45 protein-coding genes, 3 tRNA genes and 2 pseudogenes (1 of these 50 cut by a window edge) are annotated in these 57,671 nt (G+C 69.2%); 25 read left to right on the top strand and 25 right to left on the bottom strand.

The features are described from left to right. Window positions 1-18: 18 nt before the first annotated feature. Window positions 19-2,127 (top strand): AAA family ATPase, encoded by a 2,109-nt coding sequence (locus ACQEVY_RS32395; RefSeq protein ID WP_432952921.1) that lies wholly within the window; start codon window positions 19-21, stop codon window positions 2,125-2,127. Window positions 2,128-2,319: 192 nt separating this feature from the next. Here ACQEVY_RS32395 and ACQEVY_RS32390 read toward each other — a convergent pair whose 3' ends face one another. The 3 genes from ACQEVY_RS32390 to ACQEVY_RS32380 are packed head-to-tail and all read right to left on the bottom strand — an operon-like array spanning window position 2,320 to window position 3,630. Beyond that, entirely contained in the window at window positions 2,320-2,814 is a 495-nt protein-coding gene (locus tag ACQEVY_RS32390; protein WP_432952919.1) for a ricin-type beta-trefoil lectin domain protein, read from the bottom strand. Beyond that, the gene (locus tag ACQEVY_RS32385; protein WP_432952917.1) at window positions 2,811-3,194 is read right to left on the bottom strand and encodes a peptidase inhibitor family I36 protein; all 384 of its coding nucleotides are present in this window, start codon (window positions 3,192-3,194) and stop codon (window positions 2,811-2,813) included. Before ACQEVY_RS32385 ends, ACQEVY_RS32390 begins: the two co-directional genes overlap by 4 nt. 55 nt (window positions 3,195-3,249) lie before the next feature. After that, window positions 3,250-3,630, bottom strand: coding sequence for a peptidase inhibitor family I36 protein (locus ACQEVY_RS32380; RefSeq protein ID WP_432952916.1), 381 nt, complete (start codon window positions 3,628-3,630; stop codon window positions 3,250-3,252). A 316-nt stretch (window positions 3,631-3,946) separates the two neighbouring features. On the opposite strand from ACQEVY_RS32380, the gene ACQEVY_RS32375 reads away from it, so the two are divergent. From ACQEVY_RS32375 to ACQEVY_RS32355, 5 genes are all read left to right on the top strand, one after another. Further along, window positions 3,947-5,350, top strand: coding sequence for an MFS transporter (locus ACQEVY_RS32375; RefSeq protein ID WP_432952915.1), 1,404 nt, complete (start codon window positions 3,947-3,949; stop codon window positions 5,348-5,350). A gap of 87 nt (window positions 5,351-5,437) precedes the next feature. Next, on the top strand, window positions 5,438-6,781 hold the full coding sequence (locus tag ACQEVY_RS32370; protein WP_432952914.1) for a carotenoid oxygenase family protein: 1,344 nt from the start codon (window positions 5,438-5,440) through the stop codon (window positions 6,779-6,781). Between the two features lie 72 nt (window positions 6,782-6,853). Further along, a complete protein-coding gene (locus ACQEVY_RS32365; protein WP_432952912.1) occupies window positions 6,854-7,300 on the top strand; it encodes an SRPBCC family protein in 447 nt (148 codons plus the stop codon). Window positions 7,301-7,495: 195 nt separating this feature from the next. After that, a complete protein-coding gene (locus ACQEVY_RS32360) occupies window positions 7,496-8,779 on the top strand; it encodes a hypothetical protein (RefSeq protein ID WP_432952911.1) in 1,284 nt (427 codons plus the stop codon). Between the two features lie 26 nt (window positions 8,780-8,805). Then, complete coding sequence (locus ACQEVY_RS32355) at window positions 8,806-10,674, top strand: FG-GAP-like repeat-containing protein (RefSeq protein ID WP_432952910.1); 1,869 nt, start codon at window positions 8,806-8,808, stop codon at window positions 10,672-10,674. Between the two features lie 1,124 nt (window positions 10,675-11,798). On the opposite strand, the gene ACQEVY_RS32350 is transcribed toward ACQEVY_RS32355, so the two are convergent. Further along, complete coding sequence (locus ACQEVY_RS32350) at window positions 11,799-12,464, bottom strand: hypothetical protein (RefSeq protein ID WP_432952909.1); 666 nt, start codon at window positions 12,462-12,464, stop codon at window positions 11,799-11,801. Window positions 12,465-12,620: 156 nt separating this feature from the next. On the opposite strand from ACQEVY_RS32350, the gene ACQEVY_RS32345 reads away from it, so the two are divergent. Beyond that, the gene (locus tag ACQEVY_RS32345) at window positions 12,621-12,743 is read left to right on the top strand and encodes a hypothetical protein (RefSeq protein WP_432952908.1); all 123 of its coding nucleotides are present in this window, start codon (window positions 12,621-12,623) and stop codon (window positions 12,741-12,743) included. A gap of 59 nt (window positions 12,744-12,802) precedes the next feature. Here ACQEVY_RS32345 and ACQEVY_RS32340 read toward each other — a convergent pair whose 3' ends face one another. The 4 genes from ACQEVY_RS32340 to ACQEVY_RS32325 all read right to left on the bottom strand — a co-directional run bounded on the left by ACQEVY_RS32340 (window position 12,803) and on the right by ACQEVY_RS32325 (window position 17,163). Beyond that, window positions 12,803-13,966, bottom strand: coding sequence for a hypothetical protein (locus tag ACQEVY_RS32340; protein WP_409130917.1), 1,164 nt, complete (start codon window positions 13,964-13,966; stop codon window positions 12,803-12,805). A 501-nt stretch (window positions 13,967-14,467) separates the two neighbouring features. Then, window positions 14,468-15,070, bottom strand: coding sequence for a TetR/AcrR family transcriptional regulator (locus tag ACQEVY_RS32335; RefSeq protein WP_432952907.1), 603 nt, complete (start codon window positions 15,068-15,070; stop codon window positions 14,468-14,470). Window positions 15,071-15,118: 48 nt separating this feature from the next. Continuing rightward, entirely contained in the window at window positions 15,119-16,114 is a 996-nt protein-coding gene (locus tag ACQEVY_RS32330; RefSeq protein ID WP_383876290.1) for an NADP-dependent oxidoreductase, read from the bottom strand. A 122-nt stretch (window positions 16,115-16,236) separates the two neighbouring features. Then, complete coding sequence (locus tag ACQEVY_RS32325) at window positions 16,237-17,163, bottom strand: NADP-dependent oxidoreductase (RefSeq protein WP_409130924.1); 927 nt, start codon at window positions 17,161-17,163, stop codon at window positions 16,237-16,239. A 136-nt stretch (window positions 17,164-17,299) separates the two neighbouring features. Between ACQEVY_RS32325 and ACQEVY_RS32320 the strand changes: the two genes are divergently transcribed. Next, window positions 17,300-18,343 (top strand): GlxA family transcriptional regulator, encoded by a 1,044-nt coding sequence (locus tag ACQEVY_RS32320; protein WP_432952906.1) that lies wholly within the window; start codon window positions 17,300-17,302, stop codon window positions 18,341-18,343. 72 nt (window positions 18,344-18,415) lie between these two features. Here ACQEVY_RS32320 and ACQEVY_RS32315 read toward each other — a convergent pair. Then, window positions 18,416-18,547 (bottom strand): annotated as a pseudogene (locus ACQEVY_RS32315) (IS630 family transposase); the annotation flags it as partial. A gap of 283 nt (window positions 18,548-18,830) precedes the next feature. Here ACQEVY_RS32315 and ACQEVY_RS32310 point away from each other — a divergent pair. The 7 genes from ACQEVY_RS32310 (at window position 18,831) to ACQEVY_RS32280 (ending at window position 25,505) form a co-directional block, all read left to right on the top strand. After that, the gene (locus ACQEVY_RS32310; protein WP_306501734.1) at window positions 18,831-18,965 is read left to right on the top strand and encodes a hypothetical protein; all 135 of its coding nucleotides are present in this window, start codon (window positions 18,831-18,833) and stop codon (window positions 18,963-18,965) included. Between the two features lie 955 nt (window positions 18,966-19,920). Further along, window positions 19,921-20,127, top strand: coding sequence for a hypothetical protein (locus ACQEVY_RS32305; RefSeq protein WP_432952905.1), 207 nt, complete (start codon window positions 19,921-19,923; stop codon window positions 20,125-20,127). 190 nt (window positions 20,128-20,317) lie between these two features. Then, window positions 20,318-20,560, top strand: a complete 243-nt coding sequence (locus tag ACQEVY_RS32300) for a hypothetical protein (RefSeq protein ID WP_328771805.1) — start codon at window positions 20,318-20,320, stop codon at window positions 20,558-20,560. 123 nt (window positions 20,561-20,683) lie between these two features. After that, a complete protein-coding gene (locus tag ACQEVY_RS32295; protein WP_432952904.1) occupies window positions 20,684-21,781 on the top strand; it encodes an alpha/beta hydrolase in 1,098 nt (365 codons plus the stop codon). Continuing rightward, a complete protein-coding gene (locus ACQEVY_RS32290; protein ID WP_432952903.1) occupies window positions 21,778-23,535 on the top strand; it encodes an FAD-dependent oxidoreductase in 1,758 nt (585 codons plus the stop codon). Before ACQEVY_RS32295 ends, ACQEVY_RS32290 begins: the two co-directional genes overlap by 4 nt. Window positions 23,536-23,541: 6 nt before the next feature. Further along, window positions 23,542-24,429, top strand: a complete 888-nt coding sequence (locus ACQEVY_RS32285; protein ID WP_432952901.1) for an intradiol ring-cleavage dioxygenase — start codon at window positions 23,542-23,544, stop codon at window positions 24,427-24,429. A 38-nt stretch (window positions 24,430-24,467) separates the two neighbouring features. Beyond that, on the top strand, window positions 24,468-25,505 hold the full coding sequence (locus tag ACQEVY_RS32280) for a maleylacetate reductase (protein WP_432955503.1): 1,038 nt from the start codon (window positions 24,468-24,470) through the stop codon (window positions 25,503-25,505). A 6-nt stretch (window positions 25,506-25,511) separates the two neighbouring features. Here the strand turns inward: ACQEVY_RS32280 and ACQEVY_RS32275 are convergent, their stop codons facing one another. Further along, the gene (locus tag ACQEVY_RS32275) at window positions 25,512-26,441 is read right to left on the bottom strand and encodes a LysR family transcriptional regulator (RefSeq protein ID WP_432952900.1); all 930 of its coding nucleotides are present in this window, start codon (window positions 26,439-26,441) and stop codon (window positions 25,512-25,514) included. 251 nt (window positions 26,442-26,692) lie between these two features. On the opposite strand from ACQEVY_RS32275, the gene ACQEVY_RS32270 reads away from it, so the two are divergent. From ACQEVY_RS32270 to ACQEVY_RS32260, 3 genes are read left to right on the top strand one after another with little or no spacing between them, the layout of a single operon-like run. Next, a complete protein-coding gene (locus ACQEVY_RS32270; protein WP_432952899.1) occupies window positions 26,693-27,934 on the top strand; it encodes an acyl-CoA dehydrogenase family protein in 1,242 nt (413 codons plus the stop codon). Further along, window positions 27,931-28,503, top strand: coding sequence for a flavin reductase family protein (locus ACQEVY_RS32265; RefSeq protein ID WP_432952898.1), 573 nt, complete (start codon window positions 27,931-27,933; stop codon window positions 28,501-28,503). Before ACQEVY_RS32270 ends, ACQEVY_RS32265 begins: the two co-directional genes overlap by 4 nt. 26 nt (window positions 28,504-28,529) lie before the next feature. Beyond that, window positions 28,530-30,059 carry an acyl-CoA synthetase gene (locus ACQEVY_RS32260; RefSeq protein WP_432952897.1) on the top strand — a complete coding sequence of 510 codons (1,530 nt, stop codon included), beginning with the start codon at window positions 28,530-28,532 and terminating at the stop codon, window positions 30,057-30,059. A gap of 623 nt (window positions 30,060-30,682) precedes the next feature. Here ACQEVY_RS32260 and ACQEVY_RS32255 read toward each other — a convergent pair. From ACQEVY_RS32255 to ACQEVY_RS32245, 3 genes are all read right to left on the bottom strand, one after another. After that, window positions 30,683-31,267: a TetR family transcriptional regulator gene (locus tag ACQEVY_RS32255; RefSeq protein ID WP_432952896.1), complete on the bottom strand. Its 585-nt coding sequence runs from the start codon at window positions 31,265-31,267 to the stop codon at window positions 30,683-30,685. An 81-nt stretch (window positions 31,268-31,348) separates the two neighbouring features. Next, window positions 31,349-32,254: an alpha/beta hydrolase gene (locus ACQEVY_RS32250; protein WP_432952895.1), complete on the bottom strand. Its 906-nt coding sequence runs from the start codon at window positions 32,252-32,254 to the stop codon at window positions 31,349-31,351. Between the two features lie 377 nt (window positions 32,255-32,631). Continuing rightward, a complete protein-coding gene (locus ACQEVY_RS32245; RefSeq protein ID WP_432952894.1) occupies window positions 32,632-33,156 on the bottom strand; it encodes a hypothetical protein in 525 nt (174 codons plus the stop codon). Between the two features lie 10 nt (window positions 33,157-33,166). On the opposite strand from ACQEVY_RS32245, the pseudogene ACQEVY_RS32240 reads away from it, so the two are divergent. Then, a pseudogene (locus ACQEVY_RS32240) lies at window positions 33,167-33,454 on the top strand (IS30 family transposase); the annotation flags it as partial. A 692-nt stretch (window positions 33,455-34,146) separates the two neighbouring features. Here ACQEVY_RS32240 and ACQEVY_RS32235 read toward each other — a convergent pair. The 3 genes from ACQEVY_RS32235 to ACQEVY_RS32225 form a co-directional block, all read right to left on the bottom strand. Continuing rightward, window positions 34,147-34,220 (bottom strand) — tRNA-Ile (locus ACQEVY_RS32235). Window positions 34,221-34,387: 167 nt separating this feature from the next. Next, window positions 34,388-34,460 (bottom strand) — tRNA-Asn (locus ACQEVY_RS32230). Between the two features lie 5 nt (window positions 34,461-34,465). Further along, window positions 34,466-34,538: transfer RNA gene (locus tag ACQEVY_RS32225), tRNA-Asn, on the bottom strand. A 148-nt stretch (window positions 34,539-34,686) separates the two neighbouring features. Between ACQEVY_RS32225 and ACQEVY_RS32220 the strand changes: the two genes are divergently transcribed. The 4 genes from ACQEVY_RS32220 to ACQEVY_RS32205 all read left to right on the top strand — a co-directional run bounded on the left by ACQEVY_RS32220 (window position 34,687) and on the right by ACQEVY_RS32205 (window position 40,481). Further along, the gene (locus ACQEVY_RS32220) at window positions 34,687-34,995 is read left to right on the top strand and encodes a YtxH domain-containing protein (protein WP_328771794.1); all 309 of its coding nucleotides are present in this window, start codon (window positions 34,687-34,689) and stop codon (window positions 34,993-34,995) included. Window positions 34,996-35,148: 153 nt separating this feature from the next. Then, window positions 35,149-36,600, top strand: a complete 1,452-nt coding sequence (locus ACQEVY_RS32215) for an FGGY family carbohydrate kinase (protein WP_432952893.1) — start codon at window positions 35,149-35,151, stop codon at window positions 36,598-36,600. A gap of 219 nt (window positions 36,601-36,819) precedes the next feature. Then, a complete protein-coding gene (locus ACQEVY_RS32210; protein ID WP_432952892.1) occupies window positions 36,820-38,553 on the top strand; it encodes an ABC transporter ATP-binding protein in 1,734 nt (577 codons plus the stop codon). Continuing rightward, a complete protein-coding gene (locus ACQEVY_RS32205) occupies window positions 38,553-40,481 on the top strand; it encodes an ABC transporter ATP-binding protein (RefSeq protein WP_432952891.1) in 1,929 nt (642 codons plus the stop codon). Before ACQEVY_RS32210 ends, ACQEVY_RS32205 begins: the two co-directional genes overlap by 1 nt. Before the next feature lie 631 nt (window positions 40,482-41,112). Here ACQEVY_RS32205 and ACQEVY_RS32200 read toward each other — a convergent pair. The 5 genes from ACQEVY_RS32200 to ACQEVY_RS32180 all read right to left on the bottom strand — a co-directional run bounded on the left by ACQEVY_RS32200 (window position 41,113) and on the right by ACQEVY_RS32180 (window position 48,578). Then, window positions 41,113-42,432 carry a sigma-70 family RNA polymerase sigma factor gene (locus ACQEVY_RS32200; RefSeq protein ID WP_432952890.1) on the bottom strand — a complete coding sequence of 440 codons (1,320 nt, stop codon included), beginning with the start codon at window positions 42,430-42,432 and terminating at the stop codon, window positions 41,113-41,115. Window positions 42,433-42,557: 125 nt separating this feature from the next. After that, a complete protein-coding gene (gene dnaG / locus ACQEVY_RS32195; protein ID WP_432952889.1) occupies window positions 42,558-44,459 on the bottom strand; it encodes a DNA primase in 1,902 nt (633 codons plus the stop codon). A gap of 46 nt (window positions 44,460-44,505) precedes the next feature. After that, complete coding sequence (locus tag ACQEVY_RS32190; RefSeq protein ID WP_432952888.1) at window positions 44,506-45,771, bottom strand: NAD(P)/FAD-dependent oxidoreductase; 1,266 nt, start codon at window positions 45,769-45,771, stop codon at window positions 44,506-44,508. Window positions 45,772-46,023: 252 nt separating this feature from the next. Then, complete coding sequence (locus tag ACQEVY_RS32185; RefSeq protein ID WP_432952887.1) at window positions 46,024-47,346, bottom strand: deoxyguanosinetriphosphate triphosphohydrolase; 1,323 nt, start codon at window positions 47,344-47,346, stop codon at window positions 46,024-46,026. Window positions 47,347-47,675: 329 nt separating this feature from the next. Then, window positions 47,676-48,578: a sirohydrochlorin chelatase gene (locus tag ACQEVY_RS32180; protein WP_432952885.1), complete on the bottom strand. Its 903-nt coding sequence runs from the start codon at window positions 48,576-48,578 to the stop codon at window positions 47,676-47,678. Window positions 48,579-48,751: 173 nt separating this feature from the next. Between ACQEVY_RS32180 and ACQEVY_RS32175 the strand changes: the two genes are divergently transcribed. After that, window positions 48,752-49,489: a SanA/YdcF family protein gene (locus ACQEVY_RS32175; RefSeq protein WP_432952884.1), complete on the top strand. Its 738-nt coding sequence runs from the start codon at window positions 48,752-48,754 to the stop codon at window positions 49,487-49,489. Between the two features lie 87 nt (window positions 49,490-49,576). On the opposite strand, the gene ACQEVY_RS32170 is transcribed toward ACQEVY_RS32175, so the two are convergent. From ACQEVY_RS32170 to ACQEVY_RS32155, 4 genes are all read right to left on the bottom strand, one after another. Further along, window positions 49,577-51,217 carry a multicopper oxidase family protein gene (locus ACQEVY_RS32170; protein WP_432952883.1) on the bottom strand — a complete coding sequence of 547 codons (1,641 nt, stop codon included), beginning with the start codon at window positions 51,215-51,217 and terminating at the stop codon, window positions 49,577-49,579. 217 nt (window positions 51,218-51,434) lie between these two features. Continuing rightward, complete coding sequence (locus ACQEVY_RS32165; RefSeq protein WP_432952882.1) at window positions 51,435-52,202, bottom strand: enoyl-CoA hydratase-related protein; 768 nt, start codon at window positions 52,200-52,202, stop codon at window positions 51,435-51,437. Between the two features lie 24 nt (window positions 52,203-52,226). Continuing rightward, window positions 52,227-53,675 carry a hypothetical protein gene (locus ACQEVY_RS32160; protein WP_432952881.1) on the bottom strand — a complete coding sequence of 483 codons (1,449 nt, stop codon included), beginning with the start codon at window positions 53,673-53,675 and terminating at the stop codon, window positions 52,227-52,229. Then, window positions 53,675-55,273, bottom strand: a complete 1,599-nt coding sequence (locus ACQEVY_RS32155) for an amino acid adenylation domain-containing protein (RefSeq protein ID WP_432952880.1) — start codon at window positions 55,271-55,273, stop codon at window positions 53,675-53,677. The genes ACQEVY_RS32160 and ACQEVY_RS32155 overlap by 1 nt, the downstream gene beginning before the upstream one ends. A 351-nt stretch (window positions 55,274-55,624) precedes the next feature. Between ACQEVY_RS32155 and ACQEVY_RS32150 the strand changes: the two genes are divergently transcribed. Beyond that, on the top strand, window positions 55,625-57,671 hold the 5' portion of the coding sequence (locus ACQEVY_RS32150) for a molybdopterin oxidoreductase family protein (RefSeq protein WP_432952879.1). It continues 188 nt past the right edge of the window; the window shows 2,047 of its 2,235 coding nt (coding positions 1-2,047); its start codon is at window positions 55,625-55,627; its stop codon lies off the right edge, out of view.

Raw genomic sequence — 57,671 nt, 5'->3', positions numbered from 1 at the left:
TTCTGGAGGGGTGGGGAAATGACAGGTGACACGACCAACGCATTAGCAGCACGACTCGCAGCGGCGCAGAGGAGGTCCTTCGTCGGTCGCGAGGCCGAGATCGACCGTTTCGCCGCGATGCTTCGACGTGAGCCCGGCTCACCGGCTGTTCTGTATGTGCACGGGATGGGTGGCGTGGGCAAGACGACGTTGATGCGACGTCTCGCGACCGAGGCACGCGAGGCCGGACATGCGGTCTCACAGGTCGAGGGAAGGCATGTCGAACCCTCGCCCCAGGGCTTCGAGCGGGCAGCGTCCGGAGTGCTCGGCGAAACCCACAGCGTTCTCCTGATCGATTCATTCGAACACTGTCAGGGCCTCGAGGGCTGGTTACGGGAGCAGTATCTGCCCACGGTTCCGGAGACCACGGTGGTCGTGATCGCAGGGCGTCGGCCGCCCACCGCGCAGTGGACCTACGACATCGCGTGGACCGATGCCCTGGCTGTCATGGAGCTTCGCCCCTTGGACGAAGAGCACGCACACGTCCTTCTGGAGCGGCACGAGGTCCCTGTGGCTCTGCGCGAGAAGATCTTCGCCTTCGCCGGCGGTCATCCTCTGGCTCTGAGGATCGCCGCGTCGCTGGTGACCGCCCACAGTGATGCTCCGGCGGACTGGGGGCCGGACTCCCATATCATCGGCGAACTCCTTGCCTCTCTGGTCGGCACCCTTCCCACAGAACAACACCGCACCGCTCTGGAAACCGCCGCCCACGTGATGACGCTGAACAGATCTCTGCTGGGCGCGGTGATGGGCCAGGACAGCGCCGGCCCGATGTTCGACTGGCTGTGCGAACTCCCGTTCACCGAACTCGGGCCGCGTGGGCTGTCCGTCCACGATCTGGCGGCCGAGGTCCTGGATCGCGACCTGCGCTGGCGCGACCCCGAGGGCTATGAGCTGATGCACCACAAGGTGGGGCGCTTCCTTCTGAACCGTACGCGGACGGCACCGGAAGTCGAGGCGGTGCAGGCGATGCGTGCGCTTACCTATCTGAAGCGTCACGGCCCCATGCGGGCGTTCGTCGAGAGCATCGAACGTGAAGGCGATGTCTGGGAGGAACCTCTGCGTCCCGAGGACCACGAGATCGTCCTCAAGATAATGGCGCACGTCGAGGACGAGGACTCGGTCGCCATCGTACGTTTCTGGCTCGAAAGGCAGCCGGAGGCGTTCTGGCTCTACAGAGACACCCGGACAGGCCACCCGATGGGCTTCATGGCGTGGCTGCGGCTGACACGGCGCGAGCCGGACCACCAGGCGGATCCCGTCGTCGCGGCGGTCTGGGACCACATCGAAAGCCACGGCCCGCTGCGCACCGGACAGCACGTGGGCATAGCGCGCTTCTGCGTCGGTGAATCGTCGTACGGCGGTGTCTCTCCCGTGGAACACCTCATGGAGTTGCACGTCACCAAGGACCTGCTCAGGGCGGCAGGCATGGGCTGGTCCTTCATCGTCACCACCCACGTCGAACTCTGGCGAGAGCTGATGCATCTCAATGGCCATCGGCAGATCGTGAGCGCGGCCGTGGATAGCGGGAGCGTCTGGACCGCATTCGGTTGTGACTGGCGTGCCAATCCGCTGGAGTCCTGGTTCGACCGCACCTGGTCCCTGCTTCCGCAGGCCGAGCCCGTGCACGCGGCCAAGCGGAGCGAACCGCCGCTGGACCTCGGCACCTTCACCGCGGCGGTACGCACAGCTCTGCGCGACCTGCACACCGCCGCGCTGCGAGAGAACCCCCTGCTCGCCACCCGGCTCATGACCGAACGCGCCGACCGGACGGGCACAGACGACAAGCAACTGCGCCAAGTGCTCCTCGAGACGATCGAGAACCTCCGGCACGACCCCCGTCACACCAAGGCCTATCGGGCTCTCAAGGCCACGTACACGCCCCGCCACCGGACCCAGGAGGCCGCGGCAGCCCACCTCGGCATTCCGTTCAGCTCCTACCGGCGGCATCTGGCACAGGGAATCGACCGTGTCGTGGAGCTTCTCTGGCAACAGGAGGTGACGCTGCCGGCACCAGAGGGCGCGCTTCTGCCGGTGACGGCTGAAAGGTCGGCCCTGGACATCCTCGGCGACCCGCAGGCCCCCTAGTCCCGCCTGTCGCGCCGTCGAACACCGCGGTCCCCAGCGGGTTCCCCGGTTCGCGGCGGTGCCGGGCCGAGTCCCGTCCCGCCCGCGGCGGCAGCGACCGCGGGGCTTCCTTGGCACTTGGGCTGATTTGTTGTCCCCAGGCCGCCAAAGAGGCCCCGCCTCATGCGCCGCCTCCGTTCGGCGCAGAGTGATCTACAGCCAGTTCCACTTCCACTTGTACTTGTCGGCGTTGTCCACCGCGCGCGTGTCGGCCAGGCTGACCGACCCGCTCGCCCACCCGACGAGCACCTTGCCGGGGAAGCCCCGGCTGACTATGCCCACCTTGGTGCCGGGTAACCGCTCCCACAGCTGGCCGGGGTCGGTGGTGTTGCACTTCGAGAGGTACAGGTTCGTCCCGTTGGTGTCCAGGCACGAGTCGCTGATGTAGCCGTTGCGCAGCCAGCCGTCGGTGCTCAGGTGCCAGGAGGACCAGCCGCCTATGTCGCAGGTACCCTGCGTGATCGGATGGCTGGCTACGTGGATGTTGATACCCAGACAGGCATTGGTGTAGGGGTTCTGGAGGCTGACCCATGCGCCGGCTTCGGCCTGGGCCTGCGGCGCGACGCCCAGGGTCAGGCAGGCCGCGGCCGTCGCCAGGAGACCGAGACGGACGCGGGTAGGGGCATGGACGCCGATGCGGTCGATCACGAGGTCCACCTGCAGAAATTCCCGGGGCGGAAGCTGGTGGTCAAGTCGTTGGCCCAGGAACTGATGGCCGGGATCTTGGCGCCCGGACGGATGGAGATGAGGCACCCCTCGAACTTGTCGTCATCGTAGAGCGAGATCCAGTTATCGGTACGGTTCCAGAAGGACGTCAGCCGATCGTTCATGTAGTCGCCGACGTTGGGCTGTGGCTCGCTGGAGTAGGCGAAGCGCCCCTGGAACCCGGAGTGCTCCCAGAGACAGAACTCTCCGACCGGGCACTGGCTGTCAGCAGCCGCGGCCGGCCCACCACTTACGGTGGTCAGCCCGAAGGCCGCGCTGAGCGTGAGGACCGCGGCGGCCAGGGAGCGCATACGTGTCGTCATCGTCTTCCTCTTATTTTGGTCACGGTCGCTTTCCTTGTGTTGGTCACGGTCGCTCTCAGCACCACTTGCCGACGGCGAACGAGGTCACGCGGTCGTTGAGGTGGGGGTCGACGGCGTTGTCGGAGCCGCCCGGCGGGATGGCGAACAGGCAGCCGCGGTAGCCCGAGTCGTCATAGACCGTGATCCATTGGTCGGTGCGGTTCCAGTAGGAGGTCATGAGGTCGTTGTGGCGGAGGCCGATGTTGGAGACGTTCTGCGCCGGGCTGGTCAGCAGCCGCCCCCCGTAACTGGAGTTCTCCCACATGCAGAACCAGTTGGGCTGGCAGTCGCTGCTGTCCGCGGCGGCCGGCGGTGCGCCCAGTACGCCGAGGGCGACGGACGCGAAGACGGCCGCTCCCGTCATGGACAGCTGTTTCACGAGGCGATGGCCGCGCATGATTTCCCTTCCTCCGACCCCGGGTTCATTCGGGCCCGGGCTTCTGGAAAACGATCATCCGCGCGGCGTCCGCCCACCCGACAGCCCGTTCCACTGTCCTCTCATGCTCGTCCCTGCTCACCTCCGCTCACCGGGGACCGGGAGCCATGTGTGAATGCCGGTGAGCACCACTGAGCAACGGTGAGCACCAAAACGGTCTGGGCTCGCTGGGCCGTTCGCAACAGCCTGGTCACTGCCGCCGGAAGCCACGGCACGTCACGGCGCGCGAGAGCCCCCAGGGGCACCCTCTGTTCCATCAGCGGTCCGAAAGGCTGTCATGCGTGCCCTCACACACTCCCTGCGCCCCGGACGCCGTGGGGTCACTCTCTTCCTGCTGGCGGCAGCGCAGTTCCTTGTCGTACTGAACACGTCCGTCGTGAACGTGGCGCTGCCCGTCATCGGCGAGGAGCTGCGGCTCTCGCCGGCCGGGCTGACCTGGATCGTCAACACCTACCTCATCGCCTTCGGGGCCCTGCTGCCTGTGGGGGGAAGGCTGGCGGACCTCTTCGGACACCGCAGGGTGCTGGTCATCGGTCTCCTGTTGTTCGTCGCGGGATCCTGCGCGGCGAGCCTGGCGTACGGAGCGGGCCCGCTCATCGCGGCACGCGCGGTGCAAGGTGTCGGGGCCGCTGTGCTCTCCCCGGCGGCCCTGGCCGTTCTGCTGTCGCTGGGGCCCGCGGGTGAGAGTCGCGGGAGGGATCTGGGTATCTGGGGAGCCGCCTCCGCGGCGGGAGGAGCGGCCGGTGTGCTCTTCGGTGGGCTGCTGACCAGCGCCCTGGGTTGGTGGTCGGTCTTCGCCGTGAGCGCGGTCGTCGCCACCCCCGTCCTGCTCGCCGTTCCCAGCCTGATCCCCCGCGATGGCCGCAGGGCAGGCGGACGGCTCGATCTGCCGGGCACGTTCGCCGCGACAGCCGGCCTCGTCCTCCTGGTGTACGGGCTCGGCTCACGCGACGGATCCACCCTGCACAGCACCGTGATCCCAGCGATCGGCCTCGCCCTGCTGCTGTGTCTCGCGCCTCTCGAACGCCGGGCGAGTCACCCGCTGATCCCTCCCGGGCTGCTGCAGATCCGTTCCGTTGTGGCGGGCAACCTCCTCATGCTGATGCTCGGCATGGTGTGGGTCGCCACCTTTTTCTTCCTGCCTCTCTACCAGCAGAAGGTCCTCGGCTACTCACCGCTGACCGCCGGTCTCACCCAACTGCCGCTCTCCGCCGCGCTCATGGCGGCCTCCACGCTGGCCGGGCGGTTGCGCGCACCGCTGCTTCCCGGGCTCCTCACCCTCGCCGCGGGGCTGTTGTGGCTGGCGCGACTGCCCGTCGACGGCACGTTCGCGGCCGACCTGCTGGGTCCGACCGTCCTGATCGGTCTGGGGCTGGGCCTGGCTTTCGTACCGTTGACGGCCCTCGGCGTGAGTGGTGTGGAGGCGCGTCACTCGGGTGTGGCAGGCGGACTGATCAACACCGCACGGCAGGTCGGCGGCGCGATCGGCCTCGCCCTCCTGACCCCCCTGGCGGCACCCGAGGGCGGCCCGACGGCCACCGGTCCGGCGACCCTGGCGCACGGCTGCAGCCGGGCTCTGGTCGGCGCGGCCGTCATCTGCCTCCTGGCCGCCCTCGGCGCAAGAGTCCACATGGCACGCGACTCGCGGGCGGGCAGGACCGAGTCCCTCACCTCCCGGTGAGCCCGGACCTTCCGGTGAGTGCACCGCCGCGCACCCCGCCTCCCAGCAGGCGGACCGAATACCAGTACCCGGTGACAAGGAGTCATCATGAAGCCGTATCTGACAGGTCACTACACGCCCCACGTCGACGAGGTCACCGCACACGACCTCCGGGTCGAAGGAACCCTTCCCCCCGAGCTGTCCGGGCGGCTGGTGCGCAACGGCCACAACCCCAAGCCCGGCATCACTCCCACCCACTGGTTCAAGGGCAGCGGCATGGTGCACGGCATCCGGCTGCGCCACGGACGCGCCGAGTGGTACCGCAACCGCTGGGTACGCACACCGGCCCTGGACGGAGCGCCCTACATGACCGACAAGGGCCCCGACCTGACCGCCAGCACTGCGGGCACCCATGTCATCGAGCATGCCGGCCGGCTGCTTGCTCTGTGCGAGTCCAATTTCCCCTTCGAACTGACCCCGGACCTGGAGACCGTCGGCGCGTACGACTTCGACGGCAGGCTCACCGACGTCATGACCGCCCACCCCAAGCACGACCCGGGCACCGGCGAACTCCACTTCTTCAGTTCCTCGCCGTTCCCTCCGTACCTGACCTACCACGTCTCCTCGGACAAGGGGGAACTGCTCCACAGTGAGGAGGTCCCGGGGGCGAGCGCATCACTCAAGCACGATTTCGCCGTCACGGAGCGGTACGTGGTGTTCATGGAGGGGACGGTGACCTTCGACCATGGCGAAACCTCGGGCATCCCCTACGCCTGGAAGGACGAGCAGCCTGCCCGCATCGGCGTGATGCCGCGTGGCCGGGGCGGCGCAGCGTCGATCAAGTGGTTCGGCATCGAGCCGGGATCGATGCTGCACGCCGCCAACGCCTACGAGGACGGACCCGGCCGCATCGTGCTGGAGGGCCCCACCGTGGACCGGGACGGCTTTCAGCGGTCCTGGAACTGGTGGGTCGGCTCACCGGGCCGCGGAGCCGTCCCCAACTCCCGGTCCTTCAACCGACAGTGGGTGATCGATCTGCCTGCCGACACCGTCCGCGAACAGACCATCGACGACCTGGTGATCGAGTTCCCCACCATCAACGAGAACCTGGCCGGCCGCAGACACCGGTACCAGTACGCGATCTCCTTCCCGGACGACCATGGCATCGGGAACTTCGGCGTGGTCAAGTACGACCGGACCACGGGAGCACGCCTGATCAGAAACGTCGGTGATGGCCAACTGCCCAGCGAAGCGGTCTTCGTGCCCTCCGCGCAAGGAACCTCGGAGGACGACGGATACCTGCTGACCGTCATCAGCAACCTGCACGCCGACGCCTCACAGCTCCTCGTCCTGGACGCCACCGATGTCACGGCCGCCCCCGTGGCCACCGTGCACCTCCCGCGCCGGGTCACCGCCGGAATCCACGGTTCCTGGATCGACGACCAGCACTGACCCGAAGCACCCCTGGGCACCGGCCCGGCCACGACTGCGCACGACTTCAGAGAACTCAGAGAGAAGGAAACCGTGAAGGACATCGACCGCTCCGCCCCCGTGATCGTCGAGTTGCGCACCACCATCGACGCCACCCCCGAAACACTCTGGGAACTGCACACCGACATCAACGCCTGGCCGAGCTGGAACGCGGGCATCGACAAGGCTCACCTGCCGGAAGGCTTCGCCGAGGGCAGCGTCTTCGACTGGGAGACAGCGGGCTTGAGCATCAGCTCCCGCATCATCGAAGTGCAGCCGCGGCACCGCACCGTCTGGGGAGGCCCGGCCCACGGCATCGACGGCGTCCACGTCTGGACCTTCGAACCCACCACGAACGGCACGGTCGTCACCACCCTCGAATCCTGGGCGGGCGCGCCCGTGGAAGCCGACCCGGAGGGGATGCGCACGGCCTTGGAGGGCTCCCTCCTGGCATGGCTCGGCGCCCTGAAGGGCGCCGCCGAACGACGCAGCCGCGGCTGACGTGAACCAGACCCTACTTAGCGGCGTGTGCCTGCGGCAGCAGCCCAGCCGGCCGGGCATCCGAGCCTGCTGGGACGCTGCAGCTTCTAGAAGTGGAAAAGTTCGTTGAGTCGAAGAAAAACGCCCGGCCCGCGAAGCCTGGGTTCAATCATCCGCATCTTCACAGTCGGTATCGCCTGTTCTCTCATTCTGCACGTGTCGAGCGAATCCGCGGTAGCACTCGACCAGGCAACCGTCCGGCAGCCGACAGCCGGGTTCGCCGCGTATGACGCCGCTGCCGAACCAGGCGGCTTCGGAACAGGCGGCTTGAAGATCATCGGTGTCAACGCGCCGGCCGCCGCAGCGCCGGTGACGGAGACGTCCCCGCCAGTGGCGCTCTGCGGACCGGCGGGGACCGCGCGTCCGGGACCGACCGGCACGGGCGCGCTGGGGCAGAACCCGGCCGGGGGAGGCTCCGGCATCAGCATCGAATGTGTGGACGAGCCGGGCAGAGTGGCGGCGATGGACGTCGCCGATGGCGACATAGTGATCAACTATGACGTCGAGGGACTCGATCCAGCGGTCACCCAGGACGTGATCGACGGGCTCAACCAGGACGACGAGCTGCTGAGCGACGCGATCAGAGACATGTTCGAGAGCCACAAGATGGAGCTGCCGGACCCGGGGTTCGAGTGGTTCGATTTCGACGGGACTCTCGTGCAGACCTCCACCGGCTTGGCGATCGTCCTACCCGGGGCCCAGGCCTGGGACCAGTCCGAGCCACCGTTGTGGGGACCCTGGGTTGCCGGCGTGATCGGTTTCGCCTTGTACGCGTTCGTCGACGCCGTCTGTATCGTCGGCTTCGGCGGTGCCTCAGCCACTCCGCTCGTCATCGACCTCTGCGGTTCGCTCGCCGGCTTTGCGGGAGCCTTCGTCGGCACGGTCATGCTGGCGATCTTCAAGGGCGACGACCTGAGCCACTTCAACCCGGTCTGGAACGAGGCACTGGCCGCTGGGATCGTGGCCGCCGCAGGCGGCTACATGACCAATCGCTATCTGGTGCCGTGGGCGAAGGACAAGGCCCCCGCGGTCTTCTCCAGGATGGGCAAGGCCATCGTCTCCGCCGCGAATTCGATCCGCTGGTGGGTGGGCGACTCCGTTGTGAGCGCGGCGACCTGGCTGTCGACCGAACTGACACAGACCGGCGTCCTCTTCCACGACCTGATCGTCGCCGCGGCCAGAAGGCTCGGCTTCATCCGCAACATGCGGGTCATGCCCCTGGGTGACTCGATCACCGAGGGGCGTGGCAGCTCAACGGGGTCCAGTTACCGAGCCGATCTCTGGGCCGAGTTCAACGCGGCGGGCAACCGACTGGACTTCGTCGGAACCATGACGGCGGGTCAGCTGCCGGACCGAAACCACGAGGGGCATTCCGGCTGGCGCATTGACCAGATCGCCCAGGGGCGGACTGCTCGGTTCCCATGCACCGGCCCAACGTGATCCTGTTGCATGCCGGGACCAATGACATGAACCAGAACTACAGCGTGGACAGTGCACCGACTCGGCTCGGCAACCTGATCGATCAGGTTCTCGTCGACGCCCCGGAGGCGGTCGTTGTGGTGGCGACCGTCGTTCCGTCCACGAAACCGTCGGTTCAGCCACGCATCGTCGAGTACAACCGCAGCATCCCCGGTCTGGTTAAGAGCCGCCAGGTTGCGGGCAAGCACGTCCTGCTGGCGGACATGAGATCGGTGACGACAGCCGATCTGGCCGATCAGCTGCACCCCAACGACGAGGGATACCGCAAGATGAGCACCGTCTTCCGGGACAGCATTTATGACGCTGCCGGGAAAGGCTGGCTCAAGGACCCCGTCGCTCCCGACTCCGGTGGTACGGGCACCTGCCCGGCCCCTGAGACGGAACCTGGCGGCTGGGACAACGCAGGGGAGGTCATTCCGGGTGCCGGGCTTCCGGTCTCCGGGTGGGTCGACTTCGCCGACATCAATGGCGACGGACGGGATGACCGCCTGACGATCGCCGACGACGGTGCGGTCGAAGCCTGGGAGAACGAGCCGGGTGACGGTGGCAAGCCGTCGTGGTCCCGTCTCGGCCGGATCGCCCCCGGCGTCGGTGCCCCTGGAGCGCAGGTGCACTTCACCGACATCAACGGAGACCGCCGCGCCGACTACCTGGACGTGGACCCGGCCGGCCCGGTGCGGGCGTGGCTGAACACACCGGGTGACGGCGGAAAGCCCTCCTGGAAGAGCTGGGGAGAGATAGCCCCTGGCGTCGGAGCATCATCACACCAGATAAACCTCACCGACATCAACGGAGACCGCCGCGCCGACTACCTGGTCGTCGAGGACAGCGGCGCGGTGCGGGCGTGGCTGAACACACCCGGCGACGGCGGAAAGCCCTCATGGAAGAGCTGGGGAGAGATCGCCAAGGTGCCGGGAGTCTCCCCAGGCCAGATCAGGTTCGTCAACCTCGACGGCGACGGCAGATCCGACTACCTGGCGTTCAAGGTCGACGGTGCCGTCGACGCGTGGCTGAACACACCGGGTGACGGCGGAAAGCCCTCCTGGTCCAGCCTCGGCCGGGTCTACTCCGGCGAGCTGGCCGGCGATCCGGATGCGCTTCAGTTCGCGGAGATCAACGGAGACGGATTCCCGGACTACGTGATCGTGAACAGCGACGGTTCGGTGCAGGCAGGGCTCACCGATGGCGGGATCTCCCCCGCGGGAACCCCTCACTGGACCGGTCGACAGGAGATCGCTCCCGGTGTCGGCGCTCCCGGCTCACAGGTCCGGTTCGCCGACATCGACGGCGACGACCGAGCCGACTACCTGGTCGTCGCCGACAACGGCGCCGTACGAGCCTGGCTCAACACCCCCGGCAACGGCGGAAAGCCCTCCTGGAGGAGCTGGGGTGAGATCGCTCCCGGCGTCGGCGCTCCCGGCTCACAGCTCCGGTTCGCCGACATCGACGGCGACGACCGAGCCGACTACCTGGTCGTCGCCGACAACGGCGCCGTACGAGCCTGGCTCAACACCCCCGGCAACGGCGGAAAGCCCTCGTGGGCCGGTCTGGGGACCTACGCCGCCGGTGTGGATGGTGCCACCCGCGCCATGGTCAGGTTCGCCGACGTAAGCGGTGACGGCCGTGCCGACTACCTGATGGTGAGTGAGGCAGGCCAGATCCGCGCCTGGATCAACAACGGAGGTGAGGGCCGCGGTGGCTGGGTCAACCGGGGCGTCTTCGCCATCGGCGTCGGCTCGTCCCGGGACAGCCTTCGGCTCGCCGACATCAACCGTGACAACAGGGCGGACTACCTGGTGGTGTCCGGTAACGGGTCAGTGCGTGCGTGGCTCAACGCGGGCGGAGACCCTGCCTGAGCCCCGGTGACGGATCATGGGGTGCTCGGAGGACTCCTCCGAGCACCCCCGCTCGTCGGGCAGCCAGGTGGCCCCTTGCTGAGACCTGTCAGCCGTCGTCCCACTGCAGACCCGTGGGTTCGAGGCACGCCGCCGGGTGGCCCCGCCGCTTCGGCCACGCCAACCACATGGGTAAAGGGGAGAGGCGGTCGGCGGTCCTTCTGCTCACTCGCCGGCCCACGATCGCGGACCGGGCAGTGGCGACCACCGCGGGATCCTCCGGCGCATTGGACCAACAACGTGGGAGCACCGAGCGGCACAACAGCCAGCGGTACCGCGCCGTCTGCACCACGAGCAGTCCAAGACCCAGAGCACGACCGGTATGCGACCAGATGCGTCGCGGACGACGGCCTACCGCCAGCGAATGAGGTGTCCCCGGTCCTGGATTCCACGCACGCGACGCAACAGCGCCGTCTTGGCCCCTGTCTGGTTCCTGGATCTTGACTTCAAGCCCCAGGGCAGCCGCCCGGACGGCGAGCGACAACCTCAATCGCCTACTCCGTCGCAGGTCAGACGGGTTGGAACTCCCTCGAGCGCCGCCGGACTCCAAACTCACAAGCAGCGGATTCAGTCCGCTCAGGCAAAGTCGACGCCCCGACACCCAAAAATGAACGTTTCCGCAGGTCAGAGGCCTGCGCAGGTGGGGCGGGTGGGACTCGAACCCACGGCCGACGGATTATGAGTCCATTGGGGATCTTGGCGGGCCTTGTCGATCAACGCTCATCTTTGCCGTTTTCCCAGGTCAGACGCGCTGATCCGTGTCAGTCCTGTGTGGCGCTTGTCGATGCGTTCCTGTCCTTGTGGCCCCTCAATGGCCCCTGGAAGCCGCTGAGTTGGACGCGTACCACAGCAGCAGCCGCGTCCGCCCAGTTCAGCCAGAGGGATAGAACCCTCGCACAGCGGATTTCCCTTCCAACGCGCAGAGGCTCCGCCCCTCCACTCGGGGCGGAGCCTCGATAACCGTTTCCGCAGGCCAGACGTCTCGCAGCTTAGTCGAGTTCAGACACAACGAGGGCCCCACGGTTTCCATCTCGGCACTGACCACCGCGGCGCCCCTGCCGACTACTCCAGATCGAGGGGCAGCCCTACGCTGCACTCTCGGCTTTGGCGTCGCTGGATGAAGTCGCAGGCGTCTCCGTAACGGGGGCAAGGCTTCGCTTCTTCCCCGCTCCAGCAGCCTTGGCTTGGACGTACCAGCCAGCCTTGATCGCCCTCCGGGTCTTTTCCGTCAGCCAGGAACAGTCGTCAGCCTCGTGCCTGTCCGTGTGCAACAGCGCCAAGAGCTCAAGAAGCCGGTCAGCCCGGTTTAGGTAGTAGTCGGCTTGCTCGGACGCCACGGCACCGGTGCGATTTGCCCAGTACAGATCAACGTCGAACTTCTCAATGTCACGGAAGTCCTTCCCGAAGATGCCGCCGACCTCCTCCTTCGCCCATTGCGTTTCGAACCGCGCGATGTCACTAGCGGTCTCCCCAATCTGCCGGGCCAGATCTTCCCGCGACATGTCCATGCTGAGTCCAGCGGCGATGAGTACACCTTGCGCACTCTCGATTTCTCGCGACATGGCTTGGAGGTAGACGAGCATGCCCCGGATCCACGGCTTGGCCGTTTCTGCTGCACGGGCACGCTTCTGTGTCGTCAGTGCTCCACTGAGATATGCGCCCAGGTTGTCAAGAGACCAGGAGATCGAGGCGTCCAGGGCACGCGGCACAGCTGATGTCTCGTCATCGGAACTCGTGATAGTCGAAGTCATGTCCAGCCTCCGGGATATGCGAAGTCGTGGAGACCAACGAGCAGAGCCATGTCCCGCGGCGCTTGCTCACGAGATTCATCCGGACGCGGTACAGCGTGGCTCCTGGCTTACGTGCTGACACATAACTTCCCTTGCGCGCTGAAGAGAAGGACGTGGGTGCTGCTCCGCAGTTGGACGATCCATGGGTCCATCGCCCTGCTCGTGGAGCCGCCACCGTTCTACTGCTCCTCCGGCTCACCGTCTACCGATGTCGTCACGTTGACCGTCGGCTCTGACTGAGATTTCAGGCGTGGATTTTTCGTACCGGAGCCGCCTGCCTGTCTGGTCGGCGGCGAAGGTCACGAGGAGGCACCAAGTGTCGATTGGTAGGCGTCAGCCGCAGCACTCAGCTCATCTAGGTAGTGCAGCAGGGCCGTCGGGTCGGAGTTCACCCCTGCGATATGGGCCATCGTCCTCACGACCGTCACGTCGTCCAAGGAGGACACCCATGCCCTGACCGTTTCGGGCTGTGCTCCCACTGGCGGCATGGAGAGGATTTCCGGAAGAGCGCGGCGGGCCTGCGTGGCCTGGATGCTCAGAGTGCCCCGCTCCGTTGCGGGCGTAGTGCCTGCCGACAGGAGTGCGCGCCGGAGATCGCTGTGCCCGATCGCGATGTCGAGCTGAGGTGGGATCGGGGGGCTCTGTCGGGACCCGGTGACGAGGATGGGTATGGCCGTCGTCCGGACCCAGTCTTCGAGGTAGCCGAGTTCTTTCACCGCTATGTTCCAGACCCCGGTATGAGGACGCTGAAGGCAGACGGGCGGGACGATCGAGAACTCGATCCTGGCGTTGCGGGGGCCGCTGGCCAGGACGGCTCCGGGCTGGAGACGAAGGCCGTGGCCGGGCTGTGGGTTGCGTTCCAAGGGGAGGGCGACGGTGAGGTCGGGGTGCTGACGGTCGGGGTAGACGGCGCCGAGGCGGACGGCAGCGACGGCCGGCGTGCGGTGCTTGGCCAGGTTGGTGTGCTCGGCCAACAGCCGCAGCGGGTGGTCGTCGAAGTCGCGGCGCTGGAAGGGCTGTAGTACCCGGATGCGCTCGGCGAGCACGGCACCGGCGGCAAGCGGGCCCAGCTGGCTCCGGCGCCCGTGTGCGAGCCAGGTGTCGAAGCGGGCCGGCTCGGTACAGGCGGGCATCTCAATGCATCGCGCCTCCTGGTCGGTCAGCGGGCGCTGTAGGAGGTGCTCGACCTCGGCGTACAGGGTGTGCTCCAGGGCGGCGCGGAGCTGGGTGAGGGCGTCCGCAACGAGGCGGGGCATCAACTCGGGTATCGGTGCGATAGCGGTCACCTTGATGTGAGCCCGGTCGTCGTGCACAACCTCGGTCAGGGTCAACGGGCCCTGGTCGGTGTAGTCGTGGACGATCCGCGTGACGTGATCGATCAGCCGGTCCACATGAGCCAGGGTGGGCACCACGTGCAGTTGATGGTCAGGCAGCCAGTCGTAGTCGGCGGCAGAAGTCGTCATGGCCAGGAGCGTAGTCCCGACGCCTAGGCCGTTGACCTGGACGTGCTTGGCGGCCGGGACGCTCGCTCGGTCCCTGCACGGACCCAGCGTGTATGGCCGAGTGGTGGGGCGGTCACCTACGACTGCCATGTCTGCCGGCAGCCCTACGAGCGCCCCGACCTGGCCGCCTGCGCCACGCACGACGCGGTAGGACGGCATCATCGCGTCGAAGGCGCCCTTGAACTGCTGAATCGACCCACAAAGCCCTGACCGCACCACACGGGCCTCGACCCGGAATCCTGGGGACAGGGACTGTGCGACGGGGACTCGACGCCACGTAGGCAGGCAGTCTCCGGAATCCCAGCAGCACGCGGTGGCGGTAGCCCTCCGGCCGGCCGCCCCAGCCGTCCGGTCATGCCGGTATGGGCAGCAACGGTCGGCTGACCTGCCATGTGGGGATTCGGGCCATGCCGCAGCCGAGGACTGCCCGGATGGTCGCCTGGGCCTGAGGCTGGCCGCGCTTCAGCGAGGCAGCAGGACGTCGACCTGCCTGCGGATGTCCTGCACGATCTCCTCGACGCTCAAGGCGATGTTCACGCCCGCCGCCATGCTGAGGAACATCGCGGCGGACACGATGTGTGCCAGCGTCGCGGCGTCGCCCTCTGCGACCCGTTCGTCTCGGCGCAGCACGGCGGCGATGGCCTCCTCGGTCTGCGCGACGATGGCGAGTGCCGCGCCGTGCCGGGGCTCCTCGGGGTCGCCGAAGAGCATCTCTCGCAGGTAGGTGCGTCCGTTGTCGATCTGGATGCGGTTGCACTCGACGATCGGCCGGACGATCGCCAGCACCGCGTCCAGCACGCCTGGGATGGTCTCGGCGTCCGCCCGGCCCTGCTCAAGTGCTTCGACGTACTTGGCGTTCTGGACAAGGAGGAGGAGTTCGCCCTTGGTCTTGGCATAAAGGAACAGGGTCCCGGTGCCGATGTCGGCCTGGTCGGCGATCTGCTGGGTCGTGACCTCATCGACGCCGTGTTCGGCGAACAGTTCACTGGCGGCAGCGACGATGCGGTCGAGTTTCTCCTGCTTGTTCCGCTCGCGCCGTCCGACCGACTGGGAGGCGGCAGACATGGGTGGTGTCCTCGTGCGTTCTGTGTCGCCCGTCGCGGTTGCGGCGGGTCAGCTGTGGCCGATGACGGCCTTGCCGCGGATGCCGCCCTGGGACAGGGACTGCAGCGCCTGCGGGGTCTGGTCGAAGCCGACCACCTTTCCCACGACCGGACGCACCACGCCCTGGTCGATGAGGGTGGTGATCTGGCGGAGCTGGTCGCCGCTGGCGCGCATGAGCATGAACTCATACGTCACGCCGAGCTTCTTCGCCTGCTTGCGGATCTTGCGGCTCAGGGCGGCGACCCCCAGGCGCAGCAGCGGGTTGAGGCCGGCCTCGCGCGCGAAAGTGGGCTCCGGGGGACCAGCGATCTCGATGGCTTTGCCGCCGGGCTTGAGCACCCGCAGGGACTTCTCGAGAGTCTCCCCACCGAGGCTGTCCAGCACCAGGTCGTAGCCGGTCAGGAGCTGCTCGAAGTCCTGGCTGCGGTAATCGATCACCGTGTCCGCGCCGAGCGCGCGCACGAAGTCCGCGTTGGACCCGCTGGCGGTCGTGGCGACGCTCGCACCGAGGTGCGCGGCGAGCTGGATCGCGATCGAACCGACCCCGCCGGCCCCGGCGTGGATGAGAACCTTCTGCCCGGGCCGCACCTTCCCGCGCTCCACCAGCGCCTGCCACGCCGTGAGCGCCACCAGCGGCAGCGAGCCGGCCTCATTCATGCTGATCGAAGCGGGCTTGAGCGCCAGGTCGCCCTCCGCTACGGCGATGCGCTCGGCGAACGTGCCGATGCGGTCCTGGTCGGGCCGACCGTAGACCTCGTCTCCGGGCTTGAAGCCGCGAACCGCCGTCCCGACGCTGATGACAGTGCCCGCAACATCGTTGCCCAGGATCAGCGGCAGTTTGTAGGGCAGGATCTGCTTCAACTCACCGGCGCGGATCTTCTCATCCAGCTGATTCAGTCCGGCGGCCTCCACCCGGACGAGCACGTCGTGCTCCCCCACGGTGGGTTCGGGGACGTCCGCCTCCTGCAGCGGCTCCTTGTACTTGGTGACGACGAACGCTCGCATGGGACGTCTCTCCTTGTCTTCATCCTATTTATCCAGGCGTGAGGCCAGATCAGGACCGGTCGGTCCCGGGGCTCCGGTCCCGCTCCACCTGCCCGCAGCCGACCCGGCCGGGGCGGCCGGCGTCAGGCGACGCTCAGGACGATCTTCCCGGTGGTGCGGCCCTGCTCGCCGATCTCGTGCGCCTTCGCGGCCTCGGCCAGCGGGACGACGGTCTCGACCACGGGCGTGAGCGCGCCCCGCTCGGCCAGGGCGGCGATCTCGCGCAGACCCAGGTGGTCGGGCTCGACCAGCATCCACACCGCCCGCACGTGGCCGGGGACGTCGGCGGGGACGTCGTCGGGGCCGGGCAGGGTGATCAGCCGGCCGCCCGGGCGCAGCACCGTCAGGGACCGCTCGGCGTTCTGGCCGCCGAGCCCGTCCAGCACCACGTCCACGTCCCCGACGGCGTCCTCGAAGCGGACCGTGCGGTAGTCGATCACCTCGTCCGCGCCCAGCTGCCGCAGCAGGTCGTGCTTGCCGGCGCTGGCCGTGCCGATGACGTACGCGCCGCGGGCCTTGGCGATCTGCACGGCCAGGTGGCCGACCCCGCCGGCCGCCGCGTGCACCAGCACCCGCTCACCGGCGCGCACCCCGGCGGTGTCCACCAGGGCCTGCCAGGCGGTCAGCGCGGCCAGCGGCAGCGCCGCCGCCTGCACGTGGGTGAGGTTCGCTGGCTTGGGCGCGAGGTGGCGGGCCGGGGCGACGACGTACTCGGCGTAGGCGCCGGCCTGCCGCGGGAACAGCGGCATGCCGTACACCTCGTCCCCGGGGTGGAACATCCCCACGCCCGGTCCGACGGCCTCCACGGTGCCGGAGACGTCCCAGCCGACCGCCGGGACCTCTCCCCACTCGATCAGGGCCCCGCTGGCCCGGGTCTTGAAGTCCACCGGGTTCACACCGGCCGCGTGGACCCGCACCAGGACCTCGTTCAGTCCCGGCTCGGGCCGGGCGACCTCACGCTCCACGAGCACTTCCGGTCCGCCCCACTGCTCCACGACCACCGCACGCATGCTGTCCGCCTCACTCTTTTCCGTCTTGATCGGATACCGGCCGTCCGGGCCCTTCCCGGCGCGACGCAGTCCACGATCCGGCATCCGCCCCCACCATGGTGTTGGCCGTCTGGCCACTATGTGACAGGATCTGGCCATGAGTGAGATGCAGTGGCCGTGCACCGACCCCCTCCCCGACCCGAGCGCCGACGCGGCCGGGCGGCACCGCATCGCCGTCCTCGCCCTGCCCGGCGTCCCGCCCTTCGAACTCGGCATCCCCTCCCGCGTCTTCGGCAGCGTCCTGGACGCCGGCTCACGCCCGCTGTACGAGGTCACCGTCTGCACCGCCGACGGCGCCCCGGTCCTCAGCGACGCCGGGTTCACCGTGCAGCCCGCGGCCGGTCCCGAGGCCCTGGCCGCCGCGGACACCGTGATCGTCCCGCCCACGCACGCCATGCCCGAGCTGGGCCGCGGCGGCCCGCTGCCGCCCGAGGTCACCGCGGCCATCGCCGGCATCCGGCCCGGCACCCGCCTGGTGTCCATCTGCGCCGGCTCCTACGTCCTGGCCGCTGCGGGCCTCCTCGACGGCCGGCCCGCCACCACCCACTGGGGCCTCGCTCCCGAGTTCCGCCGCGCCTACCCCCGCGTCAAGGTCGACGAGGAGGTCCTCTTCGTCGACGACGGCGACGTCCTGACCTCCGCGGGCGTCGCCGCCGGCGTCGACCTGTGCCTGCACATGATCCGCCGCGACCACGGCACCGCCGCCGCCAACCGCGCCGCCCGCATGTGCGTCGTCCCGCCCTGGCGGGACGGCGGCCAGGCCCAGTACATCGACCGCCCGGTGCCCGAACCCACCGTCGGCACCACCACCGCCACCCGCGCCTGGGCCCTGGAACACCTCGGCGAACCCCTCTCCCTGAACCGCCTGGCCGAACACGCCCGGATGAGCCTGCGCTCCTTCACCCGCCGCTTCCGCGACGAGGTCGGCATGACCCCCGTGCAGTGGCTCACCGCGCAACGCCTGGAACTGGCCAAGCAGTTGCTGGAGACCACCGACCTGTCCATCGACCTGGTCGCCCACCGCTGTGGCTTCGGCTCCGCCAACTCCCTGCGCGCCCACATGCGCACCGCCTTCGGTGTCTCACCCGCCTCCTACCGCCGCACCTTCCATACCGACGACCTGGTGGAAGCGGGCGTCTGAGGACACATCAGCGCCGCACATACCCGCTCCGCGGGCCGGCCGGGATCCGCCTGATCATCCGCTGCCGGTGCCCCCTCCAGCGGAGGCCAGCAGCATCATCGCCCGCCGGTAGCGCACCGAACTCGTGCTGCCCCGGCGCACGATCTGCTGCAGCTTCTGCCCCTCGTGGTCGGTCAGTCTGCGCACACGGACGGGCTCGGCCACCGCGCCTCCAGCGGTCGGATCGAATGTCACCGCACATGCAACCGCCACGACCGCCGACCCGGCGAACCTAGGACCGTCCATGGACGGCGTGTCCCAGCACCGGATGCACCCGCGCCTGGCGGCACACGGCCCCTGTCTCCAGCACCGCGGCGAACTCCGCTGATCCACGGCACGTTGATCCGGCTGAAGGCTGATCGCCTGCCCGGCGACCGTGCCCCGAAACCGGTCTGGCTGTAGTCCTCGATGACCGGCGAAGACATCGACGTACACCGGCAGGGACTCGATGTTCAGCTGGTTCGACATCGGCCGCTACGTCGCCGACCCCCGCCGCCAGGAGCAGCTGTTCGCCCCCGCTCTCACCGCCGAGGACGGCCTCGGCCGGTACACCGACGAGCTGGGCATGGCGCAGCACCGGTGACGGGCCCGCATGCCGGTCCCGCCGCCCGGGGCTAGGGGGCCATACGAGAGAGGGTCGAATAACCCCATCGGGGCCGTTTCCTCTTCGGGCCGTTTCCTTGCCCCTCGGCCGTCGCCGGGACACTTCCTCAGCAGCGACAGGCTCTCCACAGCGCAGATACCAGCCGACGTCGCCCCACCCGCGTCCGCGCACTGGCCGCGCCGGTATCAGCACCGCCCGCCTCCGCCACCGGCCCGGTGCTCAACCGGCCGCCCCGTGGATGGCTGCCCCAGCAGCGCCACCATCAAATGGGACAACGGATCGACCCCGAGACACCGTCGGCCTGGACACGGCTACGCCCTCCCGGCCCCTGTACGGCCCCTGGGTCTTGGCATCGACCCTCAAGTCAGTCGCCCGGACCGCGAGCCAGGACCTCGATCATCCACTCAGCTGCAGGTCAGACGGTTTGCAGCTACCCAGGCCGTCTCCGGACTCCAAACTCACGAGCAGCGGATTCAGTCCGTTCAGGCAAAGTTGACGATCCGACAGGACAAAATGAACGTTTCCGCAGGTCAGAGGCTTGCGCAGGTGGGGCGGGTGGGACTCGAACCCACGGCCGACGGATTATGAGTCCATTTAGGATCTTGGCGGCCCTTGCCGATCAGTGCCGATTCACGGCGTTCTTGCAGGTCATGCCTGTGCACCTGTGTCGGCCTTGCGTGGTCCTTGTCGGTTGGTTCCTATCCTTGCGGTCCCTTTGTGGTCCCTACCGCTCCTTGAGAGAGCCGCCCGATACGGAATCCTGGGCGTCGCTCCAGCTCAGCCGACACGGTCGAACCTTGGCGCAGCGGATTCTCCTTCCAGCGCACAGTGCGGCGCGCCGGACGACGAAGGGGCTCGGGCGGGCTCGGGGCCAGGCGGGATCAGCCGTGTCGACACGGCTATCGCTGAGGCAGCCGAGCGGCAGAGCCGGGCGATGCGTGAGCTCAGCGCGCGGGCGTTCCCCGAGCTGGAGGCAGGCGGGGACGACCAGCCGTCCCCGATCGAGGCGGCCCGCGCCCAACGTCGTCGGGATGCCGAGGAAACCCGCCGCCTGGCACTGAAGCGGGCGCGGGAGGACCGGGCCCGGCGCAGTGGAGCTCCGACCGAACCGGTGACGCCGGACGTGCGCCATACGGCCTGACTCCCACCCGTCAAATGTGTGATCCATGCGCGAAACACGGCGTCCGGGGAGGTGACCAGGCCCTGCATGACCGGCATCAGCGGCTGGGCGGTTCCCGCGCGGCCTCCTCACCTCGCTCCACCCCCGCCCTACGGACTCACGGCCCGCAAGGTGCAGGCCGCGGCCGCAGCCCGAGCGGCCGTCTGATCACTTGACTGCCGGGCCTCAGCTTCAAGTACGGCCCGGCCAGCCGCCCGTCGTCGCCGAGTTCGTGGAGTCGTCCTTCGAGGTCGTACGCGCCAAGCGGTGGGTCGGCACCGGCAGCTTCCACGTGACCGGCCTCTCCGACCGCGACCCGCTGCACAAGCTGCCGGTCGTCGAGCAGCTGGAGGCCGCGCTCTACACCGACGCCCTGGTCACCCTCGCCCCCACGCGCACCCTCCCGCCGAAGTAGCCGCCCTCCGGGACGCTGATGAGCGCCATGCATCACGGCGTCCCCAACCGGCATTGGACCGCCCGGGAGCCGATCACCAATAGTGCTGGGCATGGGCGCAGACGCCGTGACGGAGGTTCACCGATGACCATCTCTCCACCACCCGGAACCACCGAGCCGGCCCGTGCCGCCTCGCCGTTGACGATCAGCGAGCAAGGCGCGTTCTGGGTCGGTGTCGGGCGCAAGCCGACCGAGGCCGGGACCGCCGCCGAGGCCGCGATGTACGTCCAGTACCAGATCCCGGCCGATCTCCGGCATCCGCTGCCCGTGGTGATGGTCCACGGGGGCGGCGGCCAGGGCTCGGACTACCTGTCGACGCCTGACGGCCGCCCCGGCTGGGCCACCCGGTTCGTCGAGGCCGGTTACGCCGTGTACGTGGTCGACCGTCCGGGGCACGGGCGCTCCCCGTACCACCCCGATGTCCTCGGGCCCATCGAGGGCGCGGCGCCGACGTACGAGTTCATCCGCTGGCTGTTCTGCGACGGGGCGGGACGACCCGGCAGCCAGTGGCCCGGCAGCGGCGAAATCGGCGACGACTCCGCGCTGGACCAGCTGATGGCGAGCCAGGGCCCGACGCTGCCCACCTTCGCCGAGAACGAGGAGCAGATGCGGCGCTGCGGGGCCGAGTTGCTGGACCGGATCGGACCGGCCGTGCTGATCACCCACTCCATGGGGGCGCCCTTCGGCTGGTTGGTCGCCGATGCACGGCCCGGGCTGGTGAAGGCCGTCGTCTCCATCGAGCCGATAGGACCCCCGTTCGTCGAACTGCCCGGCCTCGGAAAGCTGGAGTGGGGGCTCACCGCGGCCCCGATCACCTACGACCCGCCGGTGCGGACCCCGGAGGAACTGCGCACCCGGCTGCGCGAGGCCGGGGACGAGGGGCCGCAGGACTGCCTGGTCCAGGACGAACACGCCGGCCCCGTGCGGTCCCTGCCAGGGCTGCGGGGCTTCCCGATCGCCGTGGTCGCGGCCGACACCTCACCGTTCGCGGCGTTCCAGCACGGTGTCGCCGGCTACCTCGCCCAGGCCGGTGCGGACGTAGAGTTGCTGCGCCTGGCGGACCTGGGGCTCACGGGCAACGGTCACCTGCCCATGGGTGAGAAGAACTCCGACGACGTGGCCGAGGCACTGATGACCTGGCTGAACAAGCGACTGGCGGCAGTGGAGGAAACGTCCCGATGACAACCGTGACAACCGTCGAGACCGAGGTGCTCATCGTGGGCAGCGGTCCTGCGGGAGCGAGCGCCGCACTGGCACTGAGCACCTATGGCGTGCCGAACGTCATGGTCACCCGCTACTCACGCCTCGCGGACACGCCCCGGGCGCACATCACCAACCAGCGCACCATGGAAGTGCTGCGTGACCTCGGTGTCGAAGAGGACGTGATCGCCCAGGCCACCCCGCAGCACCTGATGGGCAACACCGTCTTCTGCACCGCCCTCGCGGGCGAGGAACTCGGCCGGCTGAGGTCCTGGGGCAACGAGCCGCTCGTGCAGGCCGCACACGAGCTGGCCAGCCCCACCCGGATGTGCGACATGCCGCAGCACCTCATGGAACCGGTGCTCGTGAACGCGGCCATAGCACGCGGAAGCCAACTGCGGTTCGGCACCGAGTACCTGTCGCACGAACAGGACGCCGACGGCGTGACCGCCACGGTCCGCGACCGGCTGCGCGGCGACACGTACACCATCCGCGCCAAGTACCTGATCGGCGCGGACGGCGGCCGCAGCAAGGTGGCCGAGGACGCCGGGCTGTCGATGGGCGGCCAGATGGGCGTGGCCGGCAGCATCAACATCGTCTTCGACGCGGACCTCACCAAGTACGTGGCGCACCGCCCCGCCACCCTCTACTGGGTGCTGGCGCCCGGCGCGACCGTGGGCGGCATCGGCGCCGGCCTGGTGCGCTGCATACGGACGTGGAACGAGTGGCTGATTGTGTGGGGCTACGACGTCAATGCCGGGCCGCCGGACCTCACCGAGGAGTACGCCCTGTCCGTCGTACGCAAGCTGATCGGCGACGACGAGATCCCGGTGACCATCAAGTCGTCCTCCGCGTGGACGGTCAACGAGATGTACGCCGAGACCTACTCGAACGGCCGGGTGTTCTGCGCGGGCGACGCCTGCCACCGTCACCCTCCGTCCAACGGGCTGGGCTCCAACACCTCCCTCCAGGACTCCTACAACCTGGCATGGAAGCTGAAGCTGGTCCTGGACGGCACCGCGTCCCCGTCCCTGCTGGACACCTACAGCGACGAGCGCGCGCCGGTCGGCAAGCAGGTCGTCACCCGGGCCAACCAGTCCATCGGTGAGACGGCCCCCGTCTTCGAGGCGCTCGGCGGCCTGGCGCCGCAGACCGCCGAACAGCTGTGGCGGAACATCGCCGCCCGCAAGGACACCACTACGGAGGCCGAGGAGCAGCGGGCGCGGCTGCGGGAGGCGATCGCCTTCAAGACGTACGAGTTCAACGCCCACGGCGTGGACCTCAACCAGCGCTACGCCTCCGCCGCGATCGTCCCGGACGGCACACCGGACCCCGGCTTCGAACGCGACCCCGAGCTGCACTTCCAGCCGAGCACCCGCCCCGGCGCCAAGCTCCCGCACGCCTGGATCACCTCCGGCACCCGCAATCCGTCCACCCTGGACCTGGGCGGGAACGGCCGGTTCACCCTGATCACCGGCATCGGCGGCGAGCCCTGGACGGAGGCCGCCCGCATCCTCGGCAAAGAGTTCGGCCTGGAGATCACCACGGCGGTCATCGGCCCCGGCCAGGAGTACGAGGACCCGTACGGGGACTGGGCCCGGCTGCGGGAGATCGGCGACTCGGGCGCACTGCTGGTACGGCCGGACAACCACGTGGCCTTCCGCCGCCGTGACGCCACCGGTGATGTCACGGCCGCACTGGGCGACGCGCTCCGGCAGATTCTCGGGCGGGGCTGAGCGGCCATGGACTTCACGGCGAAGACCGCGAGGACCGCGAAGACCGCGACGACGACGGCGGTGCTGGAAAGCTTCGCCCACACCTCCGATCCCCGACTGCGCGAGGTGCTGACCTCCCTGACGCGTCACCTGCACGACTTCGTACGGGACATCGAGCCGACCCAGGCCGAGTGGGAGCGGGCAATCGACTTCCTCACCGCCACCGGGCACATGTGCGACGACACCCGGCAGGAGTTCATCCTGCTGTCGGACGTCCTGGGAGTGTCGATGCTCGTCGAGACGATCAACGACCACAAGGCGGCCGCCGCGACCGACTCCACGGTGCTCGGCCCGTTCCACATGACCGAGTCCCCGATCCGGGAACTCGGGGCCACCATCGACCTGGTCGGCGCCGGCGAGCCCTGCGTGATCAGCGGACGGGTCATCTCCGTCGACGGTACCCCGCTGCCCGGTGCGACGCTGGACGTGTGGCAGGCCGACGACCAGGGTTTCTACGACGTCCAGCAGCCGGAGAAGCAGCCGCCGGGCAATGGGCGCGGGCTGTTCACGGCGGACGCGGAAGGGCGGTTCTGGTTCCGCTCGTGCGTTCCCAGCCCGTATCCCATTCCGACGGACGGGCCTGTCGGCTCCCTGCTGGAGGCGACCGGCCGCCACCCCTACCGTCCCGCCCATGTCCACTTCATCGTGGGCGCCGAGGGGCACAGCCCGGTGACGACGCACATCTTCGTGGCGGGCAGCGACTATCTGGAGTCGGACGCCGTCTTCGCCGTGAAGGAGAGCCTGGTCGAGGAGTTCGTCGAGGTGGACTCCCCCGAGGAGGCCGCAGAGCTGGGCCTGGCCAACCCCTTCCGCCGGGCTCGCTTCGACATCGTGCTGCAACCGGTGATCGTGTGAAGGACGAGGCCCTGGACTTCACCTACCAGGCACAGCCGATGCGCGTCGTCTTCCGGTCGGGTGCCGTGCCGGGAGCGGTGCCCGGCGAGGCCGCGCTTCTCGGACTGCGCCGCGTCCTCGTGCTGTGCGACGACCATGGCCTGGACACGGCCCGTGCCGTCGCCGCGTCTCTCGGCGACGCCTGCGCCGGGCTGTACGCGGGGGCGGTGACGCACGTCCCGGTGAAGGTCGCCGACCTGGCCGTCGAGGCGGCTCGCGAAGCCCGTGCCGACGGCTGTGTGGCGGTCGGCGGGGGTTCCGTGACCGGCCTGGCCAAGGCCGTCGCACTCAGGACCGGCGTGCCGATCGTCGCCGTCCCGACGACGTACGCCGGCTCGGAGATGACCCCCGTCTGGGGCCTGACCGAAGGCGCGGTCAAACGCACCGGGCGCGACCCGAAGGTGTTGCCGCGCAGCGTCGTGTACGACCCGCTGCTCACGCTCACCATGCCGCCCCTGGGGTCCGCGACGAGTGGCATGAACGCGATCGCCCACGCCGTCGAGGCTCTGTACGCCCCGGACACCACCCCGATCGTCGCGCTCATGGCGGAGGAGGGTGTACGGGCTCTGGTCGGCGCCCTCCCCGACGTCGTGTCCGCCCCCACCGAGCCGTCCGCCCGCAGCCGCGCGCTGTACGGGGCGTGGCTGTGCGGTACCTGTCTCGGCGCGACCACCATGGGGCTGCACCACAAGCTCTGCCATGTGCTCGGCGGCACCTTCGACCTGCCGCACGCCGAGACGCACGCCGTCGTCCTGCCCCACGTGCTGGCGTTCAACGCCCCGGCGGCACCCGAGGCGCTTGCGGCACTGCGCCGGGCGCTCGATGTCCCGGACCCGGCACGGGAGTTGTACGAGTTGGGCGGGCGGCTGGGCATCCCTCGATCGCTCGCCGAGCTGGGTCTGACCGCCGCCGACGTGGACCGTGCGGTCGACCTCGCGCTCGGGGCACCGTACGCGAATCCCCGCCCGGCGTCCGCCGACGATCTGCGCGCCGTCCTGCACGCGGCATGGGCGGGCGAGCCGCCGTACGGCGGCTGACCGCTTCTACCGGGCGAGTTCGGCGTACGGAACGCCGGTCGCACGTCGGGCCACCCGGCGTGCGAGCTCGGCGAAGGCCGGGGCGGCGGGCGAGTGACCGGCCTCCGGAAAGGCGACGGCGGCCACCAAGCCGAGGGGCTCCTTCGGAGCGACGTTCTCCACTCCCGGGTGCGGGAACATCCGGGTGGCCGACAGCGGCATCAGTCCCACCATGTGCTGGTAGGCGATCTTCAAGGCCACGTCCTGGGCCGAGCGGGCGTGGAAGCCGACCGTCGGGGCGTCGTCGTCCCCGTTTCGTCCGCCCACCCAGAAGTCGAGGCCCGGCTCGGGGGTGACCCAGGGCTGGTCGAAGACCTCGGTCACGTCCACCGCGGCTGCCGAGGCCAGCGGATGCCCCTTCCACAGCGCGAGGGAAGCGGGCTCGGTGAAGATCGGTACTCGTGTCAGGCCCGGCATGTCGACGTTCAGGGGCAACAGCGCCACGTCGTACTCGCCGGCCAGCAGCGGGGCGAGACCCTGGTGGAAGTCCGCTTCGTGTACCCGGATCGTGACGCTGGGATACCGCTCGCAGAACGCCTCGATGACCGGATGAGTGAGTTCGGCCAGAGCCACGCCGTAGCACGCGACCCGCACCTCGTCCCGTTGCCTGGCCCGGATGGCGCCCGCGGCGGCGGAGAGCCGCTCGGCGTCGGCCAGCACCTCGCCCGCCCGTTCGAGCAGTTCCGCACCGTCGGCGGTGAGCGCCACATGCCGTTTGTCGCGGTCGAACAGCCGGACGCCCAGCTCACGCTCCAGGGAGGCGATCGAGCGCGTCAGCGCGGGCTGGGTGAGGTGCAGCCGCTCGGCGGCGACCCTGTAATTCAGGGTCTCGGCGAGCGCCGAGAAATGGCGCAGGTTCCGGAGTTCCACTCCGCCCTCCAGAAAGGCGAGGTCCACGGCGTTGTGGTCCGGGTCAGGTTACAGCGCGCTTCCCCGCACGTCACCAGGCAGAAACGTCCGGCTTTCCCGTCACCCCTCTCCACGGCATTTACCACGCCCCCGGCGCGCACCGAAGGTGCGCTGGATCGCTGACCTGCTGTGATGCATGGCGCTCATCAGCGGCATGGGCACTGGCATTGGACGGCCCTTCGCCGCGCTGCCGACACTCCATTCAGGCCGACACAGAACAGCAGCGGATGGGGTGCGAATTGTCCGGGACAACCGAGGCAGCCGAAAAAATCATCGAGATTCCTCAGCCGGAACCGGACCTGACACCGGAGGAACTGGTGCGCCGGGCCGTCGGCATGAGGACCTGGCTGCGGGACCGTCAGGATGAGACCGAACAGCGGACCGGCATCTCCGAGGACACGCACAAGGCGTTCCTGGAGGCCGGCTTTTACCGGGCCCTTCAGCCACGCCGCTTCGGCGGTTACGAGTTCGATCTGCGGACCTACTCCCGGATGGTCACCGAGGTGGCCCGCGGCTGCCCGTCCAGCGGATGGAACCTGTGTCTGGCCGCCTCCCACAGCCTGGTGGTGGCCGGCCGCTTCCCCGAGAGCACCCAGCGCGAGGTGTTCGGGCCGGACGGCGACTTCCGGGCCCCGTTGCCGATCGCCCCGAGCGCCACAGCGACGAGGACCCCCGACGGGTACCTGGTCAACGGCCGCTGGGACTACGCCTCCGGGGTCAACGTCTCCACGCACTTCCTCGGCGGTGTGCTCATCGTCGACGAACAGGGCGGCATGCCCACGCAGGGCCTGGTGCTCGTCCCCTCCGGCTGGCGGATGCTCGACAACTGGGGCGAGATCCTGGGCTTCCGCGGCAGCGGCTCCAACAGCGTCGTGGCCGAGGACGTCCTCGTCCCGCACGAGTACGTGTCCAGGACCCACCTCCTGGCGAACGACGCCACCGACGGACCAGGTGTCGAACTGCACGGCAACCCGATGTACGCGGGCCGGCTGATGGCGTTCTTCAACATCCAGCTGTGTTCGATCGTGGCGGGCACCGCCTGGGCCGCGGTCGACGAGTACCAGCGGATCATCACCACCAAGAACAGCCCGCTGCCCCCGTTCAAGCCGCGCAGCCACGACCCTGAACACCAGCGCAACTTCGGACTGGCCACGGCCCTGGCCGACAGCGCGCAGCGGATCATCCTGTCGGTCGCCGACGACTACACCGCCTACGCGGCCCGGGGCCTGGCAGGGGGCGAGCCCTTCTCCGAACTGGACGACCAGGCCCTCTCCCTCACGGCCCGGCAGTCCGGCCAACTGGCCTGCCAGGCCGTCGAGATGCTGGCCTCGGCCAGTGGCTCCAGCGGGCTGGCGAACGGCGAGCGCATGCAGCGGTACCTGCGCGACGTCGCCACGTACAAGACGCACATCAACGCGCAGCACGGCTGGTGGGCGACGGGGTACGGCCGCTCTCTGCTCGGCGTGGAGACTCCGTCGTGAACCGGTCGACGCCCGCCGCGACGGCGCCCGGCGGCGGCCAGGCGGACGACCCCGGCCGGTTCCGGCACGTGCTCGGCCACTACCCGACGGGTGTCACGGTGGTCACCGCGACCGCACCCGACGACACCCTGGTCGGCATGGTCATCGGCTCGTTCACCTCGGTGTCCCTGGACCCCCCGCTCGTCGCGTTCTTCGCCGGCCGCTCCTCCACGACCTGGCCCAGGATCATGGCCGGCGGCGCCTTCTGCGTGAACGTGCTGGCCGCCGGCCAGGAGGACCTCTGCCGGGACGTCAGCGCCAAGGCACCCGACGTCTTCGACCGCCACCCGTGGCGCAGCGCGGCCTCGGGCAGCCCCGTCCTGGCGGGCGTCGTCGCCTGGATCGACTGCGACATCGCCGACGTGTGGACCCTCGGCGACCACTACTTCGTCCTCGGCCGCGTCCGGGAACTCGGGGTGGAGAAGGCCGGCGCGGCACCGCTGGTCTTCTCCCGGGGGCGGCTCGCCCCGTTGCCCCCACACCGGGACCACGACGACTCAACCGACTACACATGGCCCGACTGGCTCTGAGAGATCTGAGAGAAGAGAGACGCACCATGCGCAATCAAGGGCTCGGCTCGTGGCCCGTGCGGCGCGCCCGCATGGCACCAGAGGCCACCGCCGTCGTGCACGACGGCGGATCCCTGTCCTACGGAGAGCTGGCCGCGCGCGTGACGCGGCTCGCTCACGCCCTGCGTGCCCTGGGGGTCGGACACGGCGACCGGGTGGCCTACCTCGGCGCGAACCATCCGGCCCTGGCGGAAACCCTGTTCGCCACGAGCGCGCTGGGCGCCGTCTTCGTCCCGCTCAACACCCGCCTCGCGGCACCCGAATTGGCCTTCATCCTGGGCGACTCGGGAGCGTCGGTGCTGGTGTTCGGGGCCGAACTCACCGACGTCGTCGACGCATTCAGGGACGACGCCGAGGTGAAGCACTACGTCGAGGTGGGGAAAGCGTACGAGGAGCTACTCGCGAGCGCGCCGGACGACCCCCTGGACGAGACGGTCGGCCTGGAGGAAGTGTGCATGATCCAGTACACCTCCGGCACCAGCGGCCGTCCCAAGGGCGTCATGCTCACCCACGCCAACATCGCCTGGAACTGCTTCAACATCCTGCTGGACGTGGACATCACCACCGACGACGTCGCTCTGGTGGTGGCACCGATGTTCCACACCGCCGCCCTCAACACCGTCTTCCTACCGGGCTTCCTCAAAGGAGGGACGTCGGTGCTGATGCGCGGCTTCGACCCGGAACGGGTGCTCGACGTCATCGACGAGCACCGGGTGACAAGGATGTTCGGCGTGCCCGCGATGTACCAGGCCATGGCCCGGTCGCCGCGGTGGGCGACGGCCGACCTGTCCTCGATCCGGATCCTGATGTGCGCGGCGGCACCCGTACCCAAGACCCTCATCCACACGTACCAGGACCGTGGCCTGACCTTCCTCCAGGCGTACGGCCTGACCGAGACCGCTCCCGCCGCGCTGGGACTGCGCGCGCGGGACAGCATCCGCAAGGCCGGCTCGGCCGGCACGCCCTGCTTCTTCACCGACGTACGCGTGGTGCGCCCCGACCTCACCGATGTCGCACCGGGCGAGGTCGGCGAGGTGATCATCGAGGGCCTCAACGTGATGAAGGGCTACTGGCAGTGGCCCGAAGCCACCAAGGACGCCTTCGTCGAAGGAAGTTGGTTCCGCTCCGGGGATGCGGCCACCGTCGACGAGGAGGGGTACGTCACGATCGTCGACCGGATCAAGGACATGTACATCTCCGGCGGAGAGAACGTCTATCCGGCCGAGGTCGAGCAACTCCTCTACCAGCATCCCGCGGTCGCCGAATGCGCGGTGATCGGCGTACCCGACGAACGATGGGGCGAAGTGGGCAGAGCGCTGATCGTGCCCCGCGCGGGCTCCGACGTGTCGCCCGACGACATCATGGACTCCCTGTCCGGCCGACTCGCCAAGTACAAGCTCCCCAAGTCGGTCGTCCTCGTCGACACCCTCCCCCGCAACGCCACCGGCAAGATCCTCAAGGCCCGCCTGCGCAGCCAGTACGGCTCCATACCAGACCGCGGCGCCGAGGAGGCATGACGCCAGGCTCCGCGCGTGGGACGCGGGCCCAGCCCCGGCCCACCGTACGGGATCTTCTCGATGCCTCCGAGCGCGTGCAGCTCACCAGCGGAGACCACGGCGGGCCGAAGGACAAAAAGTCGAAAGGCCGGCGTAAGACCAGCAGCCTCGACGGCAAGGCCTCACGCGCCGCCCGTCTGCGCGAAGTCGAACGCTTCCGGGATCCCATCCTGTCGGCAGCCCCTCGCCACCGCTCTTGGGCGTCCACCGGTCGGCCAGGAGGTCGATTCCGTCGGGCATCGGGACACGAAGATCCCGCTCGACGACCAGGTCCCGGGTCGGCGGCGCGGCCAGCTTCAGCCGGCGCTGGACGAGGTGACTGAGCAGGCTCATGGGGGGGTCTCCAGGTCTGGTGTGCTGGTGGTGGGGCTCAGGGCGGCGATGAGGACCGACAGCATGCGCATGAGTCGGTCGGTGAATGCCTGGGGTTCCAGCGGCTCCCGGAAGGCGTTGGTACAGCCAGTGACGTCCACACCGTCCCGAGACAGAACAACCAGGCGACGGCGAATGGATCGCGCAGCACCACCCCAGGCCCCGCGTCGCTCAGGCGATCTGTTGCGCCTGGCCGGTCTCATGAATGGTGTTCAGCTGGTCATGAGCCTGCGCACCACCTCGATCAGCGCCTCACGGTGCTCGGTGAGCCGCTGCGCCGACCAGATGTCGTCCGTTGCCCCCGAGTCGGTATCGCGTTGCGCAGCGAAGATGTGATGCCAGGCGCTGGCCAGGCCGTACAGGATGACGGCGAGGTCGACCGGGTTGAAGGTGGTGTCGATCCGCCCTTCGTCCCGCGCGGCGGTGAGCGGGGCGAGGGCGTGTTGGTAAGAGCCGATATTCTTGCCGCCTTGGCCAAGGGGGCGTTCAAGCTGTTTCCAGGCGGCCAACCGCATGAGGTCTGGGTGGGAGATGATGTAGTCGAAGAGGCGGCCTACGTAGCCCGGCAGATCGTCGGCGTCCAGCGGGACTGCCGCCATCACCTCGACGTGCCGTTGGTCCATCACCGCGTCGAACAGCCTTTCCTTGTCACCGAAATACGCGTAGATGCGTTCCTTGTTCAATTTGGCGTTGCTCGCGATGCGAGCGACCCTGGCGCCGGCCAAGCCATGTGCGGTGAACTCGGAGGCGGCGGCGTCGAGCAGCCGGGCTCTGCTCGCGCTGGAATCAGACATCATGCGCTGCAGGATAATAGAGGCGTGAAACCTTCTTGTTCACCTTTGCACCGCCCTCGGTAGTGCCTACCGGAGCAAGGTGAGTCACAGACTCTGGCTGAAGAACTCTGCCAGTTTGTCGGCTGCCTGCTTGACGTACTGGTCCAGATCGTACAGGTCGAGGTGCGAGGCCCCGTCGATCAGGAAGAGCTCCTTGGGTTCCGCGGCAGCCGCGTACGTCGCTTCATTGTGAGACTGGCTGGTGGATTCGGTGCCGACAATCAGCAGAAGGGGATGTGGCGCGATGAGACTGACCACATCCAATGCGGAAAAGGTCAGCTGCTTCTCCAGCGACCAGGCCAGCGTCTTGTTCTCCCATCGGGGGTGAGCCCCGCGCGTTGAGTCGTAGTAGTAGTCCGGAACTTCCTTGAGGGGAGCGAACGCGTTCTCGACCTCCGGGCCCGGGATGAGGGGCCAATACGTGGGTTCGTCTCCGCGTGAGAACGCCTGCCTGGCCGCACCGCAAGCCTCCAGCATGGCGACCAGAACACCGTGGTCGGAACCTGTCTGCTCGTGAAACACGCCACGCTGATCCCCCACTCCGCTCACAGTGGCGACGGCCTTGATCCGGCGATCGGTGGCTGCCGCGGCGGGCGCATAGCCACCCCCGCCGCAAATGCCCATAGCGCCGATACGGTCCGGATCCACCTCCGGGCGGTTACGGAGATAACTCACTGCGTTCTTGATGTCTTCGATCTTCGCGAACGGGTCCTCGTCGTAGCGGGGAAAGCCTTCGCTCTCGCCATACGACCGGTGATCGAAGGCCAGGGCAACGAAACCCCGGTCGCGCAATTCACGGGCGTAGCGACCGGAAGTCTGCTCCTTGATCCCGCCCCCCGGGGCCACCGTCACCACGGCGGCCCGCTTCTGACCCTCCTTGTAATCCTCCGGAAGGTAGAGGTGGCCCGCGACAGTGATACCGCCGCTGCGAAAGTGAACGTCGATAGGCACGGTGTGCTCCTTGCTCGTTTCTGGGTTCCGGGGCCGAAGGGGCCTTCCGGCTCAGCGCGGTTGGTCACGCAGCGGCTGAGCGCCGAGTCAACCGATCGGATGATCCGACACTACAGAACCATGCCCAATAGGGCAACCAACCGGTTGGTTGCCCTATTGGGCATGGTTCTGTGCAATGAGGCGGCCGTTGGGCGGTGGAGGCCTCCCCGAAGGCCGGGGTAGTTAGCGTTTTCGCTGGTCACGCAAGTGGGGCTGGGGGTCATGGTGTTGCGGCGTAGAGACCGGGTCCGGACTTGTGGACGAAGCCGCTGGCGGCCCACCGATTCAGTTGCCTGTACATGCTCCCCGGGCTGACGTCGCCGAAGTGGGCAGCGATTTCACGGGGTTGCCAGAAGCGAGTGGGGTCTTCCTGGTGGAGTGTCAGGGTGCGGTGTCGGCGCCGCGTGGCAGGGGTAGCGTGCCGGTCGTCCCGGGAAAGCCGTGGGCAGCGCGGGTTGATCCACGGGTTCGGGGACGGTGACGTTGAGGCGGGTCATGGTGCGGCTGCTGTCGGGCCGGCCGGCGGCGTGGCGCTCGCTGCAGTGGGACATCGGTGACTTGACCTTGCGGGTGCTGACCCGCTGCCGCCTGGGCTGAAGCAGGCCGGCCAGGATCCGGCGGCCGATCGTCCCGAGACGGGTGTCCCGATCGGTGTCCGCGCTGACGATACCCGTGGCCTGGCTCACCCGGTCACGGGTGGTGTGGAGCGTGATGCCGAAACAGCAGCGGTCCGGGCCGGCCCCGCGGAGGGACTCGGCGGCACCGACCATCACAGTGCGGAGGGCCTGGTAGAGCGTGAGCGGGGGCGACACCTCCTGCTCGATGCCTGCCGGGTCGCCCGAGCGGAGGGTGCTCCCGTTCATGATCGTGTGGCGGAGCGCGTACCAGGACCGGCTGTCCGGCGCCGTCTGTCTCCCGGGTGGACAGTCCGTGGCGGGCCCCGAGGTTCCGCCGTGGAAGGGCCGGAGCAAGGCTCGCCGACAGGATCGCGGGTGGGCAACGTCGTGGAGCCCGGAGCAGATTGCGAACCGGTTGAAGGCCGACTTCCCCGAGGGCTATTCCGTGCGGATCTCGCACGAGGCGATCTACCAGGCCCTGTTCTTCCAGGGCCGGGGTGCCTTGAAGCGTGAGCTGGTCGCCTGCCGGCGGACCGGCCGTGCGCGAGCCAGCGTCAGCGCGCACGGATAGGCATAGCCACGGCGGGCGGTGGCTCCCGAACAGGGTCGATCTGCTCTGCCTTCTCCGCAGCTCCCTGTCCGATCACCTCAACCACACTCGATCTCGACGGCCCGAAAGCCGTCGAGTATCCCGGAGGGGCCGTTTTCTGTTCGGGCCGTTTCCGGACAGCCCAGGGCGCTCGACGGCGCCGCAGTCACTGAGAAGCAGTGGCGACCACCACTCTCCGGCGCAGGGATCCTCAGTACCCGGATCGCCGATCGGCCCCGCCATCAGCAACACGCGCCGTCCCGCCACCGGCAGCACCAAGACGCACCACCATCCACTACGCCCGGTGCGCCCGGCGCCGACCGGAAACATCGCGGACGGCGGCGCACAGCCAGCGGATGAGAAGCGCCCCGACCCTGGATCCCACACACGCGACGCATGGTGTCGGCACCGTCTTGGTCCCTGTCTGGTCCCTGGACCTTGGCTTCGAGCCCCCGGGGCAGCGGACCCGGAGGCCGACGACAGCCTTGAATACCTGTTCCGTCGCAGGTCAAAGCGATCAAAACACTTCCGAGCACCACAGACCGGCGAGATCCCGAACTCGCGAGCAGCGGATTCAGTCCGTTCAGGCAAAGTTGACGCTCCGACCCCCAAAATGAACGTTTCCGCAGGTCAGAGGCCTGCGCAGGTGGGGCGGGTGGGACTCGAACCCACGGCCGACGGATTATGAGTCCGCTGCTCTAACCGGCTGAGCTACCGCCCCGTCTACGGCGCGTCGCGCACATTTGTGCGCGCCGTCTGCCGCAGCATAGCCGCTCATACGATCTCCTGCTTCGGCTGGTCGGCTACGCACGACCATGAGGACTGCGGCGCAGGCCGCGCGGTTCCGCCGGACATGAAAAAGGACCCCTGAGGGGTCCTCTTCCGCTGCTCTCCCGACTGGACTCGAACCAGTAACCTGCCGGTTAACAGCCGGCTGCTCTGCCAATTGAGCTACGGAAGATCGAGCTCCCCCGACTGGACTCGAACCAGTAACCTGCCGGTTAACAGCCGGCTGCTCTGCCAATTGAGCTACGGAGGATTGTCTCGCTGCATCGAACGTACCTCCCTGGGTATTCGCCAGAGGGCGGGCGCTCGCTGCGACACATACATTAGCGCAAGCAGGGGGGTGCTCCGCCAATCGGTTCTTCCCCCGCGACCGATGCCGACTCAAGGGAAGGGTGGCCGTCATGCGCTATCGACTGACGTTCGTTGCCGGACTGGCCCTGGGTTACGTGCTGGGCACCCGGGCAGGGCGCGAGCGTTACGAGCAGTTGAAGAAGTCCGCGCGGGAGATCGCGCAGAACCCCGCCGTGCGCAACACCGCGGAGTCGGCCGCCCAGCAGGGCCGGCAGTTCGCGGGAAAGGCCTACCACGTGGTGAGCGAGCGAGTCGGTGACCGTGTCCCGGATTCGGTGGCCGAGCGCGTGCGGCATCTGCGCGAGCGGAACACGAACGGTGCGGCGGCTCACGATGACTGGGGCACCAGTAATACGTAGGTGCACGAGTGGCACGTAACACGTACAACGGAGTGCCCTGCGCCACGTGCGGGGCTCGATACCGGTGACACATAGCAGGTCAGGGCACAAGCGGTACGAGGGCCTCCGGCAGAGCGGCGCGGTGGGGTCCGGCGGTACGGCAGAATTTCCGCCATGGGGATAGTCGCCGGGCTGGACAGTTCGCCCGATTTCACTCGCATCGTCGTCTGCGACGCGGACAGCGGAGCCGTGCTCAGGCAGGGGTATGCCCCGCATCCGCTCGACGGCGCCGAGGGCGGTCGGCCCTCCGACGTGGATCCGCAGGCCTGGCTGCTGTCCCTGGGCGAGGCGGCGGGTGGCGGGCTCCTCGAAGGTGTCCAGGCCATCGGTGTGTCCGCGCAGCAGAGCGCGCTGATTCCGCTGGACACGCAGGGCAATACGGTGCGTCCGGCGCTGGTCGGCGGGGACAAGCGGGCGCAGGTCTGCGCCGCCGAACTGGTCGACGCGCTCGGTGGCCGGGAGGCGTGGGCGCAGGCCGTGGGCACCGTGCCGGGGGCGGCTCAGCCGGTGACGAAGCTGCGCTGGATGGTGAAGAACGAGCCGGATGCCGCATTGCGTACGGCCATGCTGATGCAGGCGCACGACTGGCTGGTGTGGCAGTTGCTGGGCAGACCGGCCCGGCGGACCACGGACCGGGGCGATGCCTCGGGTACGGGGTACTGGTGCGCTGTGAACGGTGTGTACCGGCCCGATCTGGTCGAGCTGGCGCTGGGGCATCAGGCGCTGCTGCCGGATGTGCTCGGTCCGGCGGAGGCCGCGGGGACGACGCCCGAGGGGCTGCTGATCTCGGCGGGGACGGGCGAGACCATGGCCGCGGCGTTCGGCCTGGGGATCGGGCTCGGGGACGCGGTGGTGTCGCTCGGCGCCTCCGGGTCCGTGATGGCCGTACACCATGAGGCGCTGGTCGATCCGTCCGGGATGATCACCTCGCTCGCGGACGCGACGGGGATGCATCTGCCGGTCGTCACCACGCTGAATGCCGTACGGACGCTGCGCGGGAGTGCCGAACTCCTCGGGCTGCCCGACCTGGAGAGCCTGTCGGACCTCGCGATGAAGTCGACGCCGGGCGCCCATGGACTCGTACTGCTGCCGTACCTGGAGGGCGAGCGGGTGCCCGATCTGCCGCATGTGGCGGGGACGTTGGCGGGGTTGCGGCGGGAGTCGATGCGGCCCGAGCATCTGGCGCGGGCGGCGTTCGAGGGCATGTTGTGCGGGCTCGCGGACGCGCTGGACGTACTGCGTCGGCGGGGGGTGGAGGTGCGGCGGATCTTTCTGCTGGGTCCTGCCGCCGAGTTGCCGGCCGTGCAGGCCTGTGCGCCCGCGCTGCTCGGTACGCAGGTTGTGGTGCCGCAGTCCGCCGACTACGCGGCGATCGGCGCGGCGCGGCAGGCCGCCTGGGCGCTCGGCGCCTCGCAGGGCACCCTCGATCCGCGGCAGCCGCCCGTCTGGCAGGGCGCGACCGCGCAGATCCTGGACCCCGGCGACGATGTGGCGGTGGGGGCGGCGGTGCGGCAGCAGTACACGTCGGTACGGGACCAGACGCACCCGGGCGCGGTCAGGCTCTGACCGGACCGTCCCGGACCGTCCCGGCGTACGACCGTACGTACGCCTAGACCCACGGCCGTACGCCCTAGCTGGCGGCCACCGGAGTCGGGCGTTCCGGACGGTTTGGGAGGTTCTTGGAACGCTGTTGGCTTAATTGGTTGGGGTAACGCCGGTGGAATGTTCGACGATGAGGCGTGGTGCGTCACCACTCACCCCTGTCGCCGACTCCGAGAGACCAGCGTGCTCATACGACTCCTGCGTGCCCATCTCAGGCCGTACAAGAAGGCCATCGCCTTACTCGTGCTGCTGCAGTTCCTCCAGACCTGCGCCACCCTCTATCTGCCCACCCTGAACGCGGACATCATCGACGACGGCGTCGTGAAGGGGGACACGGGCTACATCCTGACCTTCGGCGCGTTGATGATCGGCATCTCGCTGGTGCAGGTCGTCTGCAACATCGGGGCCGTCTACTACGGCGCCCGTACGGCCTCGGCGGTCGGCCGGGACATCCGGGCCGGCGTCTTCGACCGGGTGCAGTCGTTCTCCGCGCGTGAGGTCGGCCGCTTCGGGGCGCCGTCGCTGATCACCCGCACCACGAACGATGTGCAGCAGGTGCAGATGCTGGCCCTGATGACGTTCACGCTGATGGTGTCGGCGCCGATCATGTGCGTGGGCGGCATCGTGATGGCGCTCGGTCTGGACGTACAGCTGTCCGGAGTGCTCGTCGCCGTCGTGCCCGTCCTCGGTATCAGCGTGACGTTGATCGTGCGGCGGTTGCGCCCGCTGTTCCGCACCATGCAGGAGCGGCTCGACAACGTGAACCGGGTGCTGCGCGAGCAGATCACCGGCAACCGCGTCATCCGCGCCTTCGTCCGGGACACATACGAGGAGGAGCGCTTCCGCAAGGCCAACGTCGACCTCACCGAGGTGTCGCTGGGCACCGGGCGGATTCTGGCGCTGATGTTCCCGATCGTCATGACGGTGGTGAACGTCTCGTCGATCGCGGTGGTGTGGTTCGGTGCGCACCGTATCGACAGTGGCGGGATGCAGATCGGTGCGCTGACCGCGTTTCTCGCCTATCTGATGCAGATCGTGATGGCCGTGATGATGGCCACCTTCATGTTCATGATGGTGCCGCGCGCCGAGGTCTGCGCCGAGCGCATCCAGGAGGTCCTGGACACGGACAGCAGTGTCGTGCCTCCGGCCGATCCTGTACGGGAACTGCGGCGGCATGGTCATCTGGAGGTGCGTGGGGCCGGTTTCCGTTACCCGGGCGCGGAGGAGCCGGTGCTGAAGTCCATCGACCTGGTGGCGCGGCCCGGCGAGACGACCGCGGTGATCGGGTCGACCGGCAGCGGCAAGTCGACGCTTCTCGGGCTGGTCCCGCGGCTTTTTGACGCCACGGACGGTGAGGTCCTCGTCGACGGCGTGGACGTACGGACCCTTGAACCGCGGCTGCTCGCCCGCACCGTGGGCCTCGTACCGCAGAAGCCGTATCTCTTCGCGGGCACGGTGGCCACGAATCTGCGGTACGGGAATCCGGACGCGACCGACGAGGAGTTGTGGCACGCGCTGGAGGTGGCGCAGGCCAAGGGCTTTGTGGAGCGGCTGGAGAACGGGCTCGACTCCCCCATCGCGCAGGGCGGCACGAATGTGTCGGGTGGTCAGCGGCAGCGGCTCGCGATCGCCCGGACCCTCGTACAGCGCCCGGAGATCTACCTCTTCGACGACTCGTTCTCGGCGCTCGACTACGCGACGGACGCGGCCCTGCGGACGGCGCTGGCGCGGGAGACCGCCGAGGCGACCGTCGTGATCGTCGCGCAACGCGTGTCGACGATCCGTGACGCCGACCGGATCGTCGTACTCGACGAGGGGCGGGTCGTGGGGACGGGCCGTCACCGCGAGTTGATGGCGGACAACGAGTGCTATCGGGAGATCGTGCTCTCCCAGCTGACGGAAGCGGAGGCAGCCTGATGGCCGGGCCCATGGCGCGGATGATGGCCGGGGGCGGCCCCGACCAGCAGTCGATGGACTTCAAGGGATCCGGGAAACGGCTGCTGGCGCAGTTCAGGCCCGAACGGGCCACGATGTACGGGATGTTGCTCGCCGTCGTGCTGAGTGTGGGCCTGTCGGTGCTGGGCCCGTGGATCCTCGGACGGGCGACCGACCTGGTCTTCGCGGGCGTCGTCGGACGGGAGATGCCCGAGGGCGCCACGAAGGCCGAGGTGCTGGAGTCCATGCGGGAGCGTGGTGACGGCGGTGTGGCCGACATGCTCTCCGGTACGGACTTCACGCCGGGCAAGGGCATCGACTTCACCGCGGTCGGTGAGGTGCTGGGGCTCGCGCTGCTGGTGTTCGCGGCGGCCGGGCTGCTGATGGCGGTGGCGACGCGGCTGGTCAACCGGGCCGTCAACATGACCGTGTACCGGATGCGGGAGGACGTGCAGACGAAGCTGTCGCGGCTGCCGCTGTCGTACTTCGACCAGCGGCAGCGCGGTGAGGTGCTCAGCCGGGCGACCAACGACATCGACAACATCGGTCAGACGCTTCAGCAGTCGATGGGGCAGCTCGTCAACTCGCTGCTCACCATCGTCGGCGTACTGGTGATGATGTTCTGGGTGTCGCCGCTGCTGGCGCTGGTCGCGCTGGTGACGGTGCCGCTGTCGTACGTCGTCGCCAAGTCGGTCGGCAAGCGCTCGCAGCCGCACTTCGTGCAGCAGTGGCGGTCCACCGGCAAGCTCAACGCCCACATCGAGGAGATGTACACCGGGCACACGCTCGTCAAGGTCTTCGGGCGGCAGGACGAGTCGGCGGCTCAATTCGCTGAGCAGAACGAGAAGTTGTACGAGGCCGGGTTCAAGGCGCAGTTCAACAGCGGGATCATGCAGCCGCTGATGATGTTCGTGTCGAACCTCAACTATGTGCTGGTGGCGGTGGTCGGCGGGCTGCGGGTCGCGTCCGGCGCGCTGTCGATCGGTGATGTGCAGGCCTTCATCCAGTACTCGCGGCAATTCTCGATGCCGCTCACCCAGGTCGCGTCGATGGCGAACCTCGTGCAGTCGGGGATCGCGTCGGCGGAACGCATCTTCGAGTTGCTCGACGCGGAGGAGCAGGAGGCGGATCCCGTGCCCGGGGTTCGGCCGGAGGAAGTGCGGGGCCGGGTCGCGCTGGAGCACGTCTCCTTCCGCTACGACCCCGAGAAGCCGCTGATCGAGGACCTGTCCCTGAAGGTCGAGCCCGGCAACACGGTCGCCATCGTGGGCCCGACGGGGGCGGGCAAGACGACGCTGGTGAATCTGCTGATGCGGTTCTACGAGGTCACGGGTGGGCGGATCACGCTCGACGGCGTCGACGTCGCGAAGATGTCCCGCGACGAACTCCGGGCCGGGATCGGGATGGTGCTCCAGGACACCTGGCTGTTCGGGGGGACGATCGCGGAGAACATCGCGTACGGGGCCTCTCGCGAGGTCACACGCGGGGAGATCGAGGAGGCGGCGCGGGCCGCTCATGCGGACCGGTTCATTCGTACGCTGCCGGATGGCTACGACACCGTGATCGACGACGAGGGGTCAGGGGTCAGCGCGGGTGAGAAGCAGCTGATCACGATCGCGCGGGCGTTCCTGTCGGATCCGGTGATCCTTGTGCTGGACGAGGCGACGAGCTCGGTCGACACCCGGACCGAGGTCCTGATCCAGAAGGCGATGGCGAAGCTGGCGCATGGGCGGACGTCGTTCGTGATCGCGCATCGGTTGTCGACGATTCGGGATGCGGACACGATTTTGGTGATGGAGAACGGGGCGATTGTGGAGCAGGGGGCTCACGAGGAGTTGTTGGGGGCGGAAGGGGCTTATGCGCGGCTGTATCAGGCGCAGTTTGCGGAGGCTGTGGTGGAGGTGGAGTGACGGTTCCCGCCGGGGGTTCGCGGGGGTGGGTTTCGCCCCCGCCGCCCCTACCCATTCCCGTCCACCGGGCTTCGCCCTGGACCCCACCGGGGCTGCGCCCCTGGACCCCCCACGGGGCTTCGCCCCGGACCCCGTTTCGGGGGCCAGCCCCCGGGCCCCGGTCCTCAAACGCCGGACGGGCTGATTTTTGCGCTGGGCGGGCTGATTTTCGCCGGGCCGGGGCCTCGGTGAGCAATCGGCCGAGGGGGCATGCCGAGGGCGCGCCCACGACGCCTCCCGGTCGGCGTCTAGCCCGCCGCGGGGGGGGGCCGCCCGAGCCGGTGCCGCCGGCCGGGCTGGCTTTCCGCCGGACGGCGCTGCTTTCAGCCGGGCGGGCTGATTTCAGCCCGTCCGGCGTTTGAGGACGAGGCCGCCAGGCCGATGGGGGCCTGGGGCGCAGCCTCAGCGGGGTACAGGGGCAGAGCCCCGGTGAGGTACAGGGGCAGAGCCCCGGTGAGGTACAGGGGCGGAGCCCCTGGCGGGGGTCCGGGGGCGGAGCCCCTGGCGGGGGTCCGGGGGCGGAGCCCCTGGCGGGGGTCCGGGGCAGCGCCCCGGGATGGGACGGGTAAGGGCGGCGGGGGCGACATCCCCCTCAGTCCAAGTAACCCCGCAGCTGGTCCGCGAACGCATGGTCCCGGAGCTTGTTCAGGGTCTTTGACTCGATCTGGCGGATTCGCTCCCGCGTGACGCCGAAGATGCGGCCGATCTCTTCCAGCGTGCGCGGGCGCCCGTCCGCGAGGCCGTAGCGGAGTTGGACTACCTTGCGTTCGCGTTCGCCGAGCGTCGACAGGACCGCCTCCAGGTGCTCCCGCAACAGCAGGAACGCCGCCGACTCCACCGGGCTCGTCGCGTCGCCGTCCTCGATCAGGTCGCCCAACGCGACGTCGTCCTCCTCGCCCACGGGCGCGTGCAGGGACACCGGTTCCTGGGCCAGGCGCAGGACCTCGCTGACCCGCTCGCTGGGCAGGTCGAGCTGGCCGGCGACCTCCTCGGGGGTCGGCTCGTAGCCGCGTTCCTGGAGCATGCGCCGCTGGACGCGGACGACGCGGTTGATCAACTCGACGACGTGGACGGGGACTCGTATGGTCCGGGCCTGGTCGGCGAGGGCGCGGGACATGGCCTGCCGTATCCACCAGGTCGCGTACGTCGAGAACTTGTACCCGCGGGCGTAGTCGAACTTCTCGACGGCCCTGATCAGGCCCAGATTCCCCTCCTGGACGAGGTCCAGCATGGTGAGCCCGCGCCCCACGTACCGCTTCGCGACCGAGACCACGAGCCGCAGGTTGGCCTCGATGAGGCGGCGCTTGGCCATCCGCCCCATGACCACCAACTTGTCGAGGTCGAGGGCGAGTTGGCTGTCCAACTCGGGAGCCGGGGTGCGCGCCAGCTTCTCCTCGGCGAAGAGGCCCGCCTCGACGCGGCGCGCGAGCTCGACCTCCTCGGCGGCGGTGAGGAGAGGGATGCGGCCTATCTCGCGCAGGTACTGGCGGAACAGGTCCGAGGACGGGCCGCCGGTGTCGGCCGCACGGCCGCGAGGTGGCAGCGTCTCGACAGGCGGCGGCTCGGGGGCCTCGGTCTCGACGACCGTCGTCCCGACGGCACCGGCGGGCGGCTCGTCGGGATCGTGCGGCGGGCCTCCCGCCTCGGCTTCGGGATGATGCGCGACACGGCTCTGTTGCGGAACCGCCGGGATGACGTCCGCCTCCGCGTCCGTCGTGTTGTCGGTCTGGGTCAGGGTCTGGGTCTGCACGGGGGCGACCTCCAGGATGATCGCTGCTGAGGCGTACGGCAGCGGTACTTCGCGAACGGACTCGGCGGCCGCGCCGCCATCCGTCCCGTACACGTTGAGCGGAACCGCGGGGATGGAGGACCCGTCGCGTTCGGGTCGGCCGCGCTCCGAGGACTCAGGCACCGGAACCAGTGTGGAGTACGACACATCCTCGCCACGAGGGGCGTGCGGTGACTTTTTGAGTCCGGTCTGTGACCGGGTGGTTACCCACACGTACGAGGAGACGTCACAGAGGGCACAAGCCCCGGTCAGAGCGCTGCCGCGCCCCGTTCGCGCAAGGCCTGTCCGTACTGCTGGAGGACCCACAACTCGTTCTGTACGGCGGCCAGATGGGCCGGGTCGCCCTGGGCGCTGGCGCGGGCGAGGGTGCCCTGGACCTCGTGGATGCGACGGTCGACGGCCCGGCGGCGCACCATGACGAGCTGATCTCCCGCGTACAGCTCGTCGACGGTCTTGCGCATGATGGCCTCTACGGCCAGCTCCGTGACCATGGCGCGGACCGCGTTGTCCGGGGCGGCCTCGCGGACCCGGATCAGATACTCCTGGGGGTCCTGTACGCCGTACTCCGCGCCGCCCGCGTCCATGATCGCCTGGCGTACGGCCGCGTACGGCGGGGCGGTGAACTCGTCGATTCCGTACGCGTCGAAGGCCGGGGAGACCAACTCGGGGCGCTGGAGGGCGAGTTTGAGCAGCTCGCGCTCGGTGGCGTAGACGGGGTTGCGGAGGTTGAGGGCGGGGCCCGAGGGGGCCTGGCGCGGCGCCATGTCGTACGAGGGCTGTCGGCTCGACGTCGGCGCCGGGCCTCTGCCGCCGCGGTCGCGGGCCCAGCGCGCCAGCTGGGCCACGCGCTTGACCACGAACTGCGTGTCCAGGATGCCGAGCATGCCCGCGAGCTGTACGGCGACCTCGTGCTGGGCGCCGCTGTTCTTGATGCGGGCCACGATGGGCGCCGCCTCGTCGAGGGCGGCGGCGCGGCCCGCGGGGGTCTCGAGGTCGTAGCGGGCGACGATCTGGCGGAGCGCGAACTCGAAGAGCGGGGTGCGGGGTTCGGCCAGGTCGGCGACCGCCTCGTCGCCCTTCGCCAGGCGCAGCTCGCAGGGGTCCATACCGTCCGGCGCGATCGCGATGTATGTCTCGGCGGCGAACTTCTGGTCGTCCTCGAAGGCGCGCAGGGCCGCCTTCTGGCCGGCCGCGTCGCCGTCGAAGGTGAAGATGACGCGTGCGCTGCCGTTGTCCATGAGGAGACGGCGGAGGATCTTGATGTGGTCGCCGCCGAAGGCCGTACCGCAGGTCGCGATCGCGGTGGTGACGCCGGCCAGGTGGCAGGCCATGACGTCGGTGTAGCCCTCGACGATCACGGCCCGGCTGGTTTTGGCGATGTGCTGCTTGGCGAGGTCGATGCCGTACAGGACCTGGGACTTGCGGTAGATCGCGGTGTCGGGGGTGTTCAGGTACTTCGGGCCGTTGTCCGACTCGTAGAGCTTGCGGGCGCCGAAGCCGACGACGTCCCCCGCGATATCGCGGATCGGCCACATCAGCCGGCCGCGGAAGCGGTCGATGGGGCCGCGGCGGCCCTCCTGAGCGAGGCCGGAGAGGAGGAGCTCCTTGTCGGTGAAGCCCTTGCCGCGCAGATAGCGGGTGAGGTGGTCCCAGCCCTGCGGGCTGTAGCCGACGCCGAAGTGGGCGGCGGCGGCCTGGTCGAAGCCGCGCTCGGCGAGGAACTTACGGCCCGTGTCGGCCTCGGAGCTGGTGTCGAGCTGCTCGATGTAGAACTGGGCGGCGATCTTGTGGGCCTCGACCAGGCGGATGCGCTCGCCGCGCTGGTGGGAGGGGTTGTAGCCGCCCTCCTCGTACCGCAGCGTGATGCCCGCCTGGCCGGCCAGGCGCTCGACCGCCTCCGAGAAGGAGAGGTGGTCGATCTTCATCACGAAGGCGATGGTGTCGCCGCCCTCCTGGCAGCCGAAGCAGTGGAAGAGCCCCTTGCTCGGGCTGACCTGGAAGGAGGGCGACTTCTCGTCGTGGAACGGGCACAGGCCCTTGAGGTTGCCCCCGCCCGCGCCCTTCAGCTGGAGGTACTCGGACACCACGGCGTCGATCGGAACCGCGTCCCGAACCGCCTTCACGTCCTCGTCGTTGATCCTTCCGGCCACGCGTGAATTCTACGGGGACGGTGTGACAGTCGAGCACCGTCGACTGTCACGAGACGAGGTTGTCCAGCGGAACATGCGGGTCCGCAAGTGCCTCCATGTCCACCTGTGCCCTGGAGCGGATCAGCTGTTGGATCGGCTCCGTGACGTCCCACACATTGACGTTCATCCCGGCGAGCACCCGGCCCTCCTTCATCCAGAAGGCGATGAACTGCCGCTTGCCCGCGTCTCCCCGGATCACCACTTGGTCGTACGAGCCTGGGGGCGCCCAGCCCGAGTACTCGAGCCCCACGTCGTACTGGTCCGAGAAGAAATAGGGCACCCTGTCGTACGTCAGCTCGCGGCCGAGCATCGAACGGGCCGCCGCGGGTCCGCCGTTGAGGGCGTTGGCCCAGTGCTCGACGCGCAGCCGGACGCCGAAGAGGGCGTGGTGGTAGGAAGCCACGTCGCCGGCCGCGAAGATGTCGGGGTCCGAGGTGCGCAGCCGCTCGTCGACCGCGATGCCGCCGCCCTGCGAGCGGTCTACCAGGGTGAGGCCCGCGGCCTCGGCGAGGCCGGTGCGCGGGGCGGCGCCGATCGCGGCGAGCACGTCGTGGGCGGGGTGTTCCTCACCGTCCTCCGTGCGGGCGGCCAGGACCATGCCGTCCTGGCCGATGATCTCGGTGAGGCGGGTGCCGAAGTGGAAACGGACGCCCCGTTCGGCGTGCAGATCGGTGAAGATCTGCCCGATCTCGGGGCCGAAAACTCCGTACAGCGGAGTGGGCTGGGGCGCGACGACGGTGACCTCGGCGCCGTACTCGCGGGCCGCCGCCGCGACCTCCAGGCCGATCCAGCCGGCGCCCGCGATGACGATGTGGCCGTTGTCACGGCCCAGGGCGGCGAGGACGCCCTTGAGGCGCTCGGCGTGGGCCAGGCGGCGCAGATGGTGGACGCCGGCCAGGCCGGTCCCCGGGATGTCGAGGCGCCGGGGCTCGGCGCCGGTCGCGAGCAGCAGCTTGTCGTAGCGCACGAGCGTGCCGTCATCGCCGAAGTGGACCGTCTTCGCGGACGGGTCGACCGCGTCTACGGTCTGGCCGAGATGCAGCTCGATGTCGTTGCGGGCGTACCAGGCGGGCTCGTGGACGAAAACGCTGTCGCGTTCCTCCTTGCCGAGCAGGTAGCCCTTGGACAGCGGGGGGCGCTCGTACGGGTGGTCGCGCTCGTCGCAGATCAGTATCACGCGGCCGGTGAAGCCCTCCGTGCGGAGCGTCTCGGCCGCCTTTGCGCCGGCCAGCCCTCCTCCGACGATGACGAATGTCTGATCCGCGTCGACCACTTGATGCCTCCTCGTAAATATGCCGCTACGTCTGAGCCTCCCGCACGTGGCGTGGTGCGGGAAGGGGGAGTGACCCGATCAGGCCACGGGGGGGGTCACGTGTGGGTGGCGCGTGGGTGGCGCCTGCGGCGGGCTTTTTCCCCAGCCCCGCCCCTTCCCGAAACTGGGGGCTCCGCCCCCAGGCCCCCGTATCGGCCTTCGGCCTCGTCCTCAAACTCCCCCAGCTACCGCTGGGAGGTGCCCCCAGACGGGCTAAGACGCCAGCCGTGCGTGTAGGGAGCGGGCCGACGCGTCCGTCAAGGAGGCGATCTGGTCGACCAGCACGCGTTTGCGGGCTCTGTCGTCCGGGGCCTCCTCGTACAGGGCGCGGAACTGGGGGTCCAGGCCCTCGGGGGCGCGGGCCGTCAGCGCTTCGGCCAGTTCGGCTACCACGATTCGCTGGTCGGCGCGGAGTCGCTCCTGCTCGGCGCGTTGCATGACGTACCGGTCGGCTACTGCCTTGAGGACCGCGCATTCCAGGCGTGCGCTTCTCGGTACGACCAGCTCGGCGGCGTATCTCGTAAGCCGTCCCGTGCCGTACGCCGCCCGGGTGGCGCCCTCCGCTGCCAGGCAGAAGCGGCCGATGAGCTGGCTCGTGGCGTCCTTCAGGCGGGCCTGCGCTACTGCCGTTCCGTCGTAGCCGTGCGGCCACCACTCCTGGGCGAGGAGGCGGTCGAGGGCCTCGGCCAGCTCGGCGGGGTCGGTGTCGGCGGGTACGTACCGGCCGATCGCCACCGCGAAGACCGACTGCCGCTCGGGCTCCGCGTACAGGCAGCCGGGGTCGATATGGCCGGCGTGCAGTCCGTCCTCGACGTCGTGCACGGAGTACGCCACGTCGTCGGACCAGTCCATGACCTGGGCCTCGAAGCAGATGCGGTCGTCGGGGGCGCCCTTGCGGACCCAGTCGAAGACCGGGCGGTCGTCGTCGTAGACCCCGAACTTCGGTGACCCCGGATCGGTGGGGTGCGCGCCGCGCGGCCAGGGGTACTTGGTGGCTGCGTCGAGGGCGGCGCGGGTGAGGTTGAGGCCGACGCTGATGACGCCGTCGGTCTCCGGGCTGTTGACGAAGCGTTTGGGTTCGATGCGGGTCAGTAGGCGCAGGGACTGGGCGTTGCCCTCGAAGCCGCCGCAGTCGTGTGCGAACTCGTTCAGGGCCTGTTCGCCGTTGTGGCCGAAGGGTGGGTGGCCCAGGTCGTGGGAGAGGCAGGCCGCCTCTACGAGGTCCGGGTCACAGCCGAGGGCTGCGCCGAGCTCGCGGCCTACCTGGGCGCACTCCAGGGAGTGCGTCAGCCTCGTACGGGGGCTGGCGTCCCAGGCCTCGCTGCGGGTGCCGGGCGTGACTACCTGGGTTTTGCCTGCGAGGCGGCGTAGTGCGGCGGAGTGCAGCACTCGGGCGCGGTCGCGTTGGAAGGCGGTGCGGCCGGGGCGCTTGTCGGGTTCGCCGGCCCAACGCTCGACGGCTGCCTCGTCGTACGCACCGTCGTGCGCGTTGCCTCCGGCGTGGTCTTCGGGTGCCCTTGGTGCGGTGCCTGCCATGTCTCGACATTAAGCGTCGGCAGTGACATTTGGCGCCGCCGGATTGGGGTGCCTACTCGTCTGCCGGGTTCTGTGTCGCTTGCGGGTGCGGGTTATCGGTGGCTTGTCGCGCAGTTCCCCGCGCCCCTTTCAGGGGCGCTTCCCTCGCCCGGAGGGATCAGGCGGACCCCAGTTCCAGGCGCACGCCAAACTCAGGCGGGACGCCAGATTCAGGCAGACGCCAGGCTCAGGCGGACGCCAGTCTCCAGCGAGTGGCCAGGCTCAGGCAGACGCCGAGCTCAGGCAGGACGGCAAGTTCAGGCGGACGCCAGTCAGGCAGGACGGCAAGTTCAGGCGGACGCCAGTTGGGGTGCCGCCGCAGTCGTCGGCGTCGCCAGTGCCTGGTCATAGCGGTGTAGGACCAGGCGGGCCATCGATGGATGGGCGCCCAGGGGGGCCGCTGCTATCCAGGGGGCCGCCTCTGCGCACTCTGTGGAGAAGCGGCCGGGGGCTGTGAAGTAGGAGGCGATTGCTATGCGGTGGCGGCCTCGGGCGGCCAGGGCGCGGACTGCGTGCGGGACGGTGGGTGCGGCGGCGGAGGCGTACGCGGGGATGACCGGGACGCCTAGGCGCTCGGCCAGGAGGCCCGCGGTGCGGCGAGTGTCGATGGCTGCCTCCGGGTCGCGGGAGCCGGCGGCGGCCAGCACGATTCCGCTGGTGCGGCGGTCGGTGTGGGTCATCCGGGTTCGCCAGCCGGCCTCGACCAGGCGCTCGTGCAGCGTCTCCACGAGGAGCGGGTGGGGGCCTAGCGGCGCGGCGACCCTGGTGTTTGCCTGGGCCGCGGCCGCAGCCTCCGGGATGTCCTGCTTGACGTGGTAGCCGCGGCTGAGCAGCAGCGGTACGAGGACCGCGTCGCCGGTGCCGAGGGAGGCGAGCGTGTCGGGCAGCAGGGGCTCGTTCAGCTCGATGTGGCCGAGGTGCACGGGCAGGGAGGGGCGCAGCTCTCGGACCTTCTCGATGAGCGCACGGATGGTGCTCAGCGCCCTCGGGTCACGGCTGCCATGGCCCACCAGGACGAGCGCGGGCGGCGCGGAACGCCGCGTCCCGTCGGGCGAGACGAGGCTGAGCTGGCTGCCGAGCTGGCTGGTGATCCGGTTCATCAGTTGCGCCGTACTGTCGAGGTGAGCGCCCCAGAGATGCTGGCCACCGGGGCGTGTGGTGGACTCGTCGCGCGGAGGGTTCGACGCCGTCATGAACTGATGGTGGCGGTACGACGTTGCCGCCCCGTTGCGCGGGAATGACAGGTGTTTTCCGGGGGTTCACGGCGGGGCGAGGACGGTCGTGAGGTGGCCAGGGGCCGGAGGGGAACCGGATCACCCTCCCCAACGTTCTCTTCGACGAGGCCACTGACCTGGGAGGATACCGGATGCTGCAGCTGAGGCCGGCCCGGCTGCGGTGGCGTCGAACGCGGCTGCTGCGCCTCCTTCCGCTGCTGAGACCGCGGTTGCCGCGAACCCGTACGGGGCAGCGCCGGACCGTGCAGGCGGTGATGCTCGGGTGCGTACTGGCGCTGCTCCCCTCGACGTGGCTGTTCCTTGCGGCGGACGACCGGCTGGGAACCGTACGGGGCGTGCCGCGGACCGACGTGGCGATGGTGTTCGGCGCCGGACTGCGGGGCGAGCGGCCCTCCCCGTACCTCGCCCACCGTCTGGACGCGGCGGCCGAGCTGTACCGCTCGGGCCGTATCGAGGTCGTCCTGGTCACCGGCGACAACAGCCGGGAAGACTATGACGAACCTGACAGCATGCGGACTTACCTCACCGAGCGCGGCGTCCCCGACCGGCGCATCGTCAGCGACTACGCCGGCTTCGACACCTGGGACTCCTGCGTCCGCGCCAAGGAGATCTTCGGCATCGACGAGGCCGTGCTCATCAGCCAGGGCTTCCACATTCGCCGTGCGGTCGCCCTGTGCGAGGAAGCGGGCGTCACGTCGTACGGCGTCCCCGCCGAGGGTGACCGGCGTGACGGAGTCTGGTACTACGGCGCCGTCCGGGAGCTCCTCGCGGCGAGCAAGGCGGCTACGGAGGCGGTGTTCGAGCCCGATCCGCGGTTCCTGGGGCCGGAGGAGCCGGGGGTGTCGCGAGCCCTGGCGACGGCCAGGTAGCCGATAGCCGAGGCACAGCACACCTCCCGTAGTCGTCCCGCCCCCGTCACTCCCGTCGCCCCGTCCCCCCGTCGTCATGACCGCACGTCAATGTCCCGCGTGCGCGTCCTGTCCACCATCGGCTCCACCGGCTCCGTCGACTCCACCGGCGTCCGGCTGCCCGGCCCGCTGGCCCTTCTCGACCACCGCGAACTGGCCCATCATGCCCTCGTCCTCGTGGTAGAGGAGATGGCAGTGGTACATGTACGGGGTGTCCGGGTCGGCCGGGCCCTCGAAGCTCAGCGCCAGCTTCATCGTCGTACCGTTCGGCAGGAAGACGGTGTCCTTGGGGCCCCGCAGATCCGGCGGCGGGGTCTTTCCGTTCACCTCCAGGACGCGGAACTGCACATCGTGGACATGGAAGTTGTGGGGCATGCCGTTGGTGTTGCGGACGGTCCAGGTCTCGGTGGTGCCCCTGGTGACCGTCTCGTCTATTCGGTCCATGGCCATCTTGCGTCCGTTGATCCCCGACTTCTTCAGGTCGAAGTGGCGGGCGCGCACGGCGTCCGTACCGTCCGGCACCTCCAGTTCGCCCAGCTTCTGCGGCAGTTCGGGCGAGGGGCGGAGCTTCGCCGCGGCCCGTAGTTTCAGGATGTCGAAGGAGTCGTCGCCCCCGCCGAACCGGGTGTTCCAGGCGTCCCCGTAGTTGTCCTGCGGGAAGCTGCGCAGGGTGGTGCGCTCGCCGGCCCGCATCCGTACGACGATCTCGGCGCGCTCCCCGGGCGAGAGCTGAAGCCGCTCGGTCTGCACGGGGCTTTCCAGAAGGCCGCCGTCGGTCGCTATCTGCGTATAGCGGCGGTTGTCATCGAAGCCGAAGGAGTACGTCCGGGCCGTCGAGGCGTTGAGCAGCCGCAGCCGCACCAGTTCGTCCCGTACTTCTCGGTGCGGGTCGAGGGTGCCGTTGACCATGGTGCGGTCGCCGAGGAAGCCGACGTTCTGCATGATGCCGCGTCCGTGATCGAACTCGGCGCCGTCGAACTTGACGTCCTGCACGATGACGGGCAGATCGTCGACGCCGTACTTCTTCGGCAGCGGCAGGGCGGAGGACTTGTCGTCGTCGAGGAGGAACATCCCGGCGAGGCCGCGCTGGACGTGCCGCTCGGTTCGCCCGTGGGGATGCGGGTGGTACCAGAGGGTGGCGGCGGGCTGGTCGATCTTCCACGACGGCGTCCATGTGCCGCCCGGCCGCACCATCTGATGCGGACCGCCGTCCATCCGTGCGGGGAGGTGCATGCCGTGCCAGTGCACGGTCGACGGTTCGGCCAGCTTGTTGCGCACTCTGAGCTCGACCTTGTCGCCGCGTTCGGCACGCAGGGTGGGGCCGAGGTGGTCGCCGTTGAACCCCCAGGTCTTGGTCCGCTGGCCCGGACTGAACTCCTTCTCGCCGGCGTGCATTTCGAGGTCGAAGACCTTGGTGCCGTCCGCCTTGACCCGGCTGGGTTCGGCGAGCGGCGGGATGGCGAGCTCATTGCCGAAGGAGCCCTTGCCGACCGTGCTGGTATCGGCGCTGGTCCACAGCCAAGCCAGCCATCCACCGAACGCGGCGATCAGCACGGCCACGACCGTGACAAGGGTGACCAGAACCCGCTTGAGCCTCCGGCGCCCCTTCTTCTTCCCGGCCGTGCCCCCTTCGCCGCTCCCGCCCACCGTCCCTGCTGCCCCTGTCGTCCTCGTCCCCGATGTCGTCATGCTTCGACGATCTCGGCCCGAGGGCACCCCGGACATCCGGGCACCGCCCTGACCCGACCCCCGCCTTTCCCCTACGGGACCCGGCCCCACAACCCGCACATGACGCGGGGGCGGCGGACCGAAAACCCCGTCCGCCGCCCCCGCTCACTCACCGGATCAGCTCATCCCGCTCACCGGGTCAACTCACCCGGCTCGCCGGACTCGCCCGACTCACTCCTCAGCGCCCCTTGAAAACAGGCGCCCTCTTCTCCATGAACGCGCTCATCCCCTCCTGCTGGTCTTCCGTCGCGAACAGCGCATGGAATACGCGCCGTTCGAATAGCAGCCCGTCGCGCAGGCCTGTCTCCAGGGCGCGGTCGACCGATTCGCGGGCCGCCGTGACGGCCGGGCGGCCGTAAGAGGCGATGGTTTCGGCGGCTTCCGTCGCCTCGGGCAGGACCCGGTCGTCGGGTACGACCCGCGATACGAGGCCCGCCGTCTCCGCCTCGCGGGCGTCCATCGTCCTGCCCGTGAGGATCAGGTCCATGGCCTTGGCGCGGCCGACCAGGCGGGTCAGCCGCTGGGTGCCGCCGATGCCGGGGATCACGCCGAGCTTGATCTCCGGCTGGCCGAAGACCGCCGACTCGCCCGCGATGATCAGGTCGCACATCATCGCGAGTTCGCAACCGCCGCCCAGCGCATAGCCGTTGACGGCCGCGATCTTCGGCGTACGGAATCCGGCGAACTCCTCCCAGCCCGCGAAGTAGTCCTCCGCGGCCATGTCCACGGCCGACTTCCCGGCCATCTCCTTGATGTCGGCACCGGCCGCGAAGACCTTCTCCGAACCGGTGACGACGAAGCAGCCGACCTCCGGGTCACGGTCCAACGGGCGCAGTACGTCGAGGAGTTCGGCCAGCAGCTCGCTGCTGAGGGCATTCAGGACGTGCGGCCGGTGGAGTCGTACGGTGACGACGCGGCCGTGGCGTTCGATCTTGAGGGTGTTCATCAACTCCCCTTTCCGGATGGTCGGTTACGAGTCCCAGATCGCGCCGTACGCGGGAATGCCGCGCCGTTCGAGACCGTGTACGACCTGCCAGGTCAGCTTCTTGTTGGAGATGCAGATGACGGCTTCGGCGCCGAAGTCGCGGTACGCGGTGTACGCGAGCCGCACCATGTCCGGTTTGCCGTGCTGCGAGGTGTCCCAGACCAGTGCGTCCGGCTGGACGGCGAGGATCTCGTCGACCAGGTCGTCGCCGTAGGTCTTACGGGGATCGCGTGTCGCCCACACGAGCCGTGAGGGCACCTCGGCGGCCAGCAGATGGGGCAGGCAGGGACCGATACCGCTGCCGGTGGCGACGTAGATCACCTTGCTGAACAGGGTCTCGATATTGGCGACCCCGGCCGTGGTGATGCCCTTGACCCAGACCTTCGGGGGCGCGTCGTCGATGAACGAGCCCGTCCAGTCGCCCGCGCGCGAGATGGTCAGCCGGAAGCCGGGCCGGCCGGGCGAGGGCACGTTGGCGAAGGAGTGCCACTCCTTCAATGGGCTGCGGCTGATGGCGGTGGAGGACCCCGCGAAGGGGGTCACACCGTGGTCGAAACGGGCCAAGGCGACGTGCGAGGAGGGCCGTTCGATCCGTACGTCCACCTTGCGCAGCCGCAGCCAGGGCAGGGCGACGCTGAAGGTGACCACGGCCAGTATGCCGAGGGCGATCGGGCCCTGGGCGCCGAGCAGTGTGTGCGTCCAGAACAGTGCGAGCGCCGTCCAGCCGCCGAAGCGGTGGATCTTCTCGAATTGGTCGTGGAAGCGGGAGCGGAAGGGCGGCAGGGCGGTGGCGACGATGACGACGAGCAGGGCCACGAGTGCCCAACTCACCGTGATGAGCGGCGCGTTGGCGCCGTCGACGGTCACCACGACCGCCCCGGCGAGGAACCACACCGCTCCGGCCAGCGCCCCGCCCACATGCAGTCCGCCGAAGTGGTACACCTTCCCGAGCGTCCACCGCACCTTCAACGGCCAGCTCGTCGGCGCCCAAGTGGCCAGCCGGAAGAAGAGGTTGATGACGTACTGCTGCCGTACGACCACGGCAAGCGCGAGGTTCACGAGGGACGCGTAGCCGATGGCTTCGGCGCTCGGCGCCCAACTCACCGCCAGAAAGCCGAGGTTGGCGAGCAGCACCAGGGCCGCCAGGCGGTTGTAGTGCATCAGGCGGGGGTGCTTGAGGAGGCGACGGGGTGCGGAGGTGAGCGGAGGAAGCTCGGCGATATCCGCGGGAGCGGACGGGGCTCCGGCGGACGAGGCCCTGGGGGCTTCGACGGCCGAGGGCTCGACGGCCGAATGCTCAGCGGCCCGGGACTCGGCGGATGGTGCCTCGACGACCGGTGGCTGGACGGCCGGCGACTCGGTGGCCGAGTTCCCGGCGGCCGGAGGCTCGACGGACGACCTCTTCAGGGACGAGGTCTCGACGGACGACGTCATCAGGCCGCCCCCTCTCGCACGGCAGACACCTGCAGCAGAGGTGCCCCCTCGCCACGAACCGTCGCCGCGCGAGCGGCATCCTCCCGCTCCGCCGCCAGCCGCAGCAGTGCCGCCCGGTCGACCTTGCCCCGGTCCGTCTCCGGTAACGCGGCCAGTGGGAGGACCGTGGCCGGCACGCAGTAGTACGGCAGCGCGTCGGACACCGCGCGCCGGGCCGTGTCCGGGTCGACGTCGGCCGGGCAGACGAAGGAGACCAGGCTGCGGGCGTCCCGCTTGAGCGTGACGGCGCGGGTGCAGCCCGGCACCGACTCCAGTACCGAGGAGACGGAGTCCAGTTCGACGCGGAAGCCGCGGACCTTGACCTGGTCGTCCGTACGGCCGAGATGCTCGAGTTCGCCGTCGGGCGTCCAGCGGCCTAGGTCGCGGGTACGGAACATCCGGCGTCCGCCGCCGAGGAAGGGATCGGGGGCGTACCGCTCGGCGTTGAGCGCCTCGTTGTTCAGGTAGCCCGCCGATACGCAGTCGCCGCCGGCCCACATCTCGCCGACCTCCCCGATGGGCAGGGGACGCCGGTGCTCGTCGAGGACGTACACCGTGTTGTTCGGGGTGGGGCGGCCGATCGTGAGCAGCGGGTCGTCCACGTGGTGGCGGCGCATCGTGTTGACGATGGTCGTCTCCGTGGGCCCGCAGGAGTTGTGGAACGCGGACCGCCGGGCCCAGGCGTCCGCGAGCGGGCGCGGGCACGGCTCCCCCGCGACCGCCACCGTCCGGACATGGAGGCAGCCCGCCGGGTCGATCCCGGACAGCACCGTCGGCGTCGCGATCAGCACGTCCGCCGTACGGGCCGCCGCCGCGACGTCCTTGCCGCGGATGACGAGCGTGCCGCCGTGGGCGAGGCAGCCGAGGATCTCCCAGGCGGCCATGTCGAAGGCGATGTTGAGGAGCTGGGCGACCCGGTCGCCGGGGCGGATGCCGAGGTCGCCGGGGGCGGTGAGGAGGATGTTGGCGACGTTGCGGTGGGTGACCTTCACGCCGTTGGGCTTGCCGGTCGTGCCGGAGGTGAACAGGACGTAGCACCCGTCGTCGGGGCGTACGGGCCGCTCGAGCCGGACCGGCCCCGCCGGGGCGAGGTCATCGTCGTCCAGCGTGATCAGCCGGTGTCCGGTGTCAGGCAGAGGCACCCGCAGCGTGTGCTCTGTCTGAGTGAGGACGACCCGCGTTCCGGCGGTACGGATGACGTGCCGTAACTGGGCGGCGGGGGTGAGGCCGATGTCCTGCGGTACGTACGCGGCGCCGGCCTTCAGCGTGCCGAGCAGTCCGACGAGCATCGGGATGGAGCGGCGTACGAAGAGGCCGACGTGATCGCCGGGCCGTACGCCCTCCCGTACGAGTCTGGCCGCGAGCCGGTCGGCACGGCGGTTGAGCTCGCCGTACGTGATCGTCGTGCCCTGGTGCTCGGCGGCGACGGCGTCCGGAGCGGCGGCGGCCCGCCGTTCGACGGCGTGATGGACGAGGGGGTCGGGGACGGGGACTTCAGGGCCTTGGCCGAACTGCCAGAACAGGGCCCTGTCTTGGGGGGACAGATGGCTCAGGGGCATGCTTCACAGACCTCCTGGCTGTGTGGGGAGAAGGTGCCTCGGGCGACTGAACACTGACACACGACGTTCGATATACCGAACATCGTCCGAAGGTGTTGCGGGCCGCACCGCATGTGCGCGATGGCGACCCGAACAGCTTCAACGTTCAATGTGGTACGCGTCACTGGCAAAACAAGTCACATGACTGGACCGACAGCACATCGACAGCTTCTGAACAGGTTCACGACAGGAACCTCAGGCGTCGCGCTTCCGGCCCCTCACGCCGCCTGAGCCCCCGCGGGGAGGTCCCCGTGCCTGCCGTGTAACGGGACGCGTTGCGGTGCGTAACACGTGCGACGCACGCTGGACGGTATGCAGAACACCGTGACGCCCACCCACTGCCCGTATTGCGCCTTGCAGTGCGGAATGAATCTCACGCCCGAGCAGGACGGGGGCGTCGCGGTGGTCGAGCGCCCGGACTTCCCGGTGAACCGTGGCGCGCTGTGCGGCAAGGGCCGTACGGCGCCCGCGGTGCTCTCATCGAGCGTCCGCCTCACCTCCCCGCTGGTCCGGAACTCCGGTGTCCTGGAGCCCGCCACCTGGGACGAGGCGCTGGGCCGGATCGCCGAGGCGCTGTCCCGCACGCGTACGGAGCATGGCCCGGACGCGTGCGGGGTGTTCGGCGGCGGCGGGCTGACCAACGAGAAGGCGTACACGCTCGGGAAGTTCGCCCGCGTCGTGCTCGGCACCTCGCAGATCGACTACAACGGACGTTTCTGCATGTCGTCCGCTGCGGCCGGCGGGATCAAGGCGTTCGGTCTGGACCGGGGGCTGCCGTTCCCGCTGGAGGACATCCCGAAGACCGGCTGCGTCATCCTCGTCGGCTCGAACCTCGCCGAGACGATGCCGCCCGCGCTGCGCTATCTCACCGAGCTCAAGGAGAACGGCGGCAAGCTGATCGTCATCGACCCGCGCCGCACCCGGACCGCCGAGCAGGCGGACCTGCACCTCGCCCCCCGCCCCGGTACGGATCTCGCTCTCGCGCTCGGCCTGCTGCACCTGGTGGTGGCGGAGGGGCGTACGGACGAGGCGTACATCCAGGAGCGTACGAGCGGCTGGGAGGAGGCGCGGGCCGCGGCGATGGCGCACTGGCCGGAGCTGGTGGAGCGGATCACGGGGGTGTCCGTGCCTCAACTCCGGGAGACGGTACGGCTGTTCTGTGAGCCGGAGTCCGCGATGGTGCTCACCGCGCGGGGGCCCGAGCAGCAATCGAAGGGTACGGACACGGTGGGCGCGTGGATCAACCTGTGCCTGGCGACGGGCCGCGCCGGGCGTCCGCTGTCCGGCTACGGCTGTCTGACCGGGCAGGGCAACGGGCAGGGCGGCCGTGAACACGGGCAGAAGGCCGACCAGTTGCCCGGCTACCGCAAGCTCGACGACCCGGCGGCGCGCCGCCATGTGGCCGAGGTCTGGGGCGTGGACCCGGACTCACTCCCGGGGCCGGGGCGTAGCGCGTACGAGCTCCTTGACGCGCTCGGTACGGACATCCGCGCCCTGTTGCTGATGGCTTCGAACCCGGTGGTGTCGGCGCCGCGTGCCGCGCATATCGAGGAACGCATCAAGTCGCTTGATTTCCTGGCCGTTTGTGACGTGGTGCTGTCCGAGACGGCGGCCCTGGCGGATGTCGTACTGCCGGTGACGCAGTGGGCCGAGGAGACAGGGACGATGACCAACCTGGAGGGCCGGGTGCTGCTGCGGCGGCGCGCGATCACTCCGCCTGAGGGCGTCCGCAGCGACCTGGAGGTCATGCACGAACTGGCCTCCCGCCTGGGCGTGGAAAAGGGCTTCCCGACGGACGCGGAGGAGATCTTCGAGGAGCTGCGCCGGGCGAGCGCGGGCGGCCCCGCCGACTACTCGGGGATCACGTATCGCCGCCTGGCGGAGGAGAACGGGGTGTTCTGGCCGTGCCCGGCGGAGGGTCCGCACGTGGGCGACAGCAAGCCCGCTGCCCCGGCGGAAAAGCCGCTGCCCGGCGCCGCAGCACAGGACGGCGAGGACGCGGCGCTCGACCTCCTGCCGGACGACCCGGCGAGCGAAGCCGAGCCAAAGGCCGCAGCCGACGTCCACCCCGGCACCCCCCGGCTCTTCCTCGACCGTTTCGCCACGCCCGACGGTCGCGCGCGGTTCGTTGCCGTGACGCATCGGCCGCTTGCCGAGGAGCCCGATGACGAGTACCCGGTGCTGCTGACCACTGGGCGCGTTGTCTCGCAGTACCAGTCTGGGGCGCAGACCCGGCGGGTCGACGAGCTGAACGCCGCCGCCCCCAGCGCCTTCGTGGAGCTGCATCCGAGGCTCGCCGAGCGGCTCGGTGCCAAGGAGGGCGACGCCCTTGCCGTCGTCTCCCGGCGCGGACGCGCGA

This window comes from Streptomyces sp. CA-288835 (assembly GCF_050936385.1).
In the GTDB taxonomy this organism is placed as follows: Bacteria; Actinomycetota; Actinomycetes; order Streptomycetales; family Streptomycetaceae; genus Streptomyces.
This window is presented reverse-complemented; position numbering and strand designations above follow the sequence as displayed.

Coding starts and splice junctions, on each gene's coding strand:
- ACQEVY_RS32185 (WP_432952887.1), bottom strand. CDS start 47,346: ATGGCAGGCACCGCACCAAGGGCACCCGAAGACCACGCCGGAGGCAAC.
- ACQEVY_RS32180 (WP_432952885.1), bottom strand. CDS start 48,578: ATGACGGCGTCGAACCCTCCGCGCGACGAGTCCACCACACGCCCCGGT.
- ACQEVY_RS32335 (WP_432952907.1), bottom strand. CDS start 15,070: ATGTCTGCCGCCTCCCAGTCGGTCGGACGGCGCGAGCGGAACAAGCAG.
- ACQEVY_RS32380 (WP_432952916.1), bottom strand. CDS start 3,630: ATGCGCGGCCATCGCCTCGTGAAACAGCTGTCCATGACGGGAGCGGCC.
- ACQEVY_RS32295 (WP_432952904.1), top strand. CDS start 20,684: ATGACCATCTCTCCACCACCCGGAACCACCGAGCCGGCCCGTGCCGCC.
- ACQEVY_RS32280 (WP_432955503.1), top strand. CDS start 24,468: ATGCGCGTCGTCTTCCGGTCGGGTGCCGTGCCGGGAGCGGTGCCCGGC.
- ACQEVY_RS32155 (WP_432952880.1), bottom strand. CDS start 55,273: ATGCCCCTGAGCCATCTGTCCCCCCAAGACAGGGCCCTGTTCTGGCAG.
- ACQEVY_RS32245 (WP_432952894.1), bottom strand. CDS start 33,156: ATGAACGGGAGCACCCTCCGCTCGGGCGACCCGGCAGGCATCGAGCAG.
- ACQEVY_RS32305 (WP_432952905.1), top strand. CDS start 19,921: ATGCGTGAGCTCAGCGCGCGGGCGTTCCCCGAGCTGGAGGCAGGCGGG.
- ACQEVY_RS32290 (WP_432952903.1), top strand. CDS start 21,778: ATGACAACCGTGACAACCGTCGAGACCGAGGTGCTCATCGTGGGCAGC.
- ACQEVY_RS32310 (WP_306501734.1), top strand. CDS start 18,831: ATGTTCAGCTGGTTCGACATCGGCCGCTACGTCGCCGACCCCCGCCGC.
- ACQEVY_RS32320 (WP_432952906.1), top strand. CDS start 17,300: ATGAGTGAGATGCAGTGGCCGTGCACCGACCCCCTCCCCGACCCGAGC.
- ACQEVY_RS32340 (WP_409130917.1), bottom strand. CDS start 13,966: ATGACGACTTCTGCCGCCGACTACGACTGGCTGCCTGACCATCAACTG.
- ACQEVY_RS32215 (WP_432952893.1), top strand. CDS start 35,149: ATGGGGATAGTCGCCGGGCTGGACAGTTCGCCCGATTTCACTCGCATC.
- ACQEVY_RS32350 (WP_432952909.1), bottom strand. CDS start 12,464: ATGACTTCGACTATCACGAGTTCCGATGACGAGACATCAGCTGTGCCG.
- ACQEVY_RS32220 (WP_328771794.1), top strand. CDS start 34,687: ATGCGCTATCGACTGACGTTCGTTGCCGGACTGGCCCTGGGTTACGTG.
- ACQEVY_RS32330 (WP_383876290.1), bottom strand. CDS start 16,114: ATGCGAGCGTTCGTCGTCACCAAGTACAAGGAGCCGCTGCAGGAGGCG.
- ACQEVY_RS32205 (WP_432952891.1), top strand. CDS start 38,553: ATGGCCGGGCCCATGGCGCGGATGATGGCCGGGGGCGGCCCCGACCAG.
- ACQEVY_RS32255 (WP_432952896.1), bottom strand. CDS start 31,267: ATGATGTCTGATTCCAGCGCGAGCAGAGCCCGGCTGCTCGACGCCGCC.
- ACQEVY_RS32165 (WP_432952882.1), bottom strand. CDS start 52,202: ATGAACACCCTCAAGATCGAACGCCACGGCCGCGTCGTCACCGTACGA.
- ACQEVY_RS32355 (WP_432952910.1), top strand. CDS start 8,806: ATGAACCAGAACTACAGCGTGGACAGTGCACCGACTCGGCTCGGCAAC.
- ACQEVY_RS32325 (WP_409130924.1), bottom strand. CDS start 17,163: ATGCGTGCGGTGGTCGTGGAGCAGTGGGGCGGACCGGAAGTGCTCGTG.
- ACQEVY_RS32175 (WP_432952884.1), top strand. CDS start 48,752: ATGCTGCAGCTGAGGCCGGCCCGGCTGCGGTGGCGTCGAACGCGGCTG.
- ACQEVY_RS32285 (WP_432952901.1), top strand. CDS start 23,542: ATGGACTTCACGGCGAAGACCGCGAGGACCGCGAAGACCGCGACGACG.
- ACQEVY_RS32370 (WP_432952914.1), top strand. CDS start 5,438: ATGAAGCCGTATCTGACAGGTCACTACACGCCCCACGTCGACGAGGTC.
- ACQEVY_RS32395 (WP_432952921.1), top strand. CDS start 19: ATGACAGGTGACACGACCAACGCATTAGCAGCACGACTCGCAGCGGCG.
- ACQEVY_RS32160 (WP_432952881.1), bottom strand. CDS start 53,675: ATGACGTCGTCCGTCGAGACCTCGTCCCTGAAGAGGTCGTCCGTCGAG.
- ACQEVY_RS32375 (WP_432952915.1), top strand. CDS start 3,947: ATGCGTGCCCTCACACACTCCCTGCGCCCCGGACGCCGTGGGGTCACT.
- ACQEVY_RS32385 (WP_432952917.1), bottom strand. CDS start 3,194: ATGACGACACGTATGCGCTCCCTGGCCGCCGCGGTCCTCACGCTCAGC.
- ACQEVY_RS32170 (WP_432952883.1), bottom strand. CDS start 51,217: ATGACGACATCGGGGACGAGGACGACAGGGGCAGCAGGGACGGTGGGC.
- ACQEVY_RS32260 (WP_432952897.1), top strand. CDS start 28,530: ATGCGCAATCAAGGGCTCGGCTCGTGGCCCGTGCGGCGCGCCCGCATG.